This window comes from Clostridium lacusfryxellense, from assembly GCF_018861735.1.
In the GTDB taxonomy this organism is placed as follows: domain Bacteria; phylum Bacillota; class Clostridia; order Clostridiales; family Clostridiaceae; genus Clostridium_AD; species Clostridium_AD lacusfryxellense.
Genome location: NZ_JAHLEB010000027.1, coordinates 1 through 57,671, shown reverse-complemented (window position 1 = coordinate 57,671; position 57,671 = coordinate 1). Strand labels below are relative to the sequence as shown.

The following is a 57,671-nucleotide window of genomic DNA, read 5'->3' as shown; positions in this document are numbered from 1 at the left end:
GCATCTACAATTGCTTATTTGTGTGGGTTTATTTTTTCTTTATATTATATTGTGTTTAAGACGAAAATCAAGTTTAACCCATTTTGTTTTTTTTTGATATCCTTGAAAGATATGAAAAAGATATTAATACTTGCTATTCCTTGCTCATTGGAAGAAGCGGTGTTTAGTATTAGCAAGTTAATTTGTGTTGCTATTATAATTCGCTCAGGAAGTGCATCCTTTGCTGCTGATGAAATAGCAAATATGATAGAGGGGATCTCAGTTATGCCAAGTTTTGGATTCGGTATTGCTGTTATAACTTTAGTAGGTCACAATGTAGGAAAGGGGGATTACAAAAATGCAAAAGCAGCCGCTTTAAACTGCGTTTTTTATTCTGTATTTATGATGAGTATATTTGCAATAATATTTTTATTTATGCCAAATATTTTGGTAAACTTATTTTTAGGTGAAAATGAGAAGAAAGTTGCTTATTTAGCTGGAAAGTGTCTTGCAATCGGAGCGTTAGAACAACCATTTATCGGAATATCACTTGTATTTGAGGGTGCATTAAAGGGAATAGGAGATGTTAAGAGTCCATTTTATATTTGTTGTTTTACAAGCTGGCTCATAAGATTACCATTAACATATTATTTTATTTATCTACTTAAATATCCAGTTACCGCGGTATGGTGGATTACAGCTCTACAGTGGGGAACAGATGCGCTTCTCATGTTTGTCATCTTTAAATATAAATTTAGTAAGATATCAAATAAAACAAAGCTTATTTCATATTATGATTAAGAAAAATAAAGGAGCTTGTTTTTACAAGCTCCTTTAGGTAAATAATTGTTTATTATTCTTTGTAATTTGAAAGTGTGGTATTAGCTGCCTGTAATGCAGACTGAACCTGATTTAAAGTATTCTGAATTTGTTGTTTATTTTCTTCCTTTTCCACTGTGTTTACCGCATCAGTTAAACAAGTGCTTGAATTCTGTAGTTTTTCACATGCATCTTGAACGTGCTGCTTTGCATTTTTTTGCATTTTTAATTCCTCCTTAAGTTCTTAATAGTATAGTAATAGTATTGGTATTAAGAAGAAAAAAAATACTTAAATTGTGAAAAAACAAAAAAATAAATTCTATTTATACTTTTTCATAACATCTATTAAAACTTCCATTCTTTCATAAATACTTTGTTCTATCTTATCTCTCTTATAATGGATATCCGATGGATCTAATAAATAACTATGGGTTATAGCAAATAGTTTTTTATTTTCTTTTAGTCCCAAAGTAAGTATCTCAGAAAGTTCCTCAATACTGTAATATTCTAGTCTTAACTCAGTATTTTCATTTGAGGTATATACTGGTAAAGATGTTAATACATTTTCAGTTAGTTTATACTCAGGTCTGTATATATTATGAGATTCATATTTTATATCAGTTAATTCCTTTACTATTTTTGCTGTGTTATCATCTATTGAAAAATAACCACCGCGGAATGCTTCAATAGGGCTAATTCCGAGGTTTGAAATATATTGATAACAATGTTTTATTATAAGCTTTTGCTCAGAATAAGAGTAATATGTTATTAAATCTTCATCATTTTTTATAAATGGGCAAAGTTTTTTTATATGTTCTGGTAAGTTGTTTGGATGAATATGTAAACCGAATATGACTTTATAATCACTTTTAATTTTATCAATTAGATTTAAATTATTCATCATTTCCGCAAAAAATGGAGTTACAAATAAAAGTGTATAAATATTGTTATCAGTATTCAATTTCAATAGCTTCTCTAAATTTAATACATTATTCTTTAAGTTCTTGTCAAAATTGTAACCTTCACAATCCATAGTTAAGATTAAATCGAAATTTGGTTTTTGAATATAGTCGTCTAAAATATATTTCATAAATAAACACATCCTCCTAATATTACATTGCAAATTTCCAAATTGCATTGTATAATTGAGTTACAGTAAGTAACAACTTAATTATACGGGCCAAATTGTCACTTGTCAAAGTAGAGTAACACCCAGTCTTACACACTAATATAATAATCTAAAAAACATTTTATCTCTATATCTAATTTTCAAATAAAAAAATTTATTTATAATAAAAAGAAAATTTTAAAATACGCAGATTAATAATGTTATCATTTTATAATTGTTTTGTACCACATAGAAATTGTCTAAATGATAACAATTTAAAAATGTTATTTTCGTGAGCACAAAATTAGGAGGATGATGTTAATGAAAACTATAGGTTTTCCAAGGATGCACAAAGAAATAAATGAAAAAAGAGATTTTTTGCCGTCGTTTTTCAATATGCTTAGCAATGAAAAGGTGCAAATCTTTCTTGAAGAGGGATATGGATCAGCTTTAGGGTATACAAAAGAAGATTATTTAAAATTAAATACTAAAATAAAATTTGTATCAAACCGAGAATGTTATGAAAAAGATATAGTTTTAGTTTTACGGTCACCAGAGTTTGAGGAAATTGACTATATGAGAAAAGGTAGTATTTTATTAAGTATGCTTCATTATCCAACTAGATCAACTAGGGTAGACAAGCTTAAAGAAAAAGGAATATTTGGTGTTTCTATGGATTCTATTAGAAATGACTTTTCTGAAAGGATAGTTGTAGATTATGATGGGACATCAGGAAATGGAATTAATGCAGCATTTACAGAGCTTGCCCAAAATTATAAAAGCATAAGTACTCAGGAAAGAAAACCTATAGTTGTAACAATAATGGGTATGGGACGTGTAGGATTAACAGCAGCAAGACAAGCAGGTAAATATGGATATAACAAAGAAAATGAAAATAAACTTCTAGAGAAAACTAAGGGAGTACTTGTTAATATGCTACCTAGAAATATTACAGATGATAAAAAACAGATGATAAAGATACTGAAAAAGACTGATATTTTAGTAGATGCTACTACTAGAGATGACGCCACCCAGTATATTGTAAGTAATGAACTTTTAGGGCATTTAAAGAAACATTCTATAATTTTGGATTTAACATCAGATCCATATTTGACTGATATTTATCCACCACAGGTAAAAGCAATAGAAGGAATACCACATGGAACACTTGATAAAATTGTTATTTATCCTGGTGATAATGTATATAATTCTGTGCCAGAGTGGTTGAAATCTCTTAATCAAAGAACTGTAGTAAGTTGTAACGCATGGCCTGGAGTAAACCCAAAGGGATGTATGGATTTGTACGGTAAACAACTTATATATATTGTGCAAAATCTTATAGGACATTCTACCAGCGACTTTAATTTGTATAATAATGATTATTTTAATAGAGCAATCTATAGAGGAACTATTGAATGTTTTGAAGAAAGCTTAAATAACTATGCAGATGAAATAATTGATGTAGTAATATAATAAAAGCTATTGAATGCAAATTGCATTCAATAGCTTTTATTATATTACTTTAAATTATATGATTTAAAGTAAATATTGGTGTAGTCAACTAAACTCTAATAGTTTTCATATTCATCATTTCTTAAACCATAACATTCTAAAACCGGCATTACAAACATAACTCCGGAATCGGGTTCGTTTAGAAAATCTTTATTTATAATATCTACAATAGTTCTCATCTTATTTTCTTGTTTTATTATGCTTATTATTGTTTTATTATATGGCTTTGATCCTTCAACTAGGTTTCTTATACCTGCAAATATTGGAATGTCAATATTATTTCTAAGTAGTACTTTTCCAATTCCGCAGCTATCTATAGTAGTAGCACCACATCCATTTTCATAAAATACCTTAGAAATATTATCTAATTTACTTACATTACTTAAGATTATAAATACTGCATACATAAGTTATCTCCCCTTCGTTAAATATTAGCTTCCTTAGCTTTTATTATAGCACTTTTAGTTAATATTGGTCCGACTAATTCTGTAATTATAGTGGTAGCTAAAAGTATTGTTATTACTAAAGAACCTAGTTTAGTTCCACTAAATTCCTTACTAACCGTTATAGCTAGTCCAATAGCAACACCAACTTGTGAAAGTAGTCCGAAACCAATGTACTTCTTAACAGTTTCAGGTGCTTTTGATATCGTAGCACCAAGGGTTGCTCCAGAAATTTTACCAATCATTCTAAATAGAAAATAGCAAACACCAGTTGCGCCTATTTGTGGTAATAAAGAAATATCTAATCTGCACCCAGCTAATATAAAGAAAGCAGCAACAATTGGTGGAGAGAAGGTCTCAATGCTTGAAAATACTTTTTTGCTATGTGATGATACATTGGCAACTATACAACCCATAGTCATAGCAGTAAGTAGTGAAGATAAACTAAATATTGTACATGCACCAATTAATAGTAAAAGTATTCCGGCAGTAAATCCAAGAATTTCTTCTTTGGTATCAGATTTATCAAGTAGATAACATAAAATTATTCCTAAAATACAACCTAGAGCAAGTGATAATAATATTTCTGCTATCGGAAATATAAGAACTTTATTTATTGTTATTTGTTGATGATTTATAAATACCTTTGCAATGGAAGCGGCAATAGAGTATATCATAAGACATATTGCATCATCTACAGCTACAACTCCAAGGAGTGTGCTAGTTAATGGCCCCTTAGCCTTACATTCTTTTAAAACCATAACTGTTGCAGCTGGAGCTGTTGCGGATGCTACAGCACCAAGTATTAAAGAAATAGCTATATCACTTGTTAAAACATACATTGCAATTGTAACTAATACAAAAGCACCTAAGGCTTCACATGTTGCAATTATAAAAATGGACTTACCTAGTTTTTTGATAACTGATAATTCAAGTTCACTCCCAATATTAAAAGCAATGACCCCTAATGCAAAATCACTAATAAATGATAGCTTGTCTAACATCTCAGGATTAACAAGTTTAAATCCCGAAACTCCAAGAACAAGTCCTGCAATTATGTAACCAGCAACAGATGGTATTTTAAATTTATTTATTATTTTACCAAAAATTATACCTACAATTAATGCTGTACCTAAACTTACAAATGAATTCATAATTACTCACCTCTTTTATTTTAACGCGTACATTTAATGTTATTCCTATTAGATCAATATGGCAATTGCCATATATATTGCTCTATCATGGGAGAGTCCTGTGAGCTTAGCTCAGGTAAGATTACTTGTCTCTAATGCAATAATACGACATGTTAACTAAAAAAAGTTACTATTTAGACATTTCCTAGAGGGAATACCTAAATAGTAACGTTGAAAAACTGTGGTATATTAGCCTTTAGCTATTAAGAGAGCTAGTAAATCCATCAACACAAACTACTAGTTCTCCTATTTCGGGTTTACTTAGTTGAGCGTCTGCACCAACAGCTTTTCCTTTGTGTTTTAAGTCACTAGTAATTAATGATGAAAATAAAATAACAGGCAATTTCTTTAGAATGTTATGTTCTTTAATTTTTCTAGTTAGGGTATGACCATCCATTTGGGGCATTTCAATGTCAGATATAAGAACATGAACATCTTCCATGAAATTTTCGTTTTTATCGTGAACTAAGTTAAGCAAATAATCTAGAACCTGTTTTCCATCATCAAATATTCTAAGATTTTGGAAACCAGCCTTGATTAGTGTATCTTTTAATAACCTTCTAATTAACGGTGAATCATCTGCTATAACAAGTTTTACCTTAGATCTATCTTTATAATCGATATTAACAATCCTGTCTTCGCTTATCCCTGTAGAAGGACTAATATCAGTAACTATTTTTTCGAAATCTAGTAGTAATATTATTTTATTGCTTAAAACAATATTACCTATGACTAATGAATTAATAGTTATGTCATCGGGTTTAGTTATCTGTTCCCATTTAATGCGATGAACACCGACAATGTTGTCGATACTAAAAGCTACCTCTATTTTATTAAATTCACAAAGAATAATTGTTGATTTAATTTCATCTTTGTGTTGTTTTTCTAAGACATATTTTAAATCTATTAAAGTTATTATCTTGTCTCTATATAGAGTAAGTCCCGATATAGCAGGATGAGACTCAGGTAGTTTTGTTAAATTATCTGAATGTATCACCTCTTTGACTTTTATAATGTTAATTGCATAATATTTATTATTTATAATAAATTCTAAGATTTCAACCTCGCCAGTTCCAGATTCTAGTAGTATATTATTATTCATATTTACCCTCGCTTTCAAATAGATATAACATAGTAATTGATAAAAAGATATATACTATATATTTCGAACGGAAAATATATAACTTAACATTTAATTTAATAACTTAATATTTAATTGTAGAAAAAAATTATACGGAAAGTCGAATTTTAAGTTAATAAAACATAATATAAAAGTGAAATTATACAGTTAAATATGTTAAACTGTATAGTATGCAGTAAAATGATAACAGCACTATTAGAGGGTGAAGTGAAATTGATATTAAATGGCGGATGGATAGAAACTACGCAAGGCAAACATACATTTATATTGTGGGGTCAGAGTGGAGAAACTAAATGTGTAAGAAGAGGTAGGAAACCTAAAAATGCACTTCCACTATATGAAGAGATGGCTTCAGTTATAGAATTACATAATAAAATAAGTGATTCTGCTCTAGAAATGAAATACGGGAAATATAAATATAATTTTGAATCTAAAGAACTTCTTAAGAGGGAAATTAGAGGAATTACTTTTAATAATTTAGATGCATTTGATATGATTTTAAACATAGATAAAAATAATCTAGAACAAATAGAATTATCAGGAGAACTAAAGTTTTGGATTACAGTGGCTAGATTTACGGCAGAGTTAATAATTAAACACAAATATTTGCCGTCACTTGTTATTGATAGAGTAAATAACAAAGTTAATTCTCAGTGGAGATGGCACACAAGTGACCCAGAGTATATTGATAAAAAGAAGGTTTTATGCAACAATATGCCGACGACTTGTAAAGCATATTTTCATTTGGAAAATCAGGAATTCATATACACTAATAGTACTAGATTAGTAAGTAGTTTCATGGATTCTATGATTGATAGTATGGTAAGAAGTAGCTGCACTAATATCAATGAAGATAATGATTTCTTAGAAAATAATTTTAGCAATTTAAGTAGTACTTGGATGCATTCACTTTTTTCAGAGTTACCTGAGATACCAGTTGATACAAGTGGTCAGATTAAAATGTTAAATGAGTATAAGAAATGGATAGAACCTATAAAAATAAAAAATAGTAAATTTAAATTTCGTACGTGTTTTAAGGTTAATCCACCTGCTCGTGAAGAGGACTGGACACTTGAATATCTACTTCAGGCAAAGGATGATCCTAGTCTTATGCTCCCGGCAAAAATGATATTTGAGGAATCAGTTGATACTATAACATATTTAAATAAAAAATTTAATAATCCTCAAGAAAGGCTACTAGAGGATTTAGCTGTTGCAGCAAAAGTCTTTATCCCTATTGAAAGAAGTTTATATGATGCAGTACCTGTAGAATGTAAGCTTTCCGTGGAGGAGGCCTACTCATTTTTAAGAGAATCGGCATATTTCTTAAATGAAAAGGGATTTGGAATTATTGCACCAGCTTGGTGGAAAAAGCCGTCAAGACTTTCAGTGAAACTAAAAGATAAAAACCGAGTTGTAAATACTAATTCGGCAGCGAAAAGTACATTTAATATGGATACTATTCTTGAATATGATTGGAAACTTGCGTTGAATGGCAATGAAATAAGTGAAAAAGAATTTGAGAAGATATCAAATTTGAAAGTGCCATTTATTCAATTAAGAGGTCAATGGGTTCAAGTTGATATACATCAAATTAAAACACTTTCCAAGATGAAAATGAACAAAGGCTTAAATGGTAAGATTCCAGTAGGAGAATTATTAAGACTTAATTTGAGTGAAGAGGAAATAATTCCTGGAGTAAGCGTTGAGACTATAGATAATCAAGAAGCAGTGGGCCATTTTTTTGAGCAGCTGTTTAATTTGAATAATATAGAAGAGGTTGATATTCCATTAGGGTTTAGGGGTACTCTTCGTGAATATCAAAAAAGAGGATTCTCTTGGTTAACCTTCTTACGTAATCATGGTATAGGTGCTTGCCTAGCTGATGATATGGGGCTTGGTAAAACAGTACAAAGCATATGTCTTATGCTTTACGAGAGGGAAAAGGGCCTAACGGATAAACCTACTTTAATAATATGTCCTACTTCCGTTGTTGGAAATTGGGAAAGAGAAATTGAAAAATTTGCACCCAATCTTAAAGCGGCAATTCATCATGGAAATAGTAGGTGGAGTTATGAAGATTTTAGTGCGGAAATACATAAAAATGAAGTAGTTATTACAACCTATGCTCTAATAGTAAGAGATAAGGATTTATTCCAAAAGGAAGAATGGGCAGGGATTATATTGGATGAGGCTCAAAATATTAAAAATAGTGCTTCAAAACAAACTCAATATATAAAAACTCTTAAAGCTGAATATAAAGTTGCATTAACAGGAACACCAGTTGAAAACAGACTTTCAGATTTATGGTCTATTATGGACTTTTTGAATAAAGGATATTTGTACAATTGGTCAACATTTAGAAGTGAATTCGCAATTCCTATTGAAAGAGATGGAGATCCTAAAAAAAGTAATAAGCTGAAAAAAATAATATCACCCTTTGTGCTAAGAAGGCTCAAAACTGATAAAAACATTATTAAAGATTTACCAGAGAAAATTGAAACTAAGGAGTATGCATCGCTAACAACTGAGCAGGCGACGTTATATCAAGCTGTTGTGAAGGATTGTTTAAATAAAATTGATAGCTCTGAAGGCATTAGAAGGCGAGGACTTATTATTTCCTCATTAACAAAATTTAAGCAAATTTGTAATCATCCTGTTCAATTTTTAAAGGACAACGGTGATATAGAAGGACGATCTGGAAAACTTGATAGGCTTCTTGAAATGCTCGAGGTTGTTGTAGAAGAAGGTGATAGGTCATTAGTATTTACGCAGTTTGCTGAAATGGGACACATATTAGAAACGGAGATTGAAAAAAAATTAGGAGTAAGAACATTATTTCTGCATGGGGGAACAAGCCGAAAGAAAAGGGAAGAGCTAATTGATATTTTCCAAGGCGACGGCAATGAACCTATGGTATTTATATTATCTTTAAAGGCTGGTGGACTTGGGTTAAACCTAACAAAAGCTAATCATGTGTTTCATTTTGATAGATGGTGGAACCCGGCAGTAGAAAATCAAGCAACAGATAGGGCATTTAGAATAGGGCAACTTAAGAACGTCCATGTGCATAAATTTATATGCATGGGGACACTAGAAGAAAAAATTGATCAAATGCTAGAACGAAAACAGGCACTTGCCGAAAGTGTAGTTTCAACTAATGAAAATTGGATATCTGAGATGAGCAATATTGAGCTTAGAGAACTATTTGTATTAGAACATGATAATAAAGAGTATAATTAAAAGTTAACCTAGAGGCAAGGAGATGTGACTTTTTGACTGGAAGAATAAGAAACGAGTTTGGTAGCAATTGGTGGTCTAAGAAGTGGAATAATGCAATTTCTAGTTTTACAATAAGTTCTAGAGTTGATAAAGGACGAGAATATGCAAGAGCTGGCAACGTACTGAGCATAGATATTTCAAAAGGCGAAATTAATGCTTTAGTTCAGGGTGGTAGATCAGAGCCTTATAAAGTAAGTATGGAACTTGATAGTTTTACACCGATTGAGTGGGAAAAAATTATGAATATCATGGCTAGAAAAGCTATTTTTTGTGCAAAACTTCTAAATGGGGAGATGCCTGAAAATATAGAAGAAGCTTTTAAAGAAGCAAAGGTTTCTCTTTTTCCTAAAAAACAAATACATTTAATTACGCAGTGTTCATGTGGCGATACTGCAAATCCATGCAAACACATTGCTGCAGTGCATTATATGCTTGGGCTTGAATTTGATAAGGACCCATTTGTAATTTTAAAACTGAGAGGAATGGATAAGCAGCAGTTTTTAAAGGCGCTTAGAACTTTAAGAAGTGGCAGCGAGGGCGATACGATTAAAAGAAAAGCAAGGATACACCGCAGATCAAGAAAAACAATTGAAGACTTAAAAAGAGAGTTTGAAAGTTTTAATAGGCTAGATATTGAGGAACTAGATATGTCATTTTCTTATTTAACGCCCGAAGTTAAGCACGGTGTTATAAAAACACTAGGAATTCCAGAATTCTGCGCTAGTGAGGATGAGTTTAGATGTAAAATGAGCACAGCGTATAATAACGCTGAAGAGGAAACTAGAAAATATTTAAATAGAAAGTAAAAAACTTTAGTGAATTTAGATGCAAATATAATATTTGTAATTTAGTACAAATATTATAAAAAAAATATGTAAACTTAACCAATGGATTAATTACTATTAGTAATACTATAATAAAGGGGACAGAGGGGGGTTCCTAGTATGAAAGTGAGAATTAAAAGAAAGGGTGAAATAAAAAGTAAAAAGAGAGGTGAAATAAAGAATAAAAGCACAAATGAAAACGTTTTTAAACAATTACTTGTAAAAAAGAGCTTACTAAGAAAGCTAGTTTCTACTACAACGGCAATTGTTTTTTTCTCTTTATTATTTTTGGGACTGGTAATATTTTTTATAATGAAATCCAAGGTAACGCAGGAATTTAAACAATCAACTGATCAGATTTTGAATCAAAATAAAAACTATATTGAACTAGTTAATAGGAATGTTGAAAATGTATCTGTGCAAATATTATCTAATCCTAAGTATACTAACTTGTTTATAGAACCTATTGGTGATGTATATGATGGGCTTGTAAGAAAAAAGGAGATTTCTGATTATCTTCAATCTTTAAATGCTACTAATTCTGAGCATATTAAAAATATATACATATATAACGATAAGAAACTGTCAGGGGCATCGAATTCAGGAAATGTTGCCGATGAAGATATTGAAAAGGCAAAGGGAGAAGAGTGGTATAAAAAAGCTATTGAGCTTGATGGAGGATCAATATGGACAAAACCTTCATTAAATGCTAAAAAAGAAATGGTTATTAGTCAAGTTCGCGTTATAAAGGACCTTAATAGTGGTATAAACTGTGGAGTATTAAAAATTGATGTAGACCTTAATGTACTTACATCTACACTTATAGATACTCAAATTGGCAAAAATGGTTTTATGCTTATTGTTAATAAAAACGGAGATATAATAACAAGTAAAAAGAAAGATCAAATAGGTAAAAAAGCAAGTGAAGAATATTTGCCTAAAATAAAAAGTGCGAAAGAGGGATCTTTTACATATAAGGCTCAAAATAAAAATATGTTTGGTGTATTTTCTACATCGGAAAAAACAGAGTGGAAATTTGTTGCTGTAGTACCTCACAATGAGCTTTATTCAATGGCAAGTAGTATAGGGGTATATATCTTAATTATAATGGCTGTATGTATAATATTATCTTGTATTGTGTCATTTTTTACAACGCTCCAGATTACAAAACCTATAAATGATATTATAGAGCTTACGAAGACGTTATCTAGAGGTAGTTTTTTAGTGAAATCTGAGAAATATAAAATTTTGGAGATTAATGAATTAAGTACGTACTTTAATAAAATGGTATTAAACTTAAAAGATATGATTTTAACAACAGCTAGAATTACTGACAAAACAAATAATTCAGCTATAAAGTTATTAAGTATATGTGAAGATTTAAATATGTCATCTGAGTCGATTAGTGCGGCTGCAGGGGAAATTGCATGTGGATCTACAAACCAAACTGAGGAAGCAATAAGATGTGTAGAAATCTCATATAATTTTAATTCTGAGATTAATAAAGCTGTAGGTGGATTAAATGATGTAAATAAAGCTACAAGTGAATCTGTTGATATCATTAATAAAAATAATGAAGCTATAAATACCTTAAGTGAGACATCAAATAATAATTCAAAAGCGATGGTAATGGTAACGGATACAATTAATGACTTAAGTAATAACACAAAAGATATAATAGGAATACTTGACAAAATAAATAATATAACAGTGCAAACTAACTTGCTTGCATTAAATGCTTCAATAGAAGCCGCGAGAGCAGGTGACGCTGGAAGAGGATTCTCAGTAGTTGCAAATGAAATAAGAAAACTTGCAGAGGAGTCAAGAGCCTCAGCGCTACAAATAAAAAGTATTATTGATAATGTAAATACATCAATAAAAAAATCAATTAATATTTCTTCTAGTGCGCAAGTTCTTTTTAATAAGGAGTTAGAACAAGTGAGCAAAACTGTTAATGCATTTAGTTTAATAAAAATCTCAACAGAGAATATATTAGTTTCTATGGGCAACACGAAAAACTCGATAGAAATAATAGATAGAGACAAAGAGGTATTAAATAAAAGTGTAAATAAAATTTCAGATATATCACAAAAAAATACAGCTTCCACTGAGGAAGTTACAGCATCACTAGAAAGTCAAGTAATTGTTAGCGCTGAAATATATGCACTTGCAGAAAATCTAAGTGATGATTCAAGTAATCTAAAAAATCTAATTGATAAGTTTGAATTTTAATTAGTAAGTTTGAATTTTAATTAGTAAGTTTGAATTTTAATTAGTAAGTTTGAATTTTAATTAGTAAGTATGAATTTTAATTAGTATGTTTGAATTTTAATTAGTAATTATGCCGAAGAATTTTTATTCTTCGGCTTTTAAATTTAAAAAACATATTATTTATTGTATAATTAGAAATAGCAAGTAAGAAAAATAGGGACTTGTTATGTAGCTACACAAGGAGGGAAATTTCATGAACAAACTTTTAAATTTAACTAGAGGAAACAGATCATTGTATATTACTGCAATACTATCAGTAGCAGCAGCTACATTTATAGCAATGCTAGAACCTATGGTTATAAAAGTAACAATAGATTCAGTAATTGGTAACAAACCTATGGATGTTCCATTAGCTATGCAAAAGCTGGTTTTACTACTGGGTGGCACAAAGGTACTTTGGGCAAATCTATGGATATGTGCTTTGATTCTCATTACATTAACATGTATGCGAGGGATATTCTTATTCTTAAGCGGAAATTTTTCTGCTAGGGCTTCTGAAAACATAGCTAAAAATATGAGAGTGAATCTTTATGATCATATTCAGAATCTACCATATGGATATCATGTAAAATCAGAATCTGGAGATCTCATTCAAAGATGTACATCTGATGTGGATACTGTTAGGAAATTCTTTGCTACGCAAATGGTGGAAATAGGAAGAGCATTTTTTATTGTAATATTCGCAATTATAATGATGTTATCACTTAATAAAACAATGACAGTTATAGCAATGCTAGTAGTTCCATTTATATTTATATATTCATATGTGTTTTTTTATAAAGTTAAGAATACCTTTGAAAAATCAGATGCGCAAGAAGGAGTTTTAACAACAGTTCTTCAAGAAAATTTAAGTGGTGTCAGGGTAGTTAAGGCATTTGGAAGACAGAGCTTTGAGATTGAAAAATATGAAAAAGAAAATATGAAATATAGAGATTTAAATTTTAAATTAGTAAAGCTTTTAGCAAGTTATTGGTCTACATCAGATGTGCTTTGCATGACTCAAATAGGTTTAGTATTAGTATCGGGTATATATTTTGCGGTAAATGGAGATATAAGTTTAGGTACTTTGGTTGTATTTAATACTTATGAGGGAATGTTATTATGGCCAGTAAGGCAACTAGGAAGGATTCTTTCGGATATGGGAAAGATGTCAGTATCGCTTGGTAGAATAACAAACATCCTTGAAACTCCCGTAGAACAAGAATATGGGAAAGCATTAAAGAGTGAAATTAAAGGTAATATAAGTTTTGAAAATGTTAACTTTGAATATGAGAAGGGTAATAAAATTTTGAGAGATATAACTTTTTCAGTGAAAAAAGGTGAAACTGTTGCTATAGTTGGACCAACAGGATCTGGTAAATCATCACTAGTACATCTATTATTAAGACTTTATGACTATAGTGGCTCTATAAAGGTTGATGGAGTAGAGCTTAAGGACATCGAAAGAAAGCATATGAGAAGTAATGTTGGAATAGTACTTCAGGAACCTTTTCTTTATTCAAGAACTATTAAGGAAAATATAAAAATGGCCAAATTGCATTCTGGAGATATTGAAATACATAATGCAGCTACAGTAGCTGCCGTTCATAATGTTATTACATCTTTTGAGAAGGGGTATGACACAATAGTTGGAGAAAAGGGTGTTACATTGTCAGGAGGACAAAGGCAAAGGGTAGCTATTGCAAGGACACTTTTAAAGGATATGCCTATATTAATATTTGATGATTCATTAAGTGCAGTGGATACGCAGACTGATAGAATTATAAGGAAGCAACTTAAACATAGAAGTAAAGATAACACAACATTTATAATTTCTCATAGAATTTCGACAGTTATGGATGCAGATAAAATCATAGTTTTAAATCACGGAATTATTGAAGAGATAGGCGACCACGAAACCCTTATTAATAAAGATGGTATTTATAAAAGAATATGGGATATCCAGACGTCACTAGATGTACTTGACGATGATGAGCAGGTATAAAGGAAGTAAAAGGGAGATAAATTATGGTTAATAAAAATAAAGCAAAAAAAAATAAAAGAAAAGATAAAATAGATATAGGTATATGGAAAAAGCTCTTTAAATATCTTTCAGAATTTAAAAATGGACTTATGTTTTTGGCGTTTCTCATGGTGGGGGTTGCAGGAATAGATGTAGTTATGCCGCTTCTAACAAGGTATGCCATTGATAACTTTATAGTTAAGAAAACTACAGATGGTCTTATAGTTTTTGCATTAGCTTATTTTTGTATTGTTGTTTTTCAAGCACTAAATGTAAGATTATTCATAATAAATGCAGGAAAAATAGAAACACATCTTGCATATCACATAAGAAAGCTTGGATTTAAGAGGCTCCAACAGTTATCATTTTCATATTATGATACCTCAAGCCTTGGATGGCTTATGGCAAGAATGACATCGGATGTAACAAGGCTCAGTGAAATAATATCTTGGGGTCTAATTGACATGGTTTGGGCCATTTCAATGATGGTTGGATTTCTAGGAGTAATGCTTTATAATAATGTAAAACTAACACTTATATGTATGAGCGTGGTTCCAATCTTATTTTTAATAGGGATATTTTTTCAAAAGAAAATATTAAAATCATATAGGAAAGTAAGAAAATTGAACTCAACATTAACTGCAGATTTTAGTGAAGAGGTATCAGGAGCTAAAACTACTAAAATTCTTGTCCGAGAGGAAGAAAATTTAAAAGAATTCAAGATAGATGCAAGTCATATGAGGAATTCATCAGTTACTGCAGCTACTTTTTCTGCACTATTTCTTCCAATTGTTATATCTATGGGAAGTATTGGAGCGGGTTTTGTTTTGTGGCTGGGCGGAAATAGTGTTATAGCGAATTCATTATCATATGGTACTTTTGTAATGTTTATTGCATATACAGTTCAGTTTTTTGATCCAGTAAGCCGCCTTGCTGCAACAATTGCAGAACTTCAAAATGCACAGGCATCTGCAGAGAGAATTATAGCTTTAATAGAAACAGAGCCAGATATATGGGACCATAAAGATGTAATTTACAAATATGGAGACTTATTTAATGCGAAGCGAGAAAACTGGGAAGAAATACGCGGAGATATTGAGTTTAAAGATGTATGTTTTAAATATAAGAACGGAGAAAAGGTATTTCAAAACTTTAATTTAAAAGTGAAAAAAGGCGAAACTATAGCGTTAGTTGGTGAAACTGGATCTGGTAAAAGTACTTTAGTAAATTTACTTTGTAGGTTTTATGAGCCAAGTAGTGGAGAAATACTAATAGATGGACTAGATTATAGAAAGCGTTCATTATTGTGGCTCCAATCAAATATTGGTTATGTACTTCAAAGTCCACATTTATTTAGTGGAACTATTAGGGATAATATTATTTATGGAAAACTTGATGCGACTCAAGGTGAAATTGAAAATGCAGCGAAACTTGTAAATGCACACAACTTTATTAGTAAACTAGAAAATGGTTATGAGACCCAGGTTGGTGAAGGGGGAGGAAACTTGTCTACAGGAGAGAAACAACTTATCTCGTTTGCCAGAGCTATAGTAGCAGACCCCGCACTATTCGTTCTTGATGAAGCAACATCTTCTATAGATACAGAAACAGAAAGAATGATACAAAACGCTATAGAGAGGGTCTTGAGTGGAAGAACTAGCTTTGTGGTAGCACATAGACTTTCAACTATAGTATCAGCAGATAAAATTCTTGTTATAAGGCATGGCGAAATTACCGAATCTGGTAATCACAAAGAGTTGATTAGGAAAAAAGGATATTACTATAACCTCTATACAAATCAGTTACTAGAGGAAAAGGAAAAGCTAAGCAAAGAAATTTAAATTGTTAATTAAGCCGTAGTAGTTTCTATGGCTTAATTATTTTACAAAAAAATAATAATATATATTGTCATAAAGTATAAAGTAAATGTCATAACCTGTCGATAATAAAGGGATCTATTATAGAGGGGGCTCGGCTTAATGAAAAAAGAACGTAAGAAAACAAAGGGATTTAATATAAGGACAAAGCTAATTATGGTGACAGGAATGCTTTTACTTATACCTGTAATTGCACTTGGACTAATAAGTTATTCGGTAGCTAAAAAAGAACTTGAAGATAGTGGTAAGATTCTTCTTAAAAATAGTGTTGAAATGACGTTACAAGTAATTGATGCAAATCAGAAGCTTGTAGACGGAGGAAAGTTAACGCTTGAAGATGCTCAAGAGAGAACCCGCGAGTATATGTTAGGTAAAAAAAATACTGACGGTACAAGGCCTATCAATAAAAATGTTAGTCTTGGAAAAAGTGGATATCTACTTGCATATACTAAAGATGGTGTTGAAGCGGCCCATCCTAGTCTAGAGGGCAAAAGCGTAATAGATTTTAAAGATAAAAAAGATGGTACATATTTTGTTAAGGAGCAAATTAGAATTGGTAATAGCGGCGGAGGATATTTGACTTATTGGTGGACTATTGCTAATTCAGATAAGATTTCAAGTAAAATAACTTATCAAAAGGCAGATCCTAATTGGGGTTGGATTGTTAGTGCTGGAACATATGAAAATGATTTTAATGTGGGATCTAATAAAATTTTAAAGACTACACTTGTTGTACTCTTAGCAGTTCTTCTTATTGGGGGAGCATTAATTATATTATTCGCGGAGCACATATCACGTCCGATTAAAAAAATTGGTGAAGCTGTAGATATTGTAGCTTCAGGTAACCTAAATATCCCAAACTTAAATATAAGAAACAGGGATGAAATTGGTAAATTAAATGAATCATTTAATACTATGGTTAAAAACGTAAACGAATTAATACGCTCAGTAAAAGACTCGGCCAGTGTTGTATTTAAATCATCTCAGGTTTTAGATGGCATTGTTGATGAAAATACAGCAGCAATTAATGAGGTAGCAGCTTCTGTTGATGAAATTGCAAGAGGGTCAAGTGAGCAAGCTATAGAAACCCAAAATGGAGTTAATCGAATTAAGATTCTATCTGATAAAATAGAGCTTGTTACAGGTCTTTCTGTAAAAACTAATGAGGCTACAGAGGAAGCAGTTGGTATTGGAAGTAAGGGCCTTGAGGCAATTGAGTTACTACTAAGAAAATCAGAAGAAAACGCAAAGGCTGCTGGCAAGGTCAGTGATATAATATTTGAGGTTGATAGAAACTCTATAGAAATTGGAGCAATCACGGAGGCAATTAGCCAGATATCAGAGCAAACAAATTTACTTGCACTAAATGCGGCTATAGAAGCTGCAAGAGCGGGTGAACAGGGAAAAGGATTTGCTGTAGTTGCGGAAGAAGTAAGAAAGCTTGCTTCGCAGTCTGCTATTTCCGCATCTAAAGTTAAACAGCTGATAGACGGAGTACAAAAAAAATCAAAAGATGCAGTTATAGCTATGGAAGTTGGGAGCACAATAGCTATAGAACAAAGTAAAGCTGTAATAGATGCTAAAGATATATTCACTCAGATATTAAGCTCAATAGGTAAGATTTCTGGTGATATGAAAAGCATTAAAGGTTACAGCGTTGAAATGGAAACTGAAAAAAATGATATAATTCAAATATTAGAAACTCTTTCAGCTTCAACTGAAGAAAACTCAGCAGCGACTGAGCAAGTTGCGGCTACAACTGAGCAGCAATTAGCAAGTATAGATCAAATTGTTACCCACACTCAAGACTTAAAGAGTCTTGCTGTAAAGCTTACAGAGGCAGTAAATGCATTTGAAGTTTAGTGAATAAATAAAGAAGGAAACCAATTTAAATTGGCTTCCTTCTTTATTTATATACATTAAATAAATTTTTGACTCAGTCTTTCAATAACTCTAGCCTCACCCATAACTTGCATAACTTCATGTAAATCTTGAGTTTGTACTTTATTAGTTAATGCTACTCTTACAATTGTGGCAACATCAGAGAGTATACCTTTATATAATTCTGGGTTCTTTTTAAAAGTTTTTGCGTTTTTTGCATACCCTAATTTAACAGAAAGTTCTTTAAGGGTTGCAAACCAAGTATCATTATCATGAGAATAATCATATACATCTATGTAACTAGTGAGTACACTGTTAACATCTTCAATTGTTATATGATCAGGGAAATTATAACCATCCTTAATACTATTCTTATAGAAATCATCAAAGAAAAATTCAATATGCTGCGCAACATCTAACCATTTTACAAAATCTTTTCTTGGTTTTTCATTTAGTCTTTCAATGTTAAATATTTTCTTAGAATAATCTTCGTTTTCTATGAGTTTAGTTGCAATTGTAGTATTATAAACTTTTGCCCAACTAAGGTAAAGGTCATAAACAAGGTCTGCATCCATAGTAGCTATAACATTTTTACTTATATCGTTAAGTTTTAAAATATCAAATAAAGCTCCACTTTTGCTCATGTTTTCGAAGGAAATATTAAAGCTAGTGCATGGAACGAGAGGGTTCTGAGTTCTCCATTCTTGAAAATCAGAGTTAACTAAATTTATAAGGTACTCAGTTACAGACATAAACGGATATCCTTGTGATTTATAAAAATCTACAGAAATCTCAGGATCTTTTCTTTTACTGAGCTTACGTTTTGATGTTCCATCCATTTTCATTATTGTAGGTATATGTGCATATTCTGGAGGTGTGAACCCTAACAATTCAAACAATTGTAAATGTATAGGAAGAGATGAAAGCCATTCCTCACCACGTATTACATGGGTTGTTCCCATTAAATAATCATCTATAGCATGAGCGAAATGATAAGTTGGAATTCCATTAGTTTTAAGAATTACAATATCTTGATCATTTTCTGGCATACTTATAGTTCCTTTGATTAAATCGTTACACACTACTCTCTTATCAGTGTTTTCAGGAGATCTAAGTCTTATAACAAAAGGAGTACCTTTAGACAACTCAACCATAATTTCATCGAGGCTAGAATTTCTGTGAACAGCCCATTTTCCATGATATCCTGTATTTATTTTAGCTTCTTGTTGAATTTTTCTTGTATTGTCTAAATCTTCTTCAGTGCAAAAGCAAGGGTATGCTAAACCTTTTAATATTAAAGACTTTACAAAAGTGTGATATATTTTAATCCTGTCGCTTTGTTTATATGGTCCATATGCGCCTTTTTCACTATCTGAGTCTACAACCCCTTCATCAAAATTGATTCCAAAATCGTGCAAAGTGTTAGTACTATCTTCTATGGCACCAACTACTTCTCTTTTTTTGTCTGTATCTTCTACTCTAAAGAAGAAGATTCCATTACTTTGGTGAGCTAATCTTTCAGATATAAGAGCAGCAAATACTCCTCCAAGATGCTGAAATCCAGTGGGACTTGGGGCATACCTTGTAACCATGGCATTAGGTTTAAGATTTCGTTTGGGATAAAGAGTTCTATAGTATTCTGGTGTTTCGCAAACGGTAGGTAACAATAAATCTGCTAGTTTTAAATAATCCATTTTAATCATCCTTTCTTATAAAAGTTAAGCATATTAGGTGATAAGTAGCAATGCATCCCATAGTTCAATTTAAAATAAAAAACCTTTCATCCTATAATATAATAGGATGAAAGGTAAACTTTCGTGGCACCACCTAAATTAATGCAAAAACATATTCAAATACCAAATTCCCAGCATCATTGGCTCTCTCTAAATTGAAATTATACTTACTTTTATCCTATATTACATTTAACTCTAATTATACATATATTATTAAGAATGTCAACGGGAGTGGTTTATAATATAAATGATTTATATGAATATTATAGTATCAACATTATGATATGTGAATAGAATGAATATTACATAGGAAAATTATATGAGATTAAAGATTCACAAACTTCCATATGTTAACAATAAAACAACAAAAATTAATATATGTATAGGTTTACAAAAATATGTTATAATATATAAAATAGAAGTGAGGAGATAGTAGTATGGGCGCATTAATTCTACTCAGTGAGTTTACTGAAAAAGATAATATAAATTTAAAATTAAAAATTAAAGAGATATTTTTAGATAAAAAATATACATTGAGTTATATACCCTCAAAGACGGAGACAGATAAAAAATTAAGACATTTTGAAAATACAAAAGATAGATTAAATGAATATGGTGACTTTAAATATGAATATTTTGATATAGATGATTTTTGTGATTTAAATAAAACAGAAAAAATATTTAAGTCAGATGTAATATATTTATCTGGTGGAAACACGTACTACTTTTTAAACAACCTAAGGAAAAGATATTTAATAACTAGACTTAGAAAGTATATTAAAAACGGTGGTTATATTATAGGATTAAGTGCAGGGGCAATAATGATGTCAAAGGATATATCATCAGCACAATTCGGTGATGATGATATAGTTGGATTATCAAATTTGTCGTCTTTAGCTTTAGTTGATTTTGACTTTATGCCACATTGGAATGAGCATAGTCATTATTTAGATGACATTATAAAATATTCAAATAAAACTGGTAACACAATTTATACCTGTAACGATGGTGATGGAATAATTGTAATGAATAATAAGTTACTCTTTTATGGGGATATAAATATGATTAAAGAAGGGGAGATTAGGCAAGCTTAATTTTAAGCTTAGCTTTATTTTTCTTGTAAATTTGATGCCTTTCCAGTATTTCTAAAGAGATATAGGTATATTTAATAAATATAGCGGCGGTAATGAAGGCTATCATATCCGATACAGGATAAGCAAGCCATGCACCGAATACACCCATCCCTAAACCACTTACGAATGCATACACTAGTGGAATAAATATTATTAGCTGCCTAAAGATAGACAATTTAAAAGAGGTTTTAACTCTATTTATGGCTTGGCAATAGCAAATAGCTAAATAATATACTCCAATGCAAGGGAAAACGGCTATAACCATTCTAAATGCCTTTACTGTTTGATCTATAATGGCACTATCGTTTATAAATAAACCTATAAGTTGTTTTGAAAATATCATGAAGAGTGCCCATAACAAAGTTGAACTTGCAGATACTGCAATTATAGATATTTTAACAACCTCTTTTAATCTAGTATAGTTTCCAGCGCCATAATTATAGGCAGCTATGGGCTGCATAGCAGAGCTTATACCCATAACAGTCATGAATAAGAACATTGAGACTCTTGTAGTTAAACCAATTGTTACTATAGCCAAATCTCCACCATAGGAGAATAATAGATTGTTTAATACAGCAGCGACTATAGCATCTGATATTTCTACTATAAAGGTTGAAAATCCAACATATATTATTCCAACTGAAACTGCTTTGTTAAGAGATAATCTAAATGAAAATTTTAATCCCATTTTTAATTTTATAAATATAATTAGAACATACATAAAAGCTATTATTTGTGATACGACCGTAGCTATAGCAGCTCCTTTTACACCATATGAGCATATATTTATTAAATAATAATCTATAATTACATTACAAATTGCTCCGATAGAGGTACTTAATAAAACTATTTTAGTGTTTCCAAATGATGTTAAAATGTAAGATGCTATTATTGTAAAAGATTGAAAAAGTACACCGATTAATATAATACTTACATATTCCTTTGCAAGTGGGAATGTGTTGGCTGAAGCTCCAAGGCTTATTAAAATAGTATCTTGAAAAATATAAATAATAGCGGCAAATACAGATATTATCATAAACATTAGAATTATAGCATTTGGTATAATTATTTTTATATTATCAAAATCTTTATCTCCGCAACTTCTTGAAACTGATGTTGAAGCGCCGATGGCTATAAGCATGGATACTGCAAAAAATAGCCTTTGAATTGGGAAAGTTATGGTTAATGCACCAATGGCATTAGCTCCTATAGTTTGACCTAGAAACATAGAATCTACCATATTATACATTTCTGCTACCATTAACGAAATTATAGCTGGCACAGAAAACTTTAATAGTAGTCTACCTATCTTTTCCTCGCCAAACATTTTATTGCTTTCTGCCACGTTACTCATTGTCATGAAATCCACTTCTCCTTAAGAATTGTTTTGTTTCTTTAATATAAGTTTACCCTATTATAGATATATAAACATTCCCACAGTTGCTATATAAAAAGTACAAAGTTGCTAACATGTAAGTTTGGTTTATATTTAAATAACAAAAAAACACCTTAAAACAGGTGTTTTTGTACTTCTTGAAGAACTATTAAGGTAGCTCCATAGCCTTCTATTTTTATTATATTATTGTAAACAGCAGTTTTTTTAGTATAGGATAAAGAAATATTAGGAGCAGAAATCTTAGTTAAGATTTTCCATTCATCATAACCAAGTCTTTTGGGTTTACCCATGCGTAACCAGATATCATAAGCTGAGCCAACTTTTTCTCCAATTTCATATTTAATAACCTTATAGTCATGAATTAAATTTTTAATAGATAAGGATATTTTTCTCTCGGTTATATTTTTACTGCCCTTACCTTTATATAAATCCTCTAGTTTAATTAGTGTATTAAGCTCTTCACTATAACTGTAAAGCAAAACCTGAATATCTTCACCAAGCTTCGTTATAATATATCCGTCTCCTTGGTCTATAAGCTCATTACCTAGTTTTGATAACAAATAATATGCATAGTAGGAAGCTTTCTTTATACCATCTAAATTAAGAAGACCTGGGGAACCAAAAAATAGTTCATTATTTAAAATTGAATTTTCCTCTACTGTATCAAAAGCTTTTAAAGCATATAAGCTACTAGTATTATTAATAAAATTATGAATAATATATGGAAGCATATAAGAAGAATCATAAATAGTATTAATAGCAGGAAGAACATTAAAAGGTATTTCTATTAAATTCTGCAATTTATATTTTTCGAAAATCTCCCGGGAAATATCTATGTATTCTATAGTTAAATCGTTTGAGGCCTGAAATTTCCAGAGCTTAACTTTATCAAAACCATATATATCAGCAAAGTATAGTATAAAACTTTCCAAAAGCGTAATAAAAGAATTTTTATCTTCAAAGATTTGATTTATTATTATTAATGGTACAAGGGATATTTCCATTAAAAACCCTAATAATTTTTCAACCTCATTCCAATTTAAAAAATTAACATTTTCATTAAAGTATATTTTCATCTCTTTACTAAATAAGTTTAGTATTATTCCATTTTCAAAACCTATTGTATCTTGAAGTGTCCTCAAATGTCCTTGTTCTTGTGCCTTAATAAGTTCTTTCGCTTGGCCTAAATTTATATTTTCCTTCCATCTATGATTGAAGGATGAACTTGAAAGTGAAAAATCTGTCTGAAGTTTTATAATCTTGTTAGTATAGTTAAACCTATCATAGTCTTCTAAATAGGGTGACAAATACGAGAGCGATCCAGATAAATAATGTGATTCCATTTTTTTAAAGCTATCAAATTTTTCATCCGGTATATAGTATTTTTTCCTGAACTGTAGTGGCGTACAATTATTGTAGTCCTTAAAACTTTTATTATAATACCTGGCATGAGAAAAACCAACATCAAAGGAAATATCTGATATAGTTTTATCTGTATCTAGGAGTAACTTAATAGATTCATCAACGCGAACATTATTTACAAGCTCTTTAAAACTGGTGCCTGCCATATCTTTTATTTGATGAGAGAGATAATAAGAACTTAAATATTCTATACTTGCTATGTCTTGTAAACTAATTTTATTCATATAGTTGTTATAAATATATTTAATAATTCTATGATATCTTTGAAATTGTATTTGGTTTTCTAGCGGCTTCTTCTCATCATAATTAAGATAATGAAAGTTGTTTATTAAATGAAATAATAACTTTACCATAATAGAATCTATTTGCTTCTCAAAATCTTCATTTTTCTGGATTACTTCACAGACTAGAATTGATAGATATTTACGTAAATCATCATACTTTTCCTCTCGTTGTACACCTTCTTGGCTAGAGTTTGTATAAAAATATATATTTTTCATATCATCATAATATTTCTCGAAAAAAGCAGGGTCTAAATGGAAAATTAGAACCTTATTTTCTTCTTTTGAATAAATTCTGTGCGCTTCATCACAATTTATAATTTCAAGCTCACTTTCGTTAATTTCATATTTTCCTGATTCTATAAGAACACTTACGGTACCCTCAAGCACAAAGATAATTTCTATAGAATTATGCCAATGTATCGGATAGTCTACAATATTTTCAAGGGAGATATCTATAGGTAAATCGTTCATATAGGTTATATATTCTTTTCTCATTGTAAAACCTCTTTTTTAATGATTTTGTATATTTATATTATACATCATAAAATGAATTATATTATTTCATAATTTATAATAAAATTTTTTATAAATCACATAAAAGATGAAAAATAAGGAAAGAATATATTATAATACCTCGACAAATAAATGTATTAATATTAAGTCAAAATAATTCTATGAGAAATAATTTAATGGAAAATAATTAGTATAAGGTTTATAATATGAATACTTTTATTTTTATTCTAGGAATTATTATTACATATATTTAACATTTAGTTGAATTATATTTAGGTGGTTGTTAGGAGAAATAAAATGGAAAAGTATATATATGTAGTTATTTCAAGAACGCCAACTTCTACAGGAAAGTTAGTTAGAAAATTTTTAAAGGAAGATTATAACCATGCGTCGATTAGTTTAGATAAAAATTTAAGTGAAATGTATTCATTTTGTAGATTTACGATTAGCAACCCCCTTGTAGGTGGGATAGTTCGTGAAAGTGCATTTACTCTTAATATAGGACGGCATGAGAATGTTCCTATCAATGTATATAAAATACCCGTAACAATTAGAAAATATGAATTAATAAATAAATTTATTTATGATATATATAATGATGATGAGATATACTACTATAATTTTCTTGGAGCCATTGGAGTTATATCTAATAAGAGGCATTCAGTTTATAAGACATACATATGCACTGAGTTTGTAATGGAGGCTTTGAAGCGGGGGGGGATTAAACTTACTCCGCTCGAATCATATAAGATAACTCCAACGGATATTTGTGAGGTTATGAAGCAATTTATTGTTTATAGTGGAAATTTAAACGACTATCCTTTTAAGCAAAATGTAAAGACGGAAGACGATGTGCTTTATTTTCGAAAGACAGGATTTATTTATGAGGGGTTACACACACTTAGACATTTTTGGATGGTCATGTCTAGAGATAGGGATAGCAAAAGGCATAGAACTAGTAGTAGAATCTAGGTTCCTATTTTAATTGGAGTGCTTAGAATTAGGGGGGAATAATGGATTATCACAAACATATAATTTTAAAGAGGAATGATTTAAGTGATGAAGAGTATATATCTATTAAAAAGCTAGAGGGTATTTGTAATCAAAAACAAAAAATTAATTTAAAATTGGAGCTTGATTTTAAAGAAAATTTAAGAAGAAAAGTCGTAAAAGATTCTATAACAAATAAAATCATGACAGAGTTTTTATATTATGAAGATGATGTTTTAGTAGGTTATTTAGGAATATGTAATTTTGGAGGGGCTTCAATAGAAATCAGTGGCATGGTACATCCTGAATTTAGAATGCGGGGAATCTTTAAAAAGCTGTATTTAATAGCTAAGGAGGAGTGGGAGAAGTCAAACCCACAAGAGGTACTAGCTCTATGTGACCATACATCTGTTTCTGGGTTAGCATTTATAAACTCAAATGGATTCGAATACGCTTCGTCGGAGTACAAAATGTCTTTAAATAATAAAAAAGTGGATTTTTCTAATAAGTATGTTATTAAACTTAGATTGGCAACTAATGCAGATGCCAATGAAATTGATAAGCAAAGTTCTGTGTATTTTGGAGATCCAATAAAAGATGTTCCAGTGGATAATGATTATGATGAAACAGAGGTAAATATACAAAAACCATTAATTCAGGAAGAAGATAACTTTATAAGTTATATGGCGGAGTTTGATGGTAAAATTATAGGTAAAATACATCTTTCAATAACAAACAACAATGGGTTTATTTATGGGTTTGGTGTACTCCCAGATTTTCGAGGAAATGGATTTGGGAGAGAAATTTTAAACTTATCAATGGACATATTAAAGAGAAAAAATATAGAAAATATATTTCTTGATGTTGCTTGTCAAAATAAAACAGCACTTGGGCTTTATGAATCTTGTGGATTTGAAGAAATCTCAGTAATGGATTATTACATAGTATCTTGAAATAAAAATGACATTCACCATTCTATATGGATTGGTGAATGTCATTTTTGTATTGATTTGTATTCTTATAGTTATTATTTGATATTTAATGCTTAAACAAATCATAATATACATTTAACACAGTCTTAATCTTAGTAGCATATAATGAAGGAATAACAAAGAATTAATGAAGGGGATGACAAGATGAAAAATTTAAATATATGTATTGATATTGATGGAACTATAACAGATCCTTATTATTGGCTTAATATTACTAATAAGTATTTCAACAAAGATATAACAGAGGAAGAGATTACTAAATATTATATTCATGAGGTAATGGGGATTAAGCAAGAAGAATATGATGAATTTTATGAAGAAAACAAAATAGAAATTCATTCACAGCAAGAGATAAGAGAAGATGTTCAACGTGTTATAGAAAGACTAAGTAAACTTCATAATATTTATTTTGTAACCGCGAGAGATAAAACACTTACTATGTTTACACATTCATATTTAAAGAAAAATGAAATTATATATGATGATTTGTTTGTTTTAGGTAGTCACTACAAGGTTGATAAAGCAAAAGAGTTAAATTGTAGCGTATTTATTGAAGATAATTATGATAATGCAATTCAGTTGTCAAATGCAGGATTCAAGGTGCTTTTAATAGATGCGAATTATAATCGAAAACCATTAAATGATAATATAATTAGGGTTTATAACTGGAAAGAAATATACTCCATAATAAATAAACTGTTATTACAAAGCAAAGCAATGTAATAACAGTTTATTTTATTTTTTATCTATAATATATTTTTCTTTAAACTCTAAATATCCTTTTTTTCGTAATTTACAAGATGGACAATCACCACAACCGTTAGCTTTTATTCCATTATAGCAAGTCAAAGTTTCTTCTTTAACTATATCAAGTACACCTAAATCATAAGCCATTTTCCAAGTCTGCGCCTTGTCAATCCACATTAAAGGGGTTTCAATGACAAAATCATAACCCATAGCTAGGTTAAGGGTTACGTTTAAGGATTTTATAAACACATCTCTGCAATCTGGATATCCACTAAAATCGCTTTGAGATACGCCTGTTATAATGTTATTTATTCCTCTTTGTTTTGCAAAGATGGCAACAAAAGTTAAGAATAATAAGTTTCTTCCATCAACAAAAGAATTTGGTACACTTCCTTTAGGAGCTTCTTTATCAACTTTCATATCACTGCGCGTTAATGAATTTGGTGCAAGTTGGTTTAATAGGCTTAGGTCTAAAACATGATACTCAATGCCATGTTTGTCGCATATGTTTTTGGCGCAATCAAGTTCTAATATATGTTTTTGATTATAATCAAAAGATACAGCTATAACCTCTTTATATTTTGCGAGCGCCCAGAACAGACAAGTTGTGCTATCTTGTCCGCCACTGAATACTACTATTGCTTTTTCTTTGTTCATAAATTAAACACCTCCATTTATTTGGTAAAAAGTCCTTATTTAGTATAGAGCTTTTATTTACTATAGAGCATCATTAATTTATTATTTAATATTACATCAGTATTAAATCTTCCTCTATAGGTAGTTGACAATGTTTTAGTGCCTGGTTTCTTTATTCCACGAGTTGTCATGCAAGCATGTTCACCTTCTATGATAACCGCAATATCTGGAGAATCAGTTACTATTTGCATAATTTCTGCAATATCTGTTCCTATTCTTTCTTGAAGTTGAAGTCTGCGGCCCACCATATCAGCTATTCTTGCAATCTTGCTTAAGCCAATAATTTTTTTTGTTGGTACATACGCAACCGAGACTTTCATATTGTACATAAGCGCTAAATGATGTTCACAATAACTAAATATTTGAATGTCTTTCATTATTACTATATCAAGATTATCACCTTCAACTTCTAGGTCATCAACAAATGTAGTGTTAAACATTTGTGCAATTTCATCATTGCTATATAACATTCCAGAAAATACTTCTTCATACATTTTAGCTACGCGTGATGGGGTATCTTTAAGGCCTTCCCTTGTTGGGTCATCACCTAGAGCTATTAAAATTCCTTTTATATGTTCTTCAATTGCTTTTGTATCTATTGCCATAATGTTAAACACCTCTCTTATTTGGATCCCAGATAATTTTATGAAGTTGCATTTGAAGATTAACACCGTTCATTTTATTGTTCTTCATAAATTCTACCATAGTTTCTAAGCTAATTTGCCCAAATACTGGACTAATGTAGACATTCGTTTTAGATGAAAGCCCATATTTATCTATTATATATTTAGCCTTTTGCAAATCAATTATGCTTCCAGCAACAAATTTAACTGTATCTTTATAACTCATATACTCATAGTTATCTAAATTCATATTACTTTCCATATTACTTGAAGGTAACTTATAATCCAAAGTAAAGCTTGGTGGATTATCTATACTTAAAAATTTATTTACTAGTACACTACCATTAGTTTCAATCTCGACATGCAATAAACTATCTATTGACAATACTTCTAATAGTTCTCTAATGCCTTCTTGTAACAGAGGTTCTCCACCAGTAAGTGTTACATTTCTAATATCTGTAGATTTTATATACTGATATATATCATCAGACGACATAAGATCATAATTAACGTCTTTTTTGTTAGCCCAAGTGGTATCGCAGTAGCTACAATTTAAATTGCAGCCTGCGAATCTTATAAATACTACTAGTTGCCCTGATAAGGGACCCTCTCCGTTAACACTTATAAATTTTTCAACTACCTTAAATTTCACTTTAATGTGCCTCGCTTTCTTCATATGTAGCACTATTAGTAGGTGTTTCATAAACAGTAGTTGATCTTACGTTGTAACCTTTATCTTTCATTAATTTAAAGAAAAATGCTGAAAAGTTTTCTGCTGTTGTTCTAAAATCCACCATAATTATATTAAATCCATCTTCATTTAAACAATTTAAGGTTTTATCCCGCATGCTTCCTATTTCTACAATTAAGGCATGGTCGTAAAAATCCACCATAGCTTTAACATCCTTTTTTAAATCACCAAAATCTACTATCATGCCACTAAGTTGACCATTTTTAAGCAGTGTTTCGGATTGTACTTCAACTTCAACCTTCCACCTATGGCCATGAATATATGCACATTTTCCTTCATAACCAGAAAGAAAATGTGCGCTGTCAAAGCTGTGTTCTGATTTTAAAATATACATGTGTCACGCTCCCTTAAATTTTATGCTAATTTAATTAACACTTCTATAGAAATCATCATTAGTTTTTATATTATATAATTTTTTACAAATAAAAAAGGGCGCTATCCACCCCATTAACAAAAAAAGCTACCTAAAACGGTAGTTACGTCCTAGTTTTGTTTATAGACAGGATGGTTTAGAACTGTCTTATTAGGTTTTATTATAATTACTAATTTTACTATAAGTTATGATGTATGTCAAATGATAAGTGAATTTTAGGGAATTGCAGGAATAGTTTACTTTATACTAAAATTGTGTAATAATATGAAGTTGTAAAAGTTTATTTATTAATAAAATTTATGAATAAAAATTGATCATAAAATGTATATAAAATAAATATTGTAGTGAGGAGAAAAAATGAAGATAGGATTTGATCAAAAGAAATATTTAGAGGAGCAATCAAAGTTTATATTAGAAAGAGTTAATAATTATGATAAATTATATTTAGAATTTGGAGGTAAGCTTTTTAACGACCTCCATGCAAAAAGAGTTTTACCTGGATTTGATGAAAATGCAAAGATTAAGCTACTACATAAATTAAAAGAAAAAGTTGAGGTCATTATTTGCGTATATTCAGGAGATATTGAAAGAAATAAAATAAGAGGAGATTTTGGAATCACGTATGATGTTGATGTTTTAAGATTAATCGATGATTTACGTGAATATGAGCTTGATGTAAATAGTGTTGTGATTACCAGATATGATGGTCAACCAGCAACCACGATTTTTATAAATAAGCTAGAGCGTAGAGGTATAAAAGTATATAAACATAGGGCAACAAAAGGGTATCCTACAGATGTGGATGCAATTGTAAGTGATGAAGGGTATGGTGAAAATCCATATATCACAACAACAAAATCTATTGTTGTTGTAACAGCACCAGGACCAGGAAGTGGAAAACTTGCTACTTGTCTTAGTCAACTTTATCATGAACATAAGCAGGGCAGAGCAGCTGGTTATTCAAAGTTTGAAACTTTCCCAGTATGGAATATTCCATTAAAGCATCCTCTAAATATAGCATATGAGGCTGCAACAGCAGATCTTAACGATATAAATATGTTGGATTCATTCCATTTTGATGCTTATAATAAGATATCTGTAAACTATAATCGTGATATTGAAACATTTCCTGTACTTAGGAGAATTATAGAAAGAATAACTAAGGAAGAAGCTATTTATAAATCTCCAACAGATATGGGTGTTAATAGAGTAGGTTTTGGTATTATAGATGATGATGTTATTAAAGAAGCTTCTAGGCAAGAGATAATAAGAAGGTATTTTAAAACAGGATGTGAGTATAAAAAAGGCTACATAGATAAAGAAACTTTTAATAGGGTAAAACTTCTTATGGAGGAACTTAATTTAAAACAGCAAGATAGGAAAGTTGTTATCCCTGCAAGAGAACGTTCAGTAGCCTTAAAGCAATGTTCTAGTAAAAATGAAAATTGCCCGACCTTAGCGATAGAACTTGAAGATGGAACAATATTAACTAGTAAAAGCTCAGATATAATGGATGCAACAGCTGCTATAATTTTAAATGCTGTTAAATATTTTGCAAATATAGATGACGAAATTCATCTTATTTCTCCAGTCATACTTGAACCAATAATAAAACTAAAATCACAAACGTTAGGTAGTAAGAAACCAGCTTTAGATTGTGAAAATGTGCTAATTGCTCTTAGTATATGTGCCGCTACAAATCCAATAGCAAAGGTAGCTATGGATAAGTTAATAATGCTAAAAGGGTGCCAAGCTCACTCAACTACAATTATAAGTACGAATGACGAACAAACTTTTAGAAAACTTGGTATAGATATTACTTGTGATGCAGAATATGCAACTGAAAGTCTTTACTATAATAATTAATTATTAGAAATTTTACAAAAAACAAATAAAATGAAAGCCCAATCTATAAAATGATAGATTGGGCTTTCATGATTATAAAGAAGGAAGACTTATAAAAACGTACTGCCGTAATAACAACAACCAATGGCACCATTGAATTGTGGCTCCTTTATTGCAACTATTTCATCATAATCTTTTTCAAGAAAATATTTTATTGCGTAATTGTTAGCAACTCCACCAGTTAAAACTAATTTTTTACCTTTGAATTTGCACAGTAGTGGTTGAAGTCTTTTGTATAGAGAGTAGTTAACACTAGCACATAAGCTTTCTATACTTACTCCTTCAGCAATTTTACCAATTAGCTCCGACTCAGAAAAAACTGCGCAGGTTGAGTTAAGTTCAATAGGGTTTTCATGATGTCTGCTCATATCATCAAGGGATACTTCAAGCACATTTGCCATATTCTCTAAATATCTACCACATGAAGCAGCGCATTTCTCATTAAGTTCTAGGTCTGTTGTGATTCCTTTTTCCACTTTAACAACCTTAACATCTTGACCGCCTACATCTAAAAGTATGAAATCTTTTAAATCTGTTTGATAAAAGCCTCCATACACATGAGCTTTTATCTCGTTTATTGGAGAAAAAAGTGATAAATCAGTGTTGTTTTTACCATATCCTGTAGACACAGCTTTATCAACTTGATTAATATCAAGTTTGTCTAAATCAACGACTATCTTACCATCATAGTTACAGTAATTCCTGTAAAAGCTCATGGTACTCACTTTCTTTTTTTGTATTATTTTATTATCTTCCATTAAAACTATTTTAACTTCACGACTTCCAAGGTCAATACCTAAGACTCGCATGTTTTGGCCTCCTTTAAGTCTAATAACATATCGAGATAGGCCTCTAACCTAAGTTTTGTTCTTGCATCTAAAATATTCAATTTGTCACCTTCAATATTTAATATTGGGATATCAAGTTTTTCTTTTAAAACAATGTCAGCCACGGCCCTATAACAAAATGCTTGAGTGTAATGAATTATACCATCGAGTTTTCGCTCTTTAATTTGTTTTTTTAATTCTTTAATTCTAAATGCAGTATCATAAGGATAAGTGTAGTCATAATATTGCTGATAAATGTTTAGAGCTTTATCAGCTCTTGGAAAAGCAAATTCTCTTTGAACTTCATTGTATACAAAATTTGCATTAAGATTTTCAACGAATTCATATATGTCGCATGTCATAGGAGGTACACCTATATATCCAAGTCTAAGTTTTCTATTTATCGGTTCTCTATTTTTTATGTCTTTAATAACTTTTTCAAGGTCAACTTCAAAGGCAGCTAAATCTCCATTAAAATCACTGGAACTTACTTGATATAAATGATTTTCAAAGCCTGTAGCTTTATTATGTATATAGGTTAATTCATCAATTTCTTTAGTCAGTGCACGGGTTTTATTTAAATTTTTTCTAACTATTTCAACTTCTTCGTGTGTTACATTAAAAACATTCATAAACTTATTGATTTCGTGTTCTACATCCTGGGATTTATGGGAGTGCGGAAAAGAAAATGGATAAACTTTTATTCCTCTGAGTTCAAGTACTTCAATGAGAACTTTTGTATTAGAACATTCACCTTCAACTACTCCAACTATTTCTTTAATTCCGTTTTGCAAACATGCTCCGTAAATTCCTTTTATCCAAGTGCATAAGCTTCTTGGAAAACCGTCTCTTTCTGCAATATCAATATATTTCAGATAGTCACTTGAGGTTATAAAAATATTATTTAAATCTACAGGGGTATAACCTGCAGCAATGAGAACCTCTACTGGCACAGTAGTTGTTAATCCGATTTTTGACATTGTAAGTCCTCCTAAAAAAATAAAAAAGGGCGTAAAACGCCCTTAACGTCCTAGTTTTGTTTATAGACAGGATGGTTTAGAACTGTCTTATTTAAGTTTTATATTCATAAAGTTTACTATATGGTACTTGATATGTCAAATATTAAAATGGTATATTAACTATTATATTATTTATTTTTATGTGACATTTTTAGTAAATCCTTCATTTTTAGACGGCTGCCATAATGAAGGATAGCAGCAGAGTATATTTTTATGGATATCCAAGCTATGGATGTTATTGTTATTAATAAAGAGAAGACAGAAGCAACAATCTGCCAAGCAGGAACATCTGTAGCTAAAATTCTAGAAGGCATGGAAAAAGGTGCTGAAAATGGGATGATAGATGATACTATGGCTACAGTCGCATTTGGTACTGTAAGTGAAAAGTATCCCATATAGAATGCCACCATAGATATCATAGATATAGGCATAAGAGCTGAATTAACATCTTCGGCCTTACTAACAGTAGCACCAGCAACGGCATTCATCATAGCATACAGGGAATAACCTAATATAAAGTATAGTGCAATCATTACAATGCTAAAGGGGGTGAAATTAGAAAAATCAAGCACTTGACCGGCTATTTTAAAATTTTCAGGGAAAGTTAATTTAAATGTTAGTAGAGCTGTGCATACTACCATGACTAGTTGAATTAGTCCAAGTAGACCCATAGCAGCACTTTTCCCAAGAATTATTATTGATGGTTTTGTTGATGTTACAAGAAGTTCCATTACTCTTGAGGTTTTCTCAGAAGCTACAGACATAGCTACCCCATAACCATAATAATAAATCGAAAAGAAAAGTAATATACTTATAATCATACTTGATATATAGCCAATAGCTTTTCCTTTTCCTAGTTCTTGAGTGTTAAAGGATATATCACTTAACACCATTTTCGATATATTATCTGGTACATTAGATTCCGTTAATAAATCGGTTACAAAGTTGCTTTTGATAACTCGGCTTACTTCAGAAGGATCTAGCCCGTCACCAGCCTGTTTAACTATATAATTAAAGGTAGGCACTCCATTTTTCTCATCTAGAATTATAAGGGTATTATTTTTTTCGTTTTTTACTTTGTTTTTTAGGTTAACTATATTGACATCAGTTTCTGACTTGAATTTGTATTCTTTAAAAGCTGAACTAAGTTTATTTATATTTCCATCTAAAATATTTTTTGAATCGATTACAAAAATAAGGCCCTTATTTTCGCCTGATTTAGACCCTTGCTCCGATTTATTTGTATCGGCTTTATCAAAGCTTTTTATTATTGCCGGCATGCTAACAAGGGCAATGGTTAAAATAAGTGTAATTATAGTTGAAATAATAAACGATTTCTTTCTGGAATTTTCTTTAAATGTATATGCTAAAACAGTGAAAAATCCTTTCATTTTTATTCACCTACCTTTTCAATAAATATTTCATGGAGAGTTGGTTCACGAATTTCAAATTTATCTAGTCTTATTTTTAAAGCTATAATCTTTTCAAGAAGTCTGTATGCTTGTTGATCAGATTTAATTTTAAGCTCGTAACCAGTAGCATTTTTTGATATAAGTTTTATGTCATGCTCTTTTATAAGTACATCAATATCATCTTGAGTGTTCACAGTAAGATTTGTTCTTCCATAACTAGCTTTTATCTCCTTTAAATTACCGTTTAAAACAGTTTCTCCGTTTTTTAATATTACGAGATCTTGACAATAGTCTTCAATTGATTGCATGTGATGACTAGACATTATAATAAATTTCTCCTTTTCTATTAATTCATAAATAACACTTTTGAATAAATCAGCATTAACTGGATCGAGTCCACTTAGGGGTTCATCCATAACTATTAATTCAGGGTCGTGTATAAGTGCTGTTATTAATTGTATTTTTTGCTGATTACCTTTAGACAATTGTTCTGCTGTAGAGTTTAAGTATTCAGATACCTTTAGCCGATCAACCCAGTAGTTTATGACTTTTTTTACTGACTTACCGTCCATACCTCGCAGCTTTCCAAAATATGATAATTGATCGACTATCTTAGATTTAGGATATAATCCTCTCTCTTCAGGTAAATAACCGAATTTTACACTTTCTCTTGTAACAGGTTGACCATTCCACGAAATAGTTCCAGCATTTTTTTCGAGAATTCCTAGGATCATTCTTATCGTGGTGGTTTTTCCTGCTCCATTTGTCCCAAGTAAACCGAATACACCTGGCGTTTCGATTTTAAAGGAAAGGTTGTCTACAACGGTTTTTTTACCATATTTTTTTATTACGGATGATACAGTTAATGACACATTATTACCCCCTTAGATTCAATTTACTATTAGGATAACATAATTATCAAATATATTCAAAATTATACATGTAAAGAAATAGGAACTACTACAGAAATAATCTCTGTAGCAGTTCCCAGTTTATTAATATTATATTTAATCATATACAATTTAATTAACTTAATTTAGAATTTGCACCTTTAGGCGTCTAACACCAAAGCTAATAGCTTCTTGCTTTGTATCAAAAAAGCAATCTATATAATTTCCTTTTACACTAGAACCTTTATCAGCTGCGATAGCATTACCATAACCTTCAACATATAATCTTGTTCCAAGAGGAATTACAGATGGGTCTACAGCAATTGTACTAAAACCACTTGGATTCCGTACTGCTCTTGCTCCAGATGCTGTGTAGGTATTGTTTGGACCATTGAATGCATAATAAGCGGTTGCTTTTACATAAAGAGTTTTACCAGAAGAATTTGGAGCGGCTGTTATTGTACCTCTGTTTGGGGAAGCTTTTGAAGTTAACTTTACATTAACTGCTTTTGTAGTGCCTCCTCTTGATAAGGTTACAGCTGGCATAGTGCCTTGAACTATAATTTTATTCTTAGGCTCTTTAACTAATGTCTCTTTAACAACTTTTCTATTTACTTCTTTTCCATTCTCGTAGGTAATATCAGTAGTAATAGTTTTTTCACCCTTTATTCCATTTTGAGAAACATTGGTTTTAGATTTTAATATTTTTGAATCTTTCTTAATAACTGTTTTAAAATCTACAGGTTTTGATTGATTAATTGTTTCTTTTTTAACTCTAGTTATTGTAATGGACATGCCACTAGATAATTTGCTGTTTATTGATGGTGAAACCTTATCAAAGGTATTTATTGATATATTTTGTGAGGCAAGCAATAAAGATATATCTTTTTTAGAAGATTTTACATTAAGTTCCTTGTTGTCTACAAAGACTTTAAGATTTACAGCGCGGTTTATAGTTATAATATCGTTGTTATCTATTTTTGAATTTAAAGATTTATTTACTGTATCTTTTAAGTCTATATTTATATTGGATTTTTTTAATGCACTGCCAAAGGTTTTCTGATAAGTTACTAGTTTAGTGGGGTTACCATCTACAACTACTGTAATATCCTTTTTTATGAAACTCATAAAAACAGTTAAGCCTGTAATCGTTGTCACTGCCACGAGTCCTGCCACGATTTTTCTTCGGTTATCCGTTATAAATTTTACCATAATGATCATCTCCTATTTGAAATTTCAGTCTATGCACCTTCAAAAAAATAGATGATGTTAATCTAGTCTATTCTTTTGAAGGTGCCATATTACATATGTCGGATGCCCAAAGTCGGTATTCTTAATATCTAATGTAAGAATGCTCTCAATAGCTGTTTGAGAAGTAGGGGATAAATGTATATCAATACCAATTTATGGATTGACATTTTATTATAAGTATACTATAGCATGATTTATTGTAAGATGCAATTTTTTTGCTATATATTAACTTTAGATGCATGTTATAATTATTATAGGGAATACATTATTAACATGATTTAAATTAGATTTTAATAATTGAAATAATAATTTGGAGGTTAGATTTGAATTTAAAAGAGTTAAAAAATATAGTATTTAAATCATCTTCGAATATTATGAGAAGTGAAGGTGAAAAGAAATTTAATAGTGGATTAGTGTTTAAAATTAAAGGCAAAAATATAGATAACACATATCATATTTATGGACTCATAAAAGATAATAATAAATTAAAAGACTTTAGTACCCACATTAAAATAGATCTTTTAAAGAAAAAACTAGAAGGGTTAAACTGTTCCTGTGATGATTTTAAAGATGCTTCAAAGGAAGGTTATTTATTTATGTGTAGTCATTTAACTGCTACAGCATATAGTTTTTTTTATAGGGCTTCAAAGGATAATGGAGGGGTAGAAAAGAAGTCAACGCAGAGTTCAAAACCAGAGAACATTAAAGCTAATAATTTAAATAAGCATGAAGTTAATAGTGTCATAAAGATTGCTCGGAAAGTTTCAAAAGTTCCAACTTATTATGAAGTGCTACGTGGCGTAGGAATTGAAAAAACAAAAATCAATCCAGGAGAACTAAGAGCTTTTCTAACTAAGATCGATTATAAAAAAATTAAGTTCAGTTATGATACTTTTGAGTTCGAAGCTTCAATTATTCTAAAGGACTTACCAATTAAATTTACTTTGAAAACCAGAAATGAATATTTTGTTTTAACAACACATAAGCAGTTTCCAATATCACTAAACGATAATAATGATGTATATCTATTTAATTGGAAGCTTTATTTACCGTCAATAAGTCAGATTCAAAAATACACTCTTATATGTGAAAAGTTGAAAAATAATGGCGAAATTTTATATCAAAAGAGCATAGAAAACTATAACAAACTTATACCATTCTTAACTAGTATTTCAAAGGATATTAGCATAAGTGAAGAGATAATGTTGTTTGCATCAAATTATATGAAACCTGAATTTGAAATCTACGAGGCTTACAATAATATATATTGTGATATAAAAGTGAAGTATGGTTATAAAAAAATAAACATATTAACGAAAGATAAAAGCAAAGACAGTATATCCCGAGACTACAAAAGGGAAGAAAAAATACTTATGGAAATGGAGAAATATAGATTTATAAAAAGGGATGAAAGATTATTATTTATAGGTGGAGATGATGAATTATTCTCTATTTTAAGTAAAAGTGAGGACAATCTACACTCGCTTGGAAATGTTACATTTGGAAAAGGGTTTAGAGGCAGAAAGATATTTGATTATACTGCCATTGAAGCAGAAATTGTAGAAAGAGATGGATACTATGATTTTTCTTATGGGATACAAGACATTGAAAATACTGAATTAAATAGTGTAATATCAAATTTTAAGCAAAATAATAGGTTTTATAAAACTAAAAATAATAATTTCTTAGATTTTAAAGATGTGGATCTTAGAAATTTTCTTGGATTGATAGAAGCATTAAATATAAATGATAAGCAAGAATCTGGAATTTTACATATAGAAAAGAATAAGGCATTATATTTTAATGAAAAAATAAAAAGTAAAAGATTACAATTTATTAAAGGTTCTGAGATTCTAACAGATATAGAAAACACCTTATCTAATATAAGCAATATGGTTTTAAACATACCCGTGAACTTAAATGCTACACTAAGGGAATACCAAATCAATGGATTTAAGTGGCTTAAAACTTTAAATGAGTTAGGGTTTGGTGGAATACTAGCTGATGAAATGGGTCTTGGTAAAACTATTCAAACTATAGCTTTTCTCTTATCTGAAAAGAATAAAAAATCTATTATAATTTGCCCAACTTCACTTGTTTATAATTGGAAGGCAGAATTAGAAAGATTTGGTCCTAGTCTAAAGGTTGCTGTTGTGCATGGAAAAAAAACTGAAAGGCTTAATTTAGTTCATAACTTAAAGGAATATGATATAATACTAACGACATATGGAACTTTAAGGATGGATATAGAGTTATATGAAGATATTATTTTTGATTTTTGTATTATAGATGAAGCGCAGAATATAAAAAATTATTTAGCACTAAATACAAAGGTAATTAAAGAAGTTAAAGCAAAGGTAAGATTCGCTTTAACGGGAACTCCTATTGAAAATAATCTAACTGAAATTTGGTCCATCTTTGATTTTATAATTCCTGGCTATTTATATACAAGAGAGACCTTCGAATCGAAATTTGTCATAAATAGCGAAAATAATTTGAAAGAACTTAAATTACTAATTAAACCCTTCTTATTAAGAAGAACCAAAAAAGAAGTGCTTAAAGAATTGCCAGATAAAATAGAAAAGAAATTTTTAGTTGAGATGACACCAGTTCAAAAATTTGTATATAAATCTTATATTAAAATTGTCAGAGAAGAATTGAAAAATAAAAGTGATGGCAAAATAGAGATTTTTTCTTATTTAACAAAGCTAAGGCAAATTTGTTTAGATCCTTCACTTGTAATGGAGGAATACAAAGGTGGAAGTGGAAAGCTGAAAATTGCGACTGAACTTATACAAAACCATATTGAGAATGGGGGTAAGGTGTTATTATTTTCTCAATTTACGTCAGTTCTTAAGAACATAGGTAAGGATTTAAAAGGCAAAGGAATATCATACTTTTATTTAGATGGAAAAACAAAACCTAAGGATAGAGTTGAATTAGTAAATGAATTCAATAATGGGTCAGAGTCAAAAGTATTTTTAATATCGCTAAAGGCTGGTGGTACAGGACTTAATTTAACATCAGCAAATTTAGTTATTCATTTTGATCCATGGTGGAATCCAGCAGTAGAGGATCAAGCAACAGATAGGGCTCATAGGATTGGTCAAAGAAACGTAGTAGAGGTAATTAAACTAGTTGCTAAGGGAACTATAGAAGAAAAAATAATTTTACTTCAAGAAAATAAAAAACATTTAATAAATAGCATAATTACAGGGGAACTTATGAGTAGTGATGCTTTAGGTAAACTTACAAAGGAAGAACTTATAGAGATTTTTAGTTTTTAGAATGATATAGCGGTCAAGAGGCAAGCGATATCTAAAGGAGATGTAAATATGAATGTAGAATTTAATAGTGAAATGGTGGATAGTAAGGACATTAAAGACATAATTGATAAAAATACTGAATTCAAAGTAGTTAAAGATATGAGTAAAGGTTCAAAGAGAGAGGATATATTAGCTTTTAATTTAAGTGTAGAAATAAATACTTTAAATGATTTAATGGAAGATGATTGTGGAATAAGCGAATTAACAGAGGATGAATTATTTGATGAATACTTATCTCTTGCAGAAGAAATTGCAATGGACATCGAACAGTACGTACCAGACGGTGCAATTATGGATATAAAAGCTTATAAATGGGATAAATCAGATAATGCTATAAAGCTTATTATAATTATTGCAACAGAGGATACTACAGATTTAAAATTACGGGATATTATGAGGAAACTTATAACTCAAGTAGAATAAATAAAAATCTAATAAGATTATGTTAGCAAAGGGAAAAGGGATACTATATCATATAGTATCCCTTAAACTACGAAGCGGCCACAGTGAATATTATTTTCTGATCTTTGGGCTACTTCTGATTCATATTCCTTGCAAAGTAGTGCTCTAATATATCCACGATCATTATTTGTTGATTCTATATAAAAGCATCTTCCATAATAAAACCTTATAAGTGAAAACATTCTTGATGCGGTATGAAGATATAAGTTAGTAACACCTAGTTCCATCATGGAGATATCAACTGCATTCATTAATATTTTACCAATACCATTATTTTGATGCTCTGATGAAACACCAAATCTACTAAGATAAGCGGTATTATCTGGTTTGATTTCAATTCGTACACTTCCAATAACCTCTTCATTAGATAGAGCTACAAAAACGCTAGTAGTTTCTATAGCCTTTAATACATCATCATATGTTTCATCAAAAGGTGCAACCAACTGCGTAATTCCTGCGTTTTCGGCATACATCTCAAAAGATTGTTTTGCAAGTATTCTTATTTCTTCAATGTCACTAGTGACAGCTCTTCTAACTTCAAAGAACATTTTGTCCATTTATCTACCCCCAATTTCATATTATTTATGTGAGTTATTATATATATTATTGATCGAAAAATCAACATATATTTTGTTAAGGAATTGTTAAAAAATTTATAAATGTTATGGTGCCATGGCGATTATATCTAGACTTGTAGTTTCGTCTAATCCAAACATAATATTCATGTTTTGAACTGCTTGACCTGCAGCTCCTTTTATTAAATTATCAATAGCAGATATTACAATTACTCTATTTGTACGTGTATCAACTTTAATTCCAATATGGCATAAGTTAGAGCCTTTTACCCATCTAGTTTCAGGTAACCCATCAAGGATTTTTACAAAATAATCATCCTTGTAGAAATCTTTATATAAAGATATAAGCTCCTCAGCTGTTATCTCTTTCTTAAGAGAAGAGTAACAGGTAGACAAAATTCCACGATTCATTGGTACTAAATGAGGAGTAAAACAGATTTTTACGTCACCTAAGCTTGAAGCGTTGCTAAGTTCTTGTTCAATTTCAGGCGTATGTCTATGACTCGAAACTGCATAAGCTTTGATTGACTCGTTACATTCCGTAAAAAGTGATCCAATATTTGCAGATCTACCAGCTCCAGATACACCAGATTTAGCATCAACTATTATTGAAGTTATATCTATTAGGTTGTTTTTAAGTAGTGGAGTAAGTGCTAAAATAGTTGCAGTTGGATAACAACCTGGGTTAGCTAACAAGTTACACTTCTTTATAGCCTCTCTATTTAGTTCAGTAAGACCATAAACAGCTTTAGATAGAAGATTTACACTTTCGTGTTTAAGTCCATACCACTGCTGATATTCTTCTTTGGATTTAAGCCTAAAGTCTGCGCCTAAATCTATTACTTTCACTCCTAGTGATAAAGCCTTTTCAGTTATTTTAAATGATTTGCCATGAGGCATCGCAATGAATAGAACATCAATTTCTGAAAGTTTACTAATAGCAGTTTCCATATTTACACATTTATCTTCTATATAACTATAGTAGTTGTTATAAATATCATTATACGCAATATCTGCATAATTATGTGAAGCATAAAATTCTACATTAACATTTGGATGCTTGTATAAAAACCACGCTAGCTGCTGACCAGCATAGCCAGTGGAACCTATTATACCCGCTTTTATCATATCGTATCACCTTGCCTTTAAATTTTATTAATAAAAAGTATTATACAATAAAATAAAAAAAAAATCAATATAAGATTGAATAATTATTCACGATGATGTATAATTATTCAAAAGGTTGTGTTTTTAATCAGATAGTTGTACAATTAATAAAAATTACCGGAAAATAAATATTATGGCTGGAGGCTACAATGAATATAAAAAATAGTAACTCAAATATAAAAGACTTTACACAAATTAATAAATTTAAGGGTAAAACCTTTGTTATAAAGTATGGTGGAAGCATAATGAGTAATGATGCTGCTAAACAAGCATTTGTTGAAGATATAGCACTTATGACAACAGCGGGAATTAAAGTGGTTATAGTGCATGGTGGAGGTCCTTTAATAAATACGTGGGTAAATAAAACTGGTGGTGAAAATAAATTCATAAAAGGATTAAGGGTTACAAACAAAGAAACAATGGAAATTGTAGAAATGGTATTATCGGGGAATGTAAACAAAAGACTATCTTCAATATTAAGTATAAGAGGATTAAATGCCATAGGTATAAGTGGTAAAGATAGTAATCTTATACAAGCTAAAAAGAAATTCGTTTATGATGATACTAAAAAGATTGATATAGGTTTTGTAGGAGAGGTCGTTAGTATTAATAAAAATCTATTATTAAACATGCTTTGCAGTGGATATATTCCTGTTATTTCTCCAGTAGGGTCAGATAAGGAAGGAAATAGTTACAATATAAATGCGGATTATGCTGCAGCAGCCATAAGTGGTGTTCTAAAAGCTGAGAAATTATTAATTATGACAGATATAGATGGGGTATATACGGATATAACTGATCCATCAACGCTTTTGTCATCAATCACCGTTGAGGAAACTAAGGAATATATAAATCAAGGAATTGTTTATGGTGGTATGATTCCAAAACTTGAATGTTGTGTTGCGGCAATTAATAAAGGTACTAAAAATGTTCACCTAGTCGATGGACGAGAAAAACACAGTTTGTTATTAAATATAATAAAAAATTGTGGAACTAGAATTATAACAGCGAAAGGGGCTAATTAATGATAGAAAATTGTGTAATGAACACCTACGGAAGATACGATGTTACTTTTGAAAAAGGACTTGGATGTAAGATTTATGACACAGATGGAAATGAATATGTGGATTTTGTATCAGGAGTTGCAGTAAATTGCCTTGGACATAGCCACCCTGCTATAATTAATGCAATAAATACTCAAAGTAGTAAACTAATCCATTCGTCTAATTATTATTGGAATACTACTCATACAGTTCTTGCACAAAAATTAGTAGATAATTGTGATCATAATAAAGTATTCTTTTGCAATAGTGGTACTGAATCTGTGGAAACAGCACTCAAGATAGCAAGAAAATATGGAACATTAAAAAATGTTGAAAATAAAAATGTATTCATTTATATGGATAATTCGTTTCATGGAAGATCGATAGGTGCACTTTCAGTTACTGGTCAGGAGAAATATCAAAAGGATTTTCGACCATTAATAGACGGAGTACGCAAAGTAAATTTCAATGACATAAACGATTTGGAAAAGAATTTTGATGAGAGTGTTTGCGGTATAATTATAGAACCAATTCAAGGAGAAGGCGGAATAAATATAGCGAATGCAGAATTTTTAGAAAAGGCAAGAAGTCTATGTGATAAATATGATGCCTTATTAATTTTCGATGAAGTTCAATGTGGTATGGGGAGACTTGGAAGCCTCTTTGCATATAAGAAATTTTCAGTGATTCCAGATGTAATTTGTATAGCTAAGGGTTTAGGTGGTGGATTCCCAATAGGTGCTACTATTACAAATGTTAAAGCTTCAACTGCTTTTGTACCTGGTGATCATGGTAGCACATTTGGTGGTAATCCACTTGGGTCTGCTGTTGGTGTTGCTGTTTTGACAGAGCTCGTGGATAACGGAGTGATAGCTGGGATAGAAGAAAAAAGTTTGCATATAAAGGAAAGATTACTTAAGATCAAAGAAAAATATGGTGTAATAGATGAAATAAAAGGTATGGGTCTATTAATTGGAATAAAATTAATAGCAGACACAAAGATATTTTGTAAATTATGTTTTGACAAAAGACTGCTTGTTATTGCAGCAGGAGATAATGTGGTAAGGTTACTTCCTCCACTTAATGTTTCAAAGACTGATATCGATGGGGCTTTAGATATACTTGAGATAGCAATATCTGAAACTAAAGTTTAAAATGGACATTAGGGGAATTATAGAAAAAAATATTGATATTATAAAATATTTAAGATTAAAATTAAACAATTGTGCTGAATTATCTTTTAATGAGTATAAAACTCAAGACATTATCGAGAATTTTTTAAAAGATATAGAGATAGATTCAAAAAGAGTAGTTGGAACTGGAGTGGTTGCCACTTTAAACGATGGAGAGTCTTGTATAGCGCTTAGAGCTGACATGGATGCCTTACCAGTAAATGGTGTTTCACATGTTTGTGGTCATGATTATCATATGGCTATAGCATTAGGGGTTGCACTAATACTTAAAAAAATAGGTTTCGATAAAGCGGTCAAATTTATTTTTCAGCCTGGAGAGGAAACTACCGGTGGTGCAAAACCAATGATAGAAGAGGGTGTATTATTAAATCCTAACGTTAATTATATGATAGGTTTTCATGTGTGGCCAACCGTAGCAGTTGGTACAATAGGGGTTGCCAGTGGCGCATCTATGGCTTCCGTAGATGATTTTAATGTGAAATTTATAGGTAAGGGTGGTCATGCTGCATCGCCTCATCTATGTAAAAATCCAATGTACCCTGCGATGGAATTTATTCAGAGCATGAATACAAAATCAATAATAGATAATAACCCCTTGGATTCACATGTAATCACATTTGCCTCTATTCAATGTGGAAAAGCAAACAATGTAATAGCCACGGAATGTGAGGTGTTAGGTACTGTTAGAACTTTTAATAATGAACTTCGTAATAAATTATATGAAGATATATTAATAAATTCTCGATTATGTGCAGAGAAATATGGATGCAGGGTTGAACTGGATTATGATTTTCAGTATCCACCTTTGATATCGGACGAATTATTCACTAATAAATTTATTTTGGCTACTCGAAAGCTCATTGGTGATAGTAATGTTTTGCCACTAGAAAAAACATTTGCGGCAGATGATTTTGCGTTTTTTGCACAGCACGTTCCATCTGTACATTTTAGACTTGGAATTGCTGACATGAATAAAGGAATTAATGGTCTTCATTCTGAAAATTTTGATGCAAGTGAAGATGCTATTTTAAATGGGATTTATATAATAACAAATTTTATACTCTCTTTAGAGTACTAATTAAAACCAAAGGCTCACGCGATATATAGTGTGAGCCTTTGGTTTTAATTAATGTAGTTTGGAGTGGATTTTAATATATGTGATACTACATGTTGGATAAGACTTGAAAAACCTCTTCTAAGTCTGGTAACTGAGCCTTCGGATAGACTTTAACCCAAGCTACAATTCCATTTTCATTAATTATTATATTAGCACGCTCAGATATTCCTTTATCTTCAATGAAAATTCCATAGTCCTGTGCAACTTTTCCATGAGGCCAAAAATCGGAAGGCAATATTAAGTTTTCCAGAAGTAGCGCAGCAGACCATGCTTTTTTGCATGGAGCGGGGTCAACACTAAAACCAAGTGGAATTGTGTTTAGTGATTGGAATTTCCCCCAATTATTATCAAGGGCTCTCATTTGGTCTGTGCATACAGGTGTCCATGCAAGAGGATGCCAAGAAAGCAGAACCCTTTTGCCTTTAAAATCTGATAAACAAACATTTTGGTAATCGTCACCTTTTAATGAAAAATCGGGTGCGGGTTCTCCAACTTCAATTAACTTCATATGGTCGCCTCCTATATTTCTATTTTGAGATTTATATATAGTATTATTTATTATGTGCAACATATTATTATTTATGTTTAAAGTAAAAGAACAGACAATCCTCAACATAATATAATAAAAATTAGTGTTTTTTTACAAAAAAATATAATTTAACTCCGTAAAATAAAATAATGGGGTACAATATATAATAATTCCTTTATATTATTAAATTCTGTTAAAGTTACACATAAAAGTAACGAGTATATACTAGTGAGCTAGTTAAATTTTAACCTAGCATAAGTGAGTAAAAATCAAAAGAAAATATTTAACAGGGGGAGTGAAGGTTAATGAAGTGGTTTAATAATTTAAAAATGATTCAAAAACTATTGTCAGCTTTTATTATAATTGCATTGTTTATGGGTTTTGTTGGGTTTGTTGGAATGTATAATATGAATAATATTGATAAAAACCTTGAAAGTATTTATAATGTTGATATGGTAGGTATGAATGCTATTAGTAATATAAAAGCAAATTTATTAGAAATTAGAGGGGATTTATTATTAATTTTAGATCCTATTAATAAAAATGATATAAAGAAAAACGAAGAAAACATTGATCGTCTAGTGACTATTAATAATGCACTTATAGTGGAATATAAGACTACAATTACAACTGAACTAGATAGAAAGCAATTTGAAGAATTTGAAAAATTGCTTGGGGATTACCGTACTAGTAGAAGTGAATTATTGAAACAAGTTGATGCTGGAGATTTCAGAAAAGCAAATACACTTTCTCCAGGTCTTTCTAAGATTAGAGAGAATATGTTTGCAGTTTTAGAAAAAGAGGCAACATTAACTAAGTCAATGGCGAAAACTAGTTATGATAATAGTCAATTATCATATAATAAAGCAAATGTTCAGATTACAATTTTAATTGGTATAGGATTATTCGTGGCTGTTGCGCTTGGCTTAATAATTTCAATTACAATGTCAAGACAGATAAAAAAGGTTGTAGCAGTCGCTACTTCACTTGGAGAAAATGATTTATCGAAAACTGTTGATATTGATAATAAGAGTGAAATTGGAATTTTAGCAAAAGCCTTAAATAAATCTATAATAAACATAAAAATCTTAATTACAGAAATATCAGAAGGTGCTACTGACATTAGTGCTACTAGTGAAGAACTTTCCGCAACAACAGAGGAAATATCCTCAAGAATGGATATTGTGAATGAATCAGTAAGACAAGTATCTTTAGGAGCAGAGCAGCTAAGTGCAACAACGCAGGAGATAAATGCAACTACTGAAAATATTGCACAAAATGTAGCTGATGTCACGATAAGGGCTAATAAAGGAACTAAGATTGCAATTGATATAGAAGCAAAAGCAGAAAAGATTAGAGAAAATGCTGAAAATAGTGCTCATACCACGAACAAATTGTATTTAGAAAAACAAGAAAAAATATTAAAAGCAATTGAGGATGGAAAGGTTGTTAGTGAAGTTAAGATGATGGCAGATGAAATTGGAAATATAGCAAGTCAGACTAATCTTCTTGCACTTAATGCAGCTATTGAAGCTGCAAGAGCTGGTGAACAAGGTAAAGGGTTTGCTGTTGTAGCTGATGAAGTTAGAAAATTAGCTGAAGATTCATCGAGTACTGTTCAAAGAATCCAAGAAGTAACACTTAAAGTTGAACAAGCATTCCAGAATCTTTCTAGCAATGCTCAGGATGTATTAGGTTTTATTGATGATAAAGTTAAACCAGATTATGAATCATTTGTAGATACAGGAAAGCAATACGGAAAGGATGCCACTGAGTTTAATAATCTGTCGTCTAACATTGGATCTTCAATGGATATAGTAAATGAAACTGTATTAGAAATTCAAAAAGCAATTGAAAATGTATCAGCTACAGCTGAGCAGTCAGTTGCAAGTACTGAAGAAATACTAGCAAGTGTTAGTGAATCTGTAATGGCAATGGGAGAAATAACAAAGGCGTCTCAGAGTCAGGCAATACTGGCAGAAAAACTAAATGGTATGGTCCATAAATTTACGCTGTAAAGTAAGCACAAATTTGAACTTAAAAGAAGACAATGAAACCGACAAGATGATATGAGTCTTGTCGGTTTTTCATTATCATAATTTAAAAATACATGATACTTTATATAATGATACAGATATCAGCTTATTCTGATATTAAAATGGCAACGTTGACATCGTTAAATTATTATCAATATTTCTGTGTTTTTTAGATTTTATTGTTTAAATAATGTATCTTTAGTAATTTAATTAAATAGGATGTTGTCATTATTATGGTATAGTATATATAGGCATAATTTATAAAATTTTATATAATAAAGGAGAAACATTTAATGGATAAAATTAGCAATTTAAATTTAAAGAATTTAGAGCAATATCCAGGAGTAAATGAAATGTTTATTCCTATAAAGAGCACAAAAGTTTACGAACAAGTAATAGAACAAATTAAGAATATGATTGATAAAGGTACTCTTAAAAAAGGAGATAAACTTCCTTCTGAGAGGAATTTAGTGCAACAATTACAGGTAAGTAGAGCGTCTATCCGCGAAGCGCTTAGAGCATTAGAGGTTATCGGACTTATAGAGTGTAGACAAGGCGAAGGAAGTTATATAAAAACAAGTTTTCAGGATAATTTATTTGAACCATTATCGATTATGTTTATGTTAGAGGGAAGTGATCAAGAAGAGATATGGGAACTTAGAAAGATCATGGAGGTTGAGGCTGCAGGCCTTGCTTCAAAGAATATAACTAGTGTACAACTAAATGAATTAAGAGAAATTACAGAGAGATTCATGAAGTCTGAAGGTGAAGAAGAGGCTATTACTGCTGATATTGACAAAGAGTTTCATTATAAGATTGCAGAATGTTCTGGAAATATTTTGATATATAACATACTTAAAACTGTTGCAACGCTTGTAGATCATTTTATTGTTGATGCAAGAAAATTAATAATAGTTCACGAGGGAAATAAGAAAATACTGTTTTCACAACATAATGAAATATATCTAGCAATTGAAAAACACAGTTCAGCAGAGTCAAGGCAGGCAATGCGGGTGCATCTAGATTTTGCAAATAAGTATAAGAGTCAAGATAGATTATAAAAAATGTTTTTTTATATGAGGGGTGATGGTAATATTTAATATTGCTATCACCTTTAAATTTTGATTATTAAAATATAACTAATGTTAATTTATTATCAATGGTAGAAATGTTTTTAATAGTGTGTTATCATAACTTAAAAGGTGGTCAGACCATCTAGCCAATGATAAGTTTTTAGGATTCTATAAAAATGTAGGAGGAAAATATATGGAAATTTTAGTTTGTATAAAGCAAGTTCCAGGAACTTCGAAAGTTGAAGTAGATCCAGTTACAGGTGTTTTAAAGCGGGATGGAGTAGATTCAAAAATGAATCCTTATGATTTATATGCTTTAGAAACGGCACTTAAAATTAAAGAACAACAAGGTGGATTAATAAAAGTTATAACTATGGGACCTCCACAAGCAAAGGATGTTATTCGCGAAGCATTTATGATGGGTGCAGATGAAGGTGCATTAGTATCTGATAGAAAGTTTGCCGGTGCAGATGTTCTTGCTACATCATATACACTTTCTCAAGGTGTAAAAAAAATGGGCGAATTTGATCTTATATTATGTGGAAAACAGACAACTGATGGAGATACAGCACAAGTTGGACCTGAAATGGCTGAATATTTAGGCATACCTCATATTGCAAACGTTTTAAAGATAATAAAATTAAAAGAAAAATCAATAATTATAGAAATGGACATGGCAAATACTATTGAAGTAGCAGAAGTTCAATATCCTTGCCTTTTAACAGTAGAAAAAGATATATATCAACCAAGACTACCATCTTATAGAAAAAAATTAATAACAAAAGATAGAGAAATAAAAATGATATCTCTAAATGATTTTGAAGATAAAGATGAAAAGAAATATGGACTTAATGGCTCACCAACGCAGGTTGAACGAATATTCCCACCTGATGTTAATAACGATCGTGAAACATGGACAGGCAATGGTGCACAACTTAGTTTGAAAATAGCTACAAAACTTAAAGAATTAAAATTTGTGTAAAGGTTTAAAAATTATATGAGGTTTAAAAATACATTCGAAGGGTGGAGTTCTAATGAGTAAGTTAATTTGTAACCAAGAAAAAGTAAGTGAATCAAATGCACAAGAATTAATAAAGATTTGCCCTTTTAACGCTATAGAATACATTGCTGGAAAAATCGAAGTTAATGCTGGCTGTAAAATGTGTAAAATATGTGTTAAAAAAGGTCCAGCAGGAGTAATGGAATTTATTGAAACGGAAACTGTACAAGTTGATAAGAGTTTATGGAAGGGTATTGGAGTATACGTAGATCATGTAGATGGAGTTATTCATCCTGTAACAATGGAACTTATAGGAAAAGCTAGAGAGCTTGCTAAGGTTGTAAATTTTCCGGTTTATTGTGTATTCATTGGTCATAATATAAAGGAAAAAGCTAAAGAATTACTATATTACGGAGTCGATGAAGTATTTGTATACGATTACCAAGAGCTTAAAGATTTTAGAATAGAACCTTATACTGCTGCCTTTGAAGATTTTGTTAACAAGGTAAAACCATCATCATTACTGGTTGGTGCTACAACTATTGGTAGATCACTAGCTCCAAGGGTAGCAGCAAGGTTTAGAACAGGACTTACAGCTGATTGTACAATACTTAAAATGAAAGAAAACACAGATTTAGTGCAGATAAGACCTGCTTTTGGTGGTAATATTATGGCACAAATTATATGTCCCAATAATAGACCACAGATGTCAACTGTAAGATATAAAGTTATGAATGCTCCTGAAAAATCATGTGATGCAAAAGGAAAAATTACGGTTTGTGAAATGGATATAGCAAAACTTGCTTCAACAATAGAAGTATTAAAAGTTACAGAAAAAGAAGTAGAAGAAAATATTTCAGATGCTGAAGTAATTATAGCTGTTGGTAGAGCTTTAAAATCCGAAAAGGATTTGTCGATGATTCAAGAACTTGCAGACCTTCTTGATGCTCAAATAGCTGGAACTAGACCAACAATCGAAGCAGGTTGGATTGATGCTAAAAAACAAATAGGCTTGTCAGGTAGAACAGTTAAACCAAAACTAATAATAGCACTTGGAATATCGGGTGCAGTTCAATTCACTGCTGGGATGAACAGTTCAGAGCGTATATTTGCAGTAAATTCTGATGTTAATGCATCTATATTTAATGTAGCTCATTATGGAATAGTAGGAGATATTTATGAAATAGTTCCTCAATTAATTGAAAATATTAAAAACTATGGTGCAGAGTATTGTGTTCGTTAATATTACATCACAAAGGATGAACAGCTTCGCAGGTAATAATTAAATAATTATGAAACTATAAAGTTAGTTAGTATGCTAAATAAGTAATAGGAGGTAATTTTATGAGTTACAAAATGCTTGATGCAAATGATATAGAGTTTTTAGTGTCAATATTAGGTAAAGATAGGGTATTTACAGGAGAAGCAATAAATGATGATTTCAGCCATGATGAGATGGGTGGAATAAGCAAAATGCCAGACGTGTTAGTTGAAGTGCTAACAACGCAGGAAGTATCAAAGATTATGAAGTATGCAAATGATAACAGGATTCCAGTTGTAGCAAGAGGTTCAGGAACAGGACTTGTTGGAGCATCAGTTCCAATTTTCGGTGGAATCATGATAAATATGTGCAAAATGAATAAAATAATTGAAATTGATGAAGAAAATCTAATGTTAACTCTTGAACCAGGAGTGCTTTTAATGGAGATAAGTAAATTCGTGGAAGAGCATGATTTATTTTATCCGCCAGATCCAGGTGAAAAATCTGCTACAATTGCTGGTAACATCAATACAAATGCTGGTGGAATGAGAGCTGTTAAGTACGGTGTTACTAGAGATTATATCAGAGGACTTGAAGTAGTGCTTCCAAGTGGCGAAATACTGAATGTTGGAGGAAAAGTAGTTAAAAATTCTACAGGATACAGCATAAAAGACTTAATTTGTGGATCAGAAGGAACACTTGGAATAATCACAAAAATAATATTAAGACTTTTACCATTACCAAAGAAAGCTGTATCACTTTTAATACCTTTCCCAAATCTTGATATAGCAATAAATACAGTTCCACTAATAGTTAAATCAAAAGCAGCACCAACAGCTATAGAATTTATGCAAAGAGAAGTTATTCTTGCTGCTGAAGAGTTCCTAGGAAAAAAATTCCCTGATAACTCATCAGATGCATACCTTTTATTAACATTTGATGGTAATAGTATAGAAGAAATAGAAAAAGCTTACGAAGGTGTAGCTAATATTTGTCTTGAACAAGGTGCTCTTGATGTATTTATAACTGATACGGATGAGAGAAAAGAAGCTGTTTGGTCTGCAAGAGGGGCGTTCCTTGAAGCTGTTAAAGCAACAACAACATATATGGACGAATGTGACGTTGTTGTTCCTAGAAACAAAGTTGCTGAGTTCATTAAGTATACTAATGAACTACAAAAGGAATTTGATATAAGAATAAGAAGTTTTGGACATGCAGGTGATGGTAATTTACATGTGTATGTGCTAAAAGATGATCTTACAGATGAAGTATGGGACAAGAAGATTGCTGAAGTATTTGAAGCAATGTATAGCAAATCAAGAGAACTAAAAGGATTAGTATCTGGAGAACATGGAATTGGATTTGCTAAAAAAGAATATATGTTTGAACAACTTGGACCTGTATATGTAGAGCTTATGAAAAATATAAAATTTGCATTTGATCCAAAAAATATATTAAATCCAGGAAAAGTTTGTCAATAAATTAAATTATATCGCCAACATTATTTAAGATGTTGGCGATATATAATACTTTTATGTAGTCGGTTTCGAAATGAAACTTACATTACTAAATGAAGGAGGTAATGAAAAATGAATATTTATTTATTATTTTTCATAGCACTTATCCCAATTGTATGGCTTATGGTGTCGCTGGGTGTTTTAAAAATGCCAGGACATAAAACCTGTTCAATTACACTTGCAATTACAATAGTACTTGCAATCATAGTTTGGAAGATGCCAGTTAGTGAAGCCTTAACAGCAACTCTTGAAGGTGCGGCAATGGCAATATGGCCAATAATTGTTGTAATAATTGCTGCAGTTTTTACATACAACCTTTCTATTCACACAAAGAGTATGGATGTAATAAAGGATATGATGACAGGCATTACAACTGATAAGAGAATTTTAGTTTTGATTGTTGCTTGGGGATTTGGTGGATTTCTTGAAGCAATTGCGGGATTTGGTACGGCAGTTGCAATACCTGCAAGTATTTTAGCTGCACTTGGCTTTGATCCAATATTTGCAGCAATAATATGTCTTATTGCAAATACAACACCAACTGCTTTTGGAGCTATAGGGCTACCGGTAACAACACTTGCAAAGGTTGCAGCAATTGACCCAGTTACTTTAAGTTATGCAGTTGGGCTTCAACTATTTGTATTAATAGCCATTTTGCCTTTAATACTTGTAATGCTAACAGGGAAAAGTGTAAAGGCAATTAAAGGAGTTGTGTTTATTTGCATTGCATCAGGGCTATCTTTTGCATTACCCGAACTTTTAATAGCAAAATATATTGGAGCTGAACTCCCAGCACTAATTGGTTCACTCATATGTATTATTGTAACAGTTACAATAGCTAAGATATTCTATAAAAAAACTGCAGCAAAAGATAAAGTTAGTATATCGCTAAAACAAGGGTTAATAGCATGGGTACCATTTATTTTAATTCTAACCTTTATATTAATTACAAGTTCATTAGTTCCTGCAATTAATAAACCATTGTCAGCTATAAAAACTTCCCTTCAAATATATACTGGACCACATGCTAAACTTAGCACATTTACTTGGATTGCAAATCCTGGAACACTTATAATTATAGCAACATTTATAGGTGGTCTTATTCAAGGAGCAAAACCAGGTGAAATAGTAAAAGTATTTACTGATACATGCAAGCAAATGAGTAAAACAGCAATTACGATACTTGCAATAGTTTCTCTTGCAAAAGTTATGAGTTATAGTGGAATGATAACATCTATAGCAGTGGTGCTTGTTGCAGCAACAGGAGGGTTTTATCCATTATTCGCTCCAATTATAGGAGCTCTTGGTACCTTTGTTACCGGGAGTGACACCTCTGCAAATGTATTGTTTGGACCGCTTCAAGTTGAAGTTGCGAAAAATTTACATATGAGTCCTTATTGGTTAGCAGCAGCTAATACAGGAGGGGCTACTGCAGGTAAAATGATTTCGCCACAAAGTATTGCAGTTGCTACGGCCGCTACTGGACTTGTAGGAGCTGAGGGGAAAATATTAAAGGCAACTTTAAAGTTCTGCCTTGCATATGTAGTAATATTAGGTTTAATTACGTACTTTGGAGCGAGATTCTTTACAATGTAAAAATCATTTTAAAAACAAATGTTAGTGAATTAAAATTTCACTTTACAAATAAATCGACGAAAGAAGGCTTATTAAATGAGAAAAACTAAAACTATGGACGGTAATACAGCTGCAGCACACGTTGCTTATGCGTTTACCGATGTGGCAGCAATTTACCCTATAACACCATCATCAACAATGGCAGAATATTGTGATGAACTAGCAGCTAAAGGAACAAAAAATGTATTTGGTCAAAAAGTTAAACTTATGGAAATGCAATCAGAAGCAGGAGCTGCAGGCGCAGTACATGGATCACTTCAAACAGGAGCATTAACTACAACTTTTACATCTTCTCAAGGATTACTTTTAATGATTCCAAATATGTATAAAATAGCTGGAGAACTACTTCCAGGAGTACTACATGTAGCAGCTAGATCACTTGCTACTCATGCACTTAATATTTTTGGAGATCATCAAGATGTAATGGCAACAAGACAAACTGGATTTGCATTACTTGCAGAAGGTAGTGTTCAAGAAGTAATGGATCTTGCACCAGTTGCCCATTTAGCAGCTATTGAAGGAAAAATTCCGTTCGTAAGTTTCTTTGACGGATTTAGAACTTCTCATGAAATACAAAAAATTGAAGCATGGGATTATGAAACTTTAGGATCTCTTGTAAATCAAGAAGCTTTAACATCTTTCAGAAACAGTGCTATGAATCCAGAACATCCAGTAACACGTGGAACAGCACAAAATCCAGATATATATTTCCAAGGAAGAGAATCATCAAACAAATTCTATGATGCACTACCTGAAACAGTTGAAAAATATATGGGTAAAATAAACTCATTAATCGGAACTGATTATCACTTATTTAATTATTATGGAGCAGCAGATGCTGATAGAATAATAATAGCAATGGGTTCAGTATGCGATACAATTGAAGAAACTATAGATTATTTAAATGCTAAGGGAGAAAAGGTTGGAGTACTTAAAGTTCATCTTTACAGACCATTCTCATTAGAACATTTCTTTAAATGCATACCATCTACAGTTAAAAAAATAACAGTACTTGACAGAACAAAAGAACCAGGATCTATTGGAGAACCATTATATCAAGATGTTAGAACTGCTTATTTTGAAAAAGAAAACAGACCAGTTATAGTTGGCGGAAGATATGGACTAGGTTCAAAAGATACTACTCCGGCTCATATTGTTGCTGTATATGATGCATTAAAAGAAGCTACACCTAGAAATGGATTTACTGTAGGAATAGTAGATGATGTTACTAATTTATCACTTACAATTGGAGATGCTATAACAACTACTCCTGAAGGAACTAAAGAATGTAAATTCTGGGGACTTGGATCAGATGGTACTGTTGGAGCTAACAAGAGTGCAATTAAAATCATAGGAAACCACACAGATATGTATGCTCAAGCTTATTTTGCATATGATTCTAAAAAATCAGGTGGAATAACAGTTTCTCACTTAAGATTTGGTAAAAAAGCTATTAAATCACCATACCTAATTAGTTCAGCTAATTATGTTGCCTGTGGTAATCAATCATATGTAACTAAATATGATGTTCTTAAAGGAATTAAAGATAATGGAACATTCTTATTAAATTGTATATGGAACATGGAACAACTTGAAGAACATTTACCAGCATCTATGAAGAGATATATTGCTAATCACAACATTAACTTTAACACTATTGATGCAGTTGGAATAGCTGGAGAAATAGGTCTTGGTGGAAGAGTTAACATGATTATGCAATCTGCTTTCTTTAAACTTGCAGACGTTATACCAGTAGAAGATGCAGTTAAGTACCTTAAAGAAGCTGTTATAACTTCTTATGGTAAAAAAGGTGAAAAAGTTATTAACATGAATAACGCAGCAATTGATAAGGGCGTTGAATCAATTGTTAAAATTGTTGTTCCAGCAAGCTGGAAAACAATTAAAGATGAAACTGATACAGCAGAAGCTAGACCAGATTTTGTTAAAAACATAGCTGATGTTATGAATAGACAAGAAGGAGACTCATTACCAGTTAGTGCATTTGCAGGAATTGAAGATGGATCTTTAGTACCAGGAACAGCTGCATTTGAAAAAAGAGGAATTGCTGTTAATGTACCAGAATGGCAAATAGACAAATGTATACAATGTAATCAATGTGCATATGTTTGCCCACATGCTGTTATAAGACCTTTCTTAACAGATGATGAAGATCTTAAAAACGCTCCAACAACTTATGAAAGCAAAAAAGCTATTGGTAAGGGTTTAGAAGGAAAGCATTTTGCTATAGGAATTAGTAATGAAGATTGTACTGGCTGTGGTAACTGCGCAGAAGTATGTCCAGCTAAGGAAAAAGCTTTAATTATGAAACCATATGCATCACAAGAAGCTAAATTACCTAATTGGAAGTTTAACATAAACTTACCTAAGAAAGAAAATCCATTAGGAACATCAACTGTTAAGGGAAGTCAATTTGAACAACCATTAATG

The 57,671-nt window shown here is 30.9% G+C and carries 45 protein-coding genes (1 of these 45 running past the window's edge); 25 read left to right on the top strand and 20 right to left on the bottom strand.

What is annotated here, in order from left to right; translation table 11 throughout:
- Positions 1 to 780 carry the 3' portion of an MATE family efflux transporter gene (locus tag KPL55_RS15280; RefSeq protein WP_216307608.1) on the top strand. Its footprint begins 588 nt before the window's first position, so the window shows 780 of its 1,368 coding nt (coding positions 589-1,368); its start codon lies beyond the left edge, outside the window; it ends in the stop codon at positions 778 to 780.
- A 52-nt stretch (positions 781 to 832) separates the two neighbouring features.
- Here the strand turns inward: KPL55_RS15280 and KPL55_RS15275 are convergent, their stop codons facing one another.
- Both KPL55_RS15275 and KPL55_RS15270 read right to left on the bottom strand, forming a co-directional pair.
- Positions 833 to 1,021 (bottom strand): hypothetical protein, encoded by a 189-nt coding sequence (locus tag KPL55_RS15275; RefSeq protein WP_216307607.1) that lies wholly within the window; start codon positions 1,019 to 1,021, stop codon positions 833 to 835.
- A gap of 96 nt (positions 1,022 to 1,117) precedes the next feature.
- A complete protein-coding gene (locus KPL55_RS15270) occupies positions 1,118 to 1,888 on the bottom strand; it encodes a polysaccharide deacetylase family protein (protein WP_216307606.1) in 771 nt (256 codons plus the stop codon).
- A gap of 339 nt (positions 1,889 to 2,227) precedes the next feature.
- On the opposite strand from KPL55_RS15270, the gene KPL55_RS15265 reads away from it, so the two are divergent.
- Positions 2,228 to 3,379 carry a Rossmann-fold NAD(P)-binding domain-containing protein gene (locus KPL55_RS15265; RefSeq protein WP_216307605.1) on the top strand — a complete coding sequence of 384 codons (1,152 nt, stop codon included), beginning with the start codon at positions 2,228 to 2,230 and terminating at the stop codon, positions 3,377 to 3,379.
- A 95-nt stretch (positions 3,380 to 3,474) separates the two neighbouring features.
- Here KPL55_RS15265 and KPL55_RS15260 read toward each other — a convergent pair whose 3' ends face one another.
- The 3 genes from KPL55_RS15260 to KPL55_RS15250 form a co-directional block, all read right to left on the bottom strand.
- A complete protein-coding gene (locus KPL55_RS15260; protein WP_216307604.1) occupies positions 3,475 to 3,825 on the bottom strand; it encodes a hypothetical protein in 351 nt (116 codons plus the stop codon).
- Between the two features lie 17 nt (positions 3,826 to 3,842).
- Positions 3,843 to 5,015, bottom strand: coding sequence for a cation:proton antiporter (locus KPL55_RS15255; RefSeq protein ID WP_216307603.1), 1,173 nt, complete (start codon positions 5,013 to 5,015; stop codon positions 3,843 to 3,845).
- 235 nt (positions 5,016 to 5,250) lie between these two features.
- On the bottom strand, positions 5,251 to 6,156 hold the full coding sequence (locus tag KPL55_RS15250; RefSeq protein WP_216307602.1) for a chemotaxis protein: 906 nt from the start codon (positions 6,154 to 6,156) through the stop codon (positions 5,251 to 5,253).
- A gap of 219 nt (positions 6,157 to 6,375) precedes the next feature.
- Between KPL55_RS15250 and KPL55_RS15245 the strand changes: the two genes are divergently transcribed.
- The 6 genes from KPL55_RS15245 (at position 6,376) to KPL55_RS15220 (ending at position 18,314) form a co-directional block, all read left to right on the top strand.
- On the top strand, positions 6,376 to 9,438 hold the full coding sequence (locus KPL55_RS15245) for a DEAD/DEAH box helicase (RefSeq protein WP_216307601.1): 3,063 nt from the start codon (positions 6,376 to 6,378) through the stop codon (positions 9,436 to 9,438).
- A 32-nt stretch (positions 9,439 to 9,470) separates the two neighbouring features.
- The gene (locus KPL55_RS15240) at positions 9,471 to 10,283 is read left to right on the top strand and encodes an SWIM zinc finger family protein (protein ID WP_216307600.1); all 813 of its coding nucleotides are present in this window, start codon (positions 9,471 to 9,473) and stop codon (positions 10,281 to 10,283) included.
- Positions 10,284 to 10,421: 138 nt separating this feature from the next.
- The gene (locus KPL55_RS15235; RefSeq protein ID WP_216307599.1) at positions 10,422 to 12,533 is read left to right on the top strand and encodes a methyl-accepting chemotaxis protein; all 2,112 of its coding nucleotides are present in this window, start codon (positions 10,422 to 10,424) and stop codon (positions 12,531 to 12,533) included.
- A gap of 232 nt (positions 12,534 to 12,765) precedes the next feature.
- On the top strand, positions 12,766 to 14,556 hold the full coding sequence (locus tag KPL55_RS15230) for an ABC transporter ATP-binding protein (RefSeq protein ID WP_216307598.1): 1,791 nt from the start codon (positions 12,766 to 12,768) through the stop codon (positions 14,554 to 14,556).
- A gap of 23 nt (positions 14,557 to 14,579) precedes the next feature.
- Positions 14,580 to 16,415: an ABC transporter ATP-binding protein gene (locus KPL55_RS15225; RefSeq protein WP_216307597.1), complete on the top strand. Its 1,836-nt coding sequence runs from the start codon at positions 14,580 to 14,582 to the stop codon at positions 16,413 to 16,415.
- Positions 16,416 to 16,553: 138 nt separating this feature from the next.
- Positions 16,554 to 18,314: a methyl-accepting chemotaxis protein gene (locus tag KPL55_RS15220; protein WP_216307596.1), complete on the top strand. Its 1,761-nt coding sequence runs from the start codon at positions 16,554 to 16,556 to the stop codon at positions 18,312 to 18,314.
- A gap of 56 nt (positions 18,315 to 18,370) precedes the next feature.
- Here KPL55_RS15220 and gltX read toward each other — a convergent pair whose 3' ends face one another.
- Positions 18,371 to 20,026, bottom strand: a complete 1,656-nt coding sequence (gene gltX, locus KPL55_RS15215) for a glutamate--tRNA ligase (protein WP_216307595.1) — start codon at positions 20,024 to 20,026, stop codon at positions 18,371 to 18,373.
- Positions 20,027 to 20,502: 476 nt separating this feature from the next.
- On the opposite strand from gltX, the gene KPL55_RS15210 reads away from it, so the two are divergent.
- On the top strand, positions 20,503 to 21,159 hold the full coding sequence (locus tag KPL55_RS15210; RefSeq protein ID WP_216307594.1) for a Type 1 glutamine amidotransferase-like domain-containing protein: 657 nt from the start codon (positions 20,503 to 20,505) through the stop codon (positions 21,157 to 21,159).
- Here the strand turns inward: KPL55_RS15210 and KPL55_RS15205 are convergent.
- The gene (locus KPL55_RS15205; protein ID WP_216307593.1) at positions 21,146 to 22,558 is read right to left on the bottom strand and encodes an MATE family efflux transporter; all 1,413 of its coding nucleotides are present in this window, start codon (positions 22,556 to 22,558) and stop codon (positions 21,146 to 21,148) included. The genes KPL55_RS15210 and KPL55_RS15205 overlap by 14 nt on opposite strands.
- A gap of 149 nt (positions 22,559 to 22,707) precedes the next feature.
- Positions 22,708 to 24,795: a helix-turn-helix domain-containing protein gene (locus tag KPL55_RS15200; protein ID WP_216307592.1), complete on the bottom strand. Its 2,088-nt coding sequence runs from the start codon at positions 24,793 to 24,795 to the stop codon at positions 22,708 to 22,710.
- A gap of 315 nt (positions 24,796 to 25,110) precedes the next feature.
- On the opposite strand from KPL55_RS15200, the gene KPL55_RS15195 reads away from it, so the two are divergent.
- From KPL55_RS15195 to KPL55_RS15185, 3 genes are all read left to right on the top strand, one after another.
- Positions 25,111 to 25,785, top strand: a complete 675-nt coding sequence (locus KPL55_RS15195) for a hypothetical protein (RefSeq protein WP_216307591.1) — start codon at positions 25,111 to 25,113, stop codon at positions 25,783 to 25,785.
- A gap of 41 nt (positions 25,786 to 25,826) precedes the next feature.
- Positions 25,827 to 26,756 carry a GNAT family N-acetyltransferase gene (locus KPL55_RS15190; protein WP_216307590.1) on the top strand — a complete coding sequence of 310 codons (930 nt, stop codon included), beginning with the start codon at positions 25,827 to 25,829 and terminating at the stop codon, positions 26,754 to 26,756.
- Positions 26,757 to 26,939: 183 nt separating this feature from the next.
- Positions 26,940 to 27,518: a 5' nucleotidase, NT5C type gene (locus tag KPL55_RS15185; protein ID WP_216307589.1), complete on the top strand. Its 579-nt coding sequence runs from the start codon at positions 26,940 to 26,942 to the stop codon at positions 27,516 to 27,518.
- Between the two features lie 12 nt (positions 27,519 to 27,530).
- Here KPL55_RS15185 and queC read toward each other — a convergent pair whose 3' ends face one another.
- Genes queC through queD form a run of 4 tightly spaced genes read right to left on the bottom strand, consistent with a single transcriptional unit; the run spans position 27,531 to position 29,946 of the window.
- The gene (gene queC, locus KPL55_RS15180) at positions 27,531 to 28,199 is read right to left on the bottom strand and encodes a 7-cyano-7-deazaguanine synthase QueC (protein WP_216307588.1); all 669 of its coding nucleotides are present in this window, start codon (positions 28,197 to 28,199) and stop codon (positions 27,531 to 27,533) included.
- A gap of 53 nt (positions 28,200 to 28,252) precedes the next feature.
- Complete coding sequence (gene folE / locus KPL55_RS15175; protein ID WP_216307587.1) at positions 28,253 to 28,843, bottom strand: GTP cyclohydrolase I; 591 nt, start codon at positions 28,841 to 28,843, stop codon at positions 28,253 to 28,255.
- Positions 28,844 to 28,847: 4 nt separating this feature from the next.
- Positions 28,848 to 29,513 carry a putative 7-carboxy-7-deazaguanine synthase QueE gene (queE, locus tag KPL55_RS15170; RefSeq protein ID WP_216307612.1) on the bottom strand — a complete coding sequence of 222 codons (666 nt, stop codon included), beginning with the start codon at positions 29,511 to 29,513 and terminating at the stop codon, positions 28,848 to 28,850.
- A 1-nt stretch (position 29,514) separates the two neighbouring features.
- The gene (gene queD / locus KPL55_RS15165) at positions 29,515 to 29,946 is read right to left on the bottom strand and encodes a 6-carboxytetrahydropterin synthase QueD (protein ID WP_216307586.1); all 432 of its coding nucleotides are present in this window, start codon (positions 29,944 to 29,946) and stop codon (positions 29,515 to 29,517) included.
- A 396-nt stretch (positions 29,947 to 30,342) separates the two neighbouring features.
- Between queD and KPL55_RS15160 the strand changes: the two genes are divergently transcribed.
- The gene (locus tag KPL55_RS15160; protein WP_216307585.1) at positions 30,343 to 31,851 is read left to right on the top strand and encodes a DUF1846 domain-containing protein; all 1,509 of its coding nucleotides are present in this window, start codon (positions 30,343 to 30,345) and stop codon (positions 31,849 to 31,851) included.
- 89 nt (positions 31,852 to 31,940) lie between these two features.
- Here the strand turns inward: KPL55_RS15160 and KPL55_RS15155 are convergent, their stop codons facing one another.
- From KPL55_RS15155 to KPL55_RS15135, 5 genes are all read right to left on the bottom strand, one after another.
- Complete coding sequence (locus tag KPL55_RS15155) at positions 31,941 to 32,699, bottom strand: acyl-CoA dehydratase activase (RefSeq protein ID WP_216307584.1); 759 nt, start codon at positions 32,697 to 32,699, stop codon at positions 31,941 to 31,943.
- Positions 32,687 to 33,697, bottom strand: coding sequence for a 2-hydroxyacyl-CoA dehydratase family protein (locus KPL55_RS15150; protein WP_216307583.1), 1,011 nt, complete (start codon positions 33,695 to 33,697; stop codon positions 32,687 to 32,689). Before KPL55_RS15150 ends, KPL55_RS15155 begins: the two co-directional genes overlap by 13 nt.
- Positions 33,698 to 33,864: 167 nt before the next feature.
- Positions 33,865 to 35,127, bottom strand: a complete 1,263-nt coding sequence (locus KPL55_RS15145; protein ID WP_216307582.1) for an ABC transporter permease — start codon at positions 35,125 to 35,127, stop codon at positions 33,865 to 33,867.
- Between the two features lie 2 nt (positions 35,128 to 35,129).
- Entirely contained in the window at positions 35,130 to 36,020 is an 891-nt protein-coding gene (locus KPL55_RS15140; RefSeq protein ID WP_216307581.1) for an ABC transporter ATP-binding protein, read from the bottom strand.
- Positions 36,021 to 36,179: 159 nt separating this feature from the next.
- Positions 36,180 to 37,250, bottom strand: a complete 1,071-nt coding sequence (locus KPL55_RS15135) for a resuscitation-promoting factor (RefSeq protein ID WP_216307580.1) — start codon at positions 37,248 to 37,250, stop codon at positions 36,180 to 36,182.
- A gap of 362 nt (positions 37,251 to 37,612) precedes the next feature.
- On the opposite strand from KPL55_RS15135, the gene KPL55_RS15130 reads away from it, so the two are divergent.
- Positions 37,613 to 40,576: a DEAD/DEAH box helicase gene (locus KPL55_RS15130; RefSeq protein ID WP_216307579.1), complete on the top strand. Its 2,964-nt coding sequence runs from the start codon at positions 37,613 to 37,615 to the stop codon at positions 40,574 to 40,576.
- A gap of 48 nt (positions 40,577 to 40,624) precedes the next feature.
- On the top strand, positions 40,625 to 41,038 hold the full coding sequence (locus tag KPL55_RS15125) for a hypothetical protein (RefSeq protein ID WP_216307578.1): 414 nt from the start codon (positions 40,625 to 40,627) through the stop codon (positions 41,036 to 41,038).
- 62 nt (positions 41,039 to 41,100) lie between these two features.
- Here KPL55_RS15125 and KPL55_RS15120 read toward each other — a convergent pair whose 3' ends face one another.
- The gene (locus tag KPL55_RS15120) at positions 41,101 to 41,634 is read right to left on the bottom strand and encodes a GNAT family N-acetyltransferase (protein ID WP_216307577.1); all 534 of its coding nucleotides are present in this window, start codon (positions 41,632 to 41,634) and stop codon (positions 41,101 to 41,103) included.
- 105 nt (positions 41,635 to 41,739) lie between these two features.
- Entirely contained in the window at positions 41,740 to 42,780 is a 1,041-nt protein-coding gene (gene argC / locus KPL55_RS15115) for an N-acetyl-gamma-glutamyl-phosphate reductase (RefSeq protein ID WP_216307576.1), read from the bottom strand.
- A 188-nt stretch (positions 42,781 to 42,968) separates the two neighbouring features.
- On the opposite strand from argC, the gene argB reads away from it, so the two are divergent.
- Genes argB through KPL55_RS15100 form a run of 3 tightly spaced genes read left to right on the top strand, consistent with a single transcriptional unit; the run spans position 42,969 to position 46,133 of the window.
- The gene (argB, locus tag KPL55_RS15110) at positions 42,969 to 43,844 is read left to right on the top strand and encodes an acetylglutamate kinase (protein ID WP_216307575.1); all 876 of its coding nucleotides are present in this window, start codon (positions 42,969 to 42,971) and stop codon (positions 43,842 to 43,844) included.
- Complete coding sequence (locus tag KPL55_RS15105) at positions 43,844 to 45,016, top strand: aspartate aminotransferase family protein (protein WP_216307574.1); 1,173 nt, start codon at positions 43,844 to 43,846, stop codon at positions 45,014 to 45,016. The genes argB and KPL55_RS15105 overlap by 1 nt, the downstream gene beginning before the upstream one ends.
- Position 45,017: 1 nt before the next feature.
- A complete protein-coding gene (locus tag KPL55_RS15100; protein ID WP_216307573.1) occupies positions 45,018 to 46,133 on the top strand; it encodes a M20 family metallopeptidase in 1,116 nt (371 codons plus the stop codon).
- A gap of 85 nt (positions 46,134 to 46,218) precedes the next feature.
- On the opposite strand, the gene KPL55_RS15095 is transcribed toward KPL55_RS15100, so the two are convergent.
- Positions 46,219 to 46,680, bottom strand: coding sequence for a redoxin domain-containing protein (locus tag KPL55_RS15095; RefSeq protein ID WP_216307572.1), 462 nt, complete (start codon positions 46,678 to 46,680; stop codon positions 46,219 to 46,221).
- A gap of 326 nt (positions 46,681 to 47,006) precedes the next feature.
- Between KPL55_RS15095 and KPL55_RS15090 the strand changes: the two genes are divergently transcribed.
- From KPL55_RS15090 to nifJ, 7 genes are all read left to right on the top strand, one after another.
- Positions 47,007 to 48,719, top strand: a complete 1,713-nt coding sequence (locus tag KPL55_RS15090; protein WP_216307571.1) for a methyl-accepting chemotaxis protein — start codon at positions 47,007 to 47,009, stop codon at positions 48,717 to 48,719.
- 371 nt (positions 48,720 to 49,090) lie between these two features.
- Positions 49,091 to 49,798, top strand: a complete 708-nt coding sequence (locus KPL55_RS15085; RefSeq protein WP_216307611.1) for a FadR/GntR family transcriptional regulator — start codon at positions 49,091 to 49,093, stop codon at positions 49,796 to 49,798.
- Positions 49,799 to 50,003: 205 nt separating this feature from the next.
- A complete protein-coding gene (locus KPL55_RS15080; RefSeq protein WP_216307570.1) occupies positions 50,004 to 50,792 on the top strand; it encodes an electron transfer flavoprotein subunit beta/FixA family protein in 789 nt (262 codons plus the stop codon).
- A 52-nt stretch (positions 50,793 to 50,844) separates the two neighbouring features.
- On the top strand, positions 50,845 to 52,053 hold the full coding sequence (locus KPL55_RS15075) for an electron transfer flavoprotein subunit alpha/FixB family protein (protein ID WP_216307569.1): 1,209 nt from the start codon (positions 50,845 to 50,847) through the stop codon (positions 52,051 to 52,053).
- 101 nt (positions 52,054 to 52,154) lie between these two features.
- Complete coding sequence (locus tag KPL55_RS15070; protein ID WP_216307568.1) at positions 52,155 to 53,552, top strand: FAD-binding oxidoreductase; 1,398 nt, start codon at positions 52,155 to 52,157, stop codon at positions 53,550 to 53,552.
- A gap of 108 nt (positions 53,553 to 53,660) precedes the next feature.
- Positions 53,661 to 55,184, top strand: coding sequence for an L-lactate permease (locus KPL55_RS15065; RefSeq protein WP_216307567.1), 1,524 nt, complete (start codon positions 53,661 to 53,663; stop codon positions 55,182 to 55,184).
- 75 nt (positions 55,185 to 55,259) lie between these two features.
- The coding region (gene nifJ, locus KPL55_RS15060; RefSeq protein ID WP_216307566.1) for a pyruvate:ferredoxin (flavodoxin) oxidoreductase at positions 55,260 to 57,671 on the top strand (2,412 nt) is incomplete at its 3' end.

Excerpts from the sequence above, each read along its gene's own strand:
- KPL55_RS15275 (WP_216307607.1), bottom strand. The coding sequence starts at position 1,021 with ATGCAAAAAAATGCAAAGCAGCACGTTCAAGATGCATGTGAAAAACTA.
- KPL55_RS15270 (WP_216307606.1), bottom strand. The coding sequence starts at position 1,888 with ATGAAATATATTTTAGACGACTATATTCAAAAACCAAATTTCGATTTA.
- KPL55_RS15265 (WP_216307605.1), top strand. The coding sequence starts at position 2,228 with ATGAAAACTATAGGTTTTCCAAGGATGCACAAAGAAATAAATGAAAAA.
- KPL55_RS15260 (WP_216307604.1), bottom strand. The coding sequence starts at position 3,825 with ATGTATGCAGTATTTATAATCTTAAGTAATGTAAGTAAATTAGATAAT.
- KPL55_RS15255 (WP_216307603.1), bottom strand. The coding sequence starts at position 5,015 with ATGAATTCATTTGTAAGTTTAGGTACAGCATTAATTGTAGGTATAATT.
- KPL55_RS15250 (WP_216307602.1), bottom strand. The coding sequence starts at position 6,156 with ATGAATAATAATATACTACTAGAATCTGGAACTGGCGAGGTTGAAATC.
- KPL55_RS15245 (WP_216307601.1), top strand. The coding sequence starts at position 6,376 with ATGATAACAGCACTATTAGAGGGTGAAGTGAAATTGATATTAAATGGC.
- KPL55_RS15235 (WP_216307599.1), top strand. The coding sequence starts at position 10,422 with ATGAAAGTGAGAATTAAAAGAAAGGGTGAAATAAAAAGTAAAAAGAGA.
- KPL55_RS15230 (WP_216307598.1), top strand. The coding sequence starts at position 12,766 with ATGAACAAACTTTTAAATTTAACTAGAGGAAACAGATCATTGTATATT.
- KPL55_RS15225 (WP_216307597.1), top strand. The coding sequence starts at position 14,580 with ATGGTTAATAAAAATAAAGCAAAAAAAAATAAAAGAAAAGATAAAATA.
- KPL55_RS15220 (WP_216307596.1), top strand. The coding sequence starts at position 16,554 with ATGAAAAAAGAACGTAAGAAAACAAAGGGATTTAATATAAGGACAAAG.
- gltX (WP_216307595.1), bottom strand. The coding sequence starts at position 20,026 with ATGGATTATTTAAAACTAGCAGATTTATTGTTACCTACCGTTTGCGAA.
- KPL55_RS15210 (WP_216307594.1), top strand. The coding sequence starts at position 20,503 with ATGGGCGCATTAATTCTACTCAGTGAGTTTACTGAAAAAGATAATATA.
- KPL55_RS15205 (WP_216307593.1), bottom strand. The coding sequence starts at position 22,558 with ATGACAATGAGTAACGTGGCAGAAAGCAATAAAATGTTTGGCGAGGAA.
- KPL55_RS15200 (WP_216307592.1), bottom strand. The coding sequence starts at position 24,795 with ATGAGAAAAGAATATATAACCTATATGAACGATTTACCTATAGATATC.
- KPL55_RS15195 (WP_216307591.1), top strand. The coding sequence starts at position 25,111 with ATGGAAAAGTATATATATGTAGTTATTTCAAGAACGCCAACTTCTACA.
- KPL55_RS15190 (WP_216307590.1), top strand. The coding sequence starts at position 25,827 with ATGGATTATCACAAACATATAATTTTAAAGAGGAATGATTTAAGTGAT.
- KPL55_RS15185 (WP_216307589.1), top strand. The coding sequence starts at position 26,940 with ATGAAAAATTTAAATATATGTATTGATATTGATGGAACTATAACAGAT.
- queC (WP_216307588.1), bottom strand. The coding sequence starts at position 28,199 with ATGAACAAAGAAAAAGCAATAGTAGTATTCAGTGGCGGACAAGATAGC.
- folE (WP_216307587.1), bottom strand. The coding sequence starts at position 28,843 with ATGGCAATAGATACAAAAGCAATTGAAGAACATATAAAAGGAATTTTA.
- queD (WP_216307586.1), bottom strand. The coding sequence starts at position 29,946 with ATGTATATTTTAAAATCAGAACACAGCTTTGACAGCGCACATTTTCTT.
- KPL55_RS15160 (WP_216307585.1), top strand. The coding sequence starts at position 30,343 with ATGAAGATAGGATTTGATCAAAAGAAATATTTAGAGGAGCAATCAAAG.
- KPL55_RS15155 (WP_216307584.1), bottom strand. The coding sequence starts at position 32,699 with ATGCGAGTCTTAGGTATTGACCTTGGAAGTCGTGAAGTTAAAATAGTT.
- KPL55_RS15150 (WP_216307583.1), bottom strand. The coding sequence starts at position 33,697 with ATGTCAAAAATCGGATTAACAACTACTGTGCCAGTAGAGGTTCTCATT.
- KPL55_RS15145 (WP_216307582.1), bottom strand. The coding sequence starts at position 35,127 with ATGAAAGGATTTTTCACTGTTTTAGCATATACATTTAAAGAAAATTCC.
- KPL55_RS15135 (WP_216307580.1), bottom strand. The coding sequence starts at position 37,250 with ATGGTAAAATTTATAACGGATAACCGAAGAAAAATCGTGGCAGGACTC.
- KPL55_RS15125 (WP_216307578.1), top strand. The coding sequence starts at position 40,625 with ATGAATGTAGAATTTAATAGTGAAATGGTGGATAGTAAGGACATTAAA.
- KPL55_RS15120 (WP_216307577.1), bottom strand. The coding sequence starts at position 41,634 with ATGGACAAAATGTTCTTTGAAGTTAGAAGAGCTGTCACTAGTGACATT.
- argC (WP_216307576.1), bottom strand. The coding sequence starts at position 42,780 with ATGATAAAAGCGGGTATAATAGGTTCCACTGGCTATGCTGGTCAGCAG.
- argB (WP_216307575.1), top strand. The coding sequence starts at position 42,969 with ATGAATATAAAAAATAGTAACTCAAATATAAAAGACTTTACACAAATT.
- KPL55_RS15105 (WP_216307574.1), top strand. The coding sequence starts at position 43,844 with ATGATAGAAAATTGTGTAATGAACACCTACGGAAGATACGATGTTACT.
- KPL55_RS15100 (WP_216307573.1), top strand. The coding sequence starts at position 45,018 with ATGGACATTAGGGGAATTATAGAAAAAAATATTGATATTATAAAATAT.
- KPL55_RS15095 (WP_216307572.1), bottom strand. The coding sequence starts at position 46,680 with ATGAAGTTAATTGAAGTTGGAGAACCCGCACCCGATTTTTCATTAAAA.
- KPL55_RS15090 (WP_216307571.1), top strand. The coding sequence starts at position 47,007 with ATGAAGTGGTTTAATAATTTAAAAATGATTCAAAAACTATTGTCAGCT.
- KPL55_RS15085 (WP_216307611.1), top strand. The coding sequence starts at position 49,091 with ATGTTTATTCCTATAAAGAGCACAAAAGTTTACGAACAAGTAATAGAA.
- KPL55_RS15080 (WP_216307570.1), top strand. The coding sequence starts at position 50,004 with ATGGAAATTTTAGTTTGTATAAAGCAAGTTCCAGGAACTTCGAAAGTT.
- KPL55_RS15075 (WP_216307569.1), top strand. The coding sequence starts at position 50,845 with ATGAGTAAGTTAATTTGTAACCAAGAAAAAGTAAGTGAATCAAATGCA.
- KPL55_RS15070 (WP_216307568.1), top strand. The coding sequence starts at position 52,155 with ATGAGTTACAAAATGCTTGATGCAAATGATATAGAGTTTTTAGTGTCA.
- KPL55_RS15065 (WP_216307567.1), top strand. The coding sequence starts at position 53,661 with ATGAATATTTATTTATTATTTTTCATAGCACTTATCCCAATTGTATGG.